We start from the raw sequence: 57,671 nt of genomic DNA on the forward strand, positions 1-57,671 counted from the left end.
TGTCGTGCGAGGACGTACCCGCCGAACCGCTTCCCGCGACCGGCGCGGTCGTCGGCATCGACCTGGGGGTGGCGTCGGTGGTCACCACCTCCGACGGCGACCACCTCGACAACCCGCGCCACCTCTTCGCGTCCGCCGATCGGCTCGCCGCCGCTCAGCGGGACCTGGCGCGTAAGAAGCGGGGCTCTGCGCGGCGCCGTAAAGCCGTGGCGCGGGTCGCGGCCCTGCACGGCAAGGTGCGCCGTCAACGCCTCGACGGCGCGCACAAGGCGACCCTGCGCCTGGTTCGCGACTACGACGTCATCGCCCACGAGGACCTGCGGATCGCCAACATGACCCGCTCGGCGTCCGGCACGGTGGAGACATCCGGCCGGAACGTCGCGCAAAAGTCCGGCCTCAACCGCAGCCTCCTGGACGCGGGTTGGGGGGTGTTCCTGCGAATCCTCGCGGACAAGGCTGAAAGCGCCGGTCGAGAGCTGATCGCAGTGAACCCCCGAAACACCTCCCGCACGTGCGCCGCCTGCGGCCACGTCGCGAAGGAGAACCGCCTCACCCAAGCCGGGTTCCACTGTCAGCGGTGCGCTCATACGGCGCACGCCGACGTGAATGCGGCGATCAACATCTTGAGGGCAGGGCTTGCCCTTCGCGACGTCGCGCAAGCGGCTTAACGAGAAGCCGCTCCCTTCAGGGAGCGGAGGAGTCACCAAGCAGTCACCCCACCATGCGGCTGAACCGGGCGCGAACCGATCGGCGTCCGGCGCCCTCTATGAAATTCGTTTCTGCAACTTTTCGCAAACTGTAACATTTCAACCTTCGTGCTGGCGCTCCGGTAAAGGCTTGGTGTCACGACCGACCGTCACGCCCGGGAACGGAGAAGTAACCATTAGATGAGCGATTTCTAACGACATCTATGGACACACGGGCAAGTGTCGCGATGTACTACCTCATCAATCACACAGCTGGGATCCGGGCGGGGGCGTCCGGGAGGAACGAGCGCGCATGAGTACCGTCGTCCTCGACAACGTGAGCAAGGTATACCCGGGTGGATACCTCGCGGTCGACCGCATGAGTCTGCGCGCGGAAAACGGGGAGTTTCTCGTTCTGTTAGGCCCTTCCGGCTGCGGCAAATCCACCCTGCTCCGGATGATCGCGGGTCTGGAGGAGGTCACCGAAGGGGACCTGTGGCTGGGCGGCACGCTCGCCAACGAGCTCGCTCCCCGCGACCGCGACGTGGCCATGGTGTTCCAGAACGGGGCGCTCTACCCGCACCGGACGGTACGCGGCAACATCGCCTTCCCCCTGGAGATCGCGAAGGCCGACCCCGCGATGGTCAGGGAGCGCGTGACGGAGCTGTCCAAGGCGTTGCACATCGACGAGACCCTGGAACGGCGCCCTGGAACGCTCTCCGGCGGCCAGCGCCAGCGCGTGGCGATGGGCCGCGCGATCGTCCGCCAGCCCTCGCTCTTCCTGATGGACGAGCCGCTCTCCAACCTGGACGCGGGCATGCGCACCGAGCTGCGGATGGAGATCTCGTCGCTGGTCCGCTCCCTCGGGGTGACCACGATCTACGTGACGCACGACCAGGTCGAGGCCCTCACGCTGGCCGACCGGATCGCCATCATGAACCGCGGCGTCCTGCAGGACGTCGGCACTCCCGGCCAGGTCTACAACGACCCCGCGACCGCCTTCACCGCGGCCTTCCTCAGCTCCCAGCAGATCAACCTGCTCGCGGCCACCGTACGGACCCCGCAGAACCAGTTCATCCTGCTGGACTTCGGCCCGCACCAGATCATGATCCCCTGGACCGATCCCAGGGCGTACGTCATCTCCCAGCACGTGGGCCACCAGATCATCGTCGGCCTGCGCCCGGACTGCCTGGCCCCGGTCCCCGACAGCTTCGAGGGCCCGACCTTCCTCGGCCGCGTCCGCGCCCTGGAGTACCACGGCCACGAGTGGCTCGCCTACGTCGAGAGCGGGCTGACCTCCGTGGCCGTGCCCGAGCCCCCCGACCCCCGGCACAAGGCCAACGGCCTGGGCGTCCCCCTCGTCGGCGGGCGGATCCGCTCGGTCCTGCGGCGGCTGATGCCCGGTGGCGTGTTCGACGAGGACGCCGAGCCGCAGCAGCAGCAGGAGCACGTCAGCGGCCACCACCGCCGGGCCGACCTCATCGTCCGCCTGGGCTCCCGCCCGGTCTGGCGGTCCGGAGAGCCCGCCAGGGTCGGCGTCGACGTCACCCGCCTGATGCTCTTCACCATGGACGGCGCCCGCATCGACCCGCCGCAGCGCTGACGCGGCGCCGCCCCGGAGCCGCCCACGGCGGCGGGGCGGTGCGGCGCCGGCCGTACGGGGCCCCCTCGCCTGCCGCGGGAGATGAGGCGGTCAGACCGGCCTGATCGTCTCGCCGATCCGGTCGAACAGCTCCTGCTTGCCCCCGGTGTCGGTGCTGAGCGTGACGATGCAGGTCCGGTCCTCGACCGGCACGTAGTACTGGGTGCCCCGGACGTTGACGCCGTTGGTCTCGAACGAGTAGACGAGCCGCGCCACCTCCCTGGAGCCGATCCGCACCTTCCCCGTCTCGATGACCTTGGCGTTGAGCTGTTCCAGCTGGGATCTGGTCTCCCTGAGCAGCTGTTCCGTCGGGATCTGCCGGCCGGCCTGGCAGAAGGCGTTGAGGTTGGTGGGGAAGCCGTTCCTGGAGGTCTTCGCCGAGTCGGTGTCCGACGCCCAGATGCCGTTGTTGTCGACCAGGGTCTGCAGGCTCTTCTTCGCCTGTTCCAGCGTGGGACCCGACAGGCCGCTTCTCTTCAGCCCCTTGTCGAGATCGTCCTTGGTCAGGTCGAGCGCCACCCATTCCTTCGGGACCGCGACGGTGACGCCGTTGGCGGGTCCCCCGATCCGTTTGAACCCCTCCGGCACGGGTGCGGCGCTCCCCGGGGAACCGGTACCGGGGGTGGCGCTCTGCCGGGGGCCGGGACTTCGCTCGAGGTCGGAGTCTCGCACCGGGACCGCGGAGGCGGCGTCCGTGACGGCCGGGCTCCCCCCGCAGGCCGTGGCGGCTCCCAGGCACAGCCCCAGCAGGATCATCGTCACGTGGTGGCGCTCAGGCATCAGGCTGCCCTCCTCGCGGACCCGCGGGGGCCCGGTACCGATACGACCAGCGGCGTCTATCGGGGGGAGATCTGATGCGGGTGTGCGCGACGGCCACCGTCCCGCCGGGCGGACCCGGCCGCCCACGGTGGACGGGGCCGGGCACGACGGACAAAGGCGCGGTCACCGCAGGTGGCGCCGAGCCACTCCTAGCCTTCCTACCCCATAACCGACATATCGGAAACGCGGGGACTTAAGAGGATCGACTCATGATGGAGACGATCTCCAGGACACGGATGGCACGGTCCAGCTCCGCGCGGTGGAAGGGCGGGCCGTCGGCCCTGGCCAGGACCAGGTGCCGGCTCGTGTCCGGCACCGGGAGGCTCATCAGCTGGTGCCGCCCGGAACCGAGGACGGCGGGGCGCAGCGTGGCGAGGTCGGCCGCCTTGACGCCGACGAGGCCACCCGTCTCGTCGAGGGCCACCGGAGCCTGCCAGCTGCGATGGACGAGATCTTCGCTCTCCGGCGACAGGATCACCGCCCACTCGGCGCTCACCAGGTCGGGCATGGCGTCCACGAGGGTGGCGAAGGCCCTGCCGGGATCGGCGGCGACGTGCTTCAGCAGGTCGTAGTCGGGCGCGGTACCGGGTATCTCGCGGGTGGGCCAGACGCCCTCGACGCGCATCCCGGGAACGCCGGAGAGGCGGTCCCTGACCGTCTCCGCGTCCACGGTGCCGGGCCAGGAGACGGTGAAGTCGTCCACCGCCCGGCCGAGCTCGCGTTCCAGGACCGTCACCTGGAGGATGTCCGCACCCAGCGTGCCGAGTACCCGGGCCGCCTGGCCCAGTGCGCCCGGCCTGTCCGGGAAGGAGACACGTAGCCGCAACATCATGCCGATCACCTCGCTCTGCGCACCAGACTGTCCTAGCCAGGTTTCACGAAGGTTCCGGGGAGATGTCCAGAATAAGACCCAAAACGGGTAAAAGTCAGGACTGATAGGCCCCGGCGGCGGGGGTCGCGGACAGCGTGGCACCGGAGAGGTCGCGGGCCAGGCCCGCCCCGCCGTACCAGGTGGGGCCGAGCTTGACGCCGCGGCCGAGCGCCGGGGAGCCGGGGAGCAGGCGCAGGTCCGTCCGGCTCCTGAAGCGGGGGTCGGCCATGATCGACCGGGGGCCGAGCTTGAACTTGCGGGAGCGGCCCTTGTAGACGCCGGCGTCCTCGTCGGCCCCCTTGCCGTCCTCGAAGCCCACCTCGCCGCCGACCACGATGATGTTGTTGCGCAGCTTCAGGATCGCCGGGGAGCAGCCGTCGTGGCAGGCCCAGCCGAGGGTCTTACGGGCGGGCAGGTAGACCGAGTTGTGCACCGCGACGGTGCCCTTCACCGGCCCGACCACGTGGCCGGCGCCCCGGGTGACGAGGAAGGAGCCCCTGCGCGAGGAGGTGACCACGTTGTGGGCGAAGATGTTGCCCCCGGCGGTCTTGCCCTTCTGCGCGCCGAGCTCGACGAAGGTCTCGTTGTTCCTGGCGATGTTGTGGGTGATCCGGTTGCGGTCACCGTTGAACACCTCCACCGCGGCGCCGTCGGTGCCGTAGTCCTTGCTGCTCGCGTAGCTGCCGGTGATCACGTTTCCGGTGACGAGGTTGTCGTCGCCGTTGAGCAGCACGCCGAACGCGCCGGAGTCGTCGTCGCCGCCCTCGTCGTTGACGCTCATGCGGTTGTTGTCGCTCAGAAAGCTGTTCTTGACGACGTTGCGCGCGCCGACGAAGTGGACCCCGGTGATGTTGCGGTCGGCGATGACGCGGTCGAGCTCGTTGCGGCTGCCGCCGACCTCGAAGCCGGCCCACCGGCAGTTGCTCGCCCGCACCCCCACGACCCGCACGTAGGAGCCCGAGATCACCACGCAGGCCGCGTCCCTGCCGCTGATCCTCGGGGCCGCGCCCTCGCCGTACGGCTCGACCGAGATGGGGCCGGCGGCGGTGCCCCGGCCGGACAGCGTCAGCGCGCCCGGCCAGCTGCCACCGCGCTTGAGGCGCACGGTGTCGCCGGGGCCCAGGGTGGCGGCGTTGACGTTGTCCAGGCTGCGCCAGGCCGCCGCGGCCGAGGTCCCGGCGGCGGAGTCGTCTCCGGACCTGGAGTCGACGTAGTAGACGGTGCCCGCCGCGGCCGCAGCCGTGGCCGCGGTGGCTCCGGGCACGGCGACGAGCATGTTTCCCGCCATGAGAGCCCCCGCCACGGGAGCGGCCCACAGCCTCGTCGATTTCATTCTGGTACGCTCCATCGCCGTCACCGCCAGTACGTCAGCGCAGATCTTCGCACACCTGGGGTTCACTCAGCGATCCGAGCGCAGGACGCACAGCCGGTCGTTACCTCCGCTTCACGCCGGCGGGCCGGGAGGGCCGCTTCACTCGGGCGGGCCCGGTCGCCGTCCGTGCGGCTCACGCCCTGGTGGCGATGATCAGAAGGTGGGCCGGGGAGCGCGTCAGGACGTACTCCTGCGGTCCGTGACAACCGGCCTCGGCGAGCCATCGGGTGATCGTCTCCGGGGAGTACAGCCGCCCGCCCTGGGTGTGGTGCAGGTTGAGCTCGAAGAGCGGGGTGAAGGCCCGCGCCGCCGTGTCGCCCGGATGGCCGGGATCCCGGTCGAGGACCAGCACGACCCCGCCGGGCCGAAGCGTGCGCGCCGCGGCCCGCAGCAGGGCCGAGGCCTGCTCCTCGCCGAAGCCGTGCAGCAGGTTGAACAGCAGCACGGCGTCCTGGTCCCGGTACGGAAGATCGCCCAGGATGTCCCCGGCGAGGAGGGTGACGCGGTCGGCCATCCCCGCCGAGGCCACCGCCGGGCGGCCCGCCTCGATCCCCGAGGGCAGGTCGACGACGGTGGCGCGCAGGTCCGGCCGGTCGCGGCAGTAGGCGATGCTGTAGCGGGCGTGCCCGCCGCCCAGGTCGAGCAGCCGGGAGGCGCCGCCCGGCAGGGGGGCGACGGCGGCGATCTCCTCCGCCAGCCACCCCGCCTGGTCCTGGAGCAGCCGCTGGAAGCGGGCCAGCACCTCGGGGCGCCCGGCCAGCCAGGCGTAGAAGTCGGCGCCGCGCCTGCCGGAGCGCACCGACTCCTCCAGCCCGCCCCAGAGCCCGGCCAGGACCTCCTGCCAGAACAGCAGCGTGTTGCCGTACCCGCCGAGCAGCGGGCGGGACACGGCGGTGAGCGCGTACCCGCCGGCCTCGGAGGTCACGTACCCGGTCGCGGCGAGCGCGCCGAGCAGGACGCGCAGGCCGTCCCGGTCGGCGCCGAGCCCGGCGGCCAGTTCGGTCAGCTCTCTGGGCCCGTCCGCCAGGGCCTCGAACAGGCCGAGCCGGAGCCCGGCCGCGGCGGCGTGCGCCGACATGGCGCCGATCACGTCGAGATGCGGACCGGGCGCCTCTCCGCTCTCCAGGTAGCGGCGGGCTTCCTCGGGTGTCAGGTGCAGCGGCATCGGACCTCGTTCGTAAGGGTCGCGGTTCGTATGGGCGGGGTGCGTGAGGGTCGCGGTTCCGAAGGTTTCTCGCGGGGACGCGGTCCCGGGGGCGGGGGTCAGGAGACCGGGGCGGGCGCGGTGTCCGTTCTGGGCGCGTCGGGGATCTCGCGCTCCAGGCGGCGGAGCCGGGGAAGGACGAAGGTCGTGACCGCGAGGACGACGAGCAGCAGCCCGTCGACCAGGAAGATCAGGGCGGTGCCCCTGCCGGGGCCCGTCCCGATCAGTTCCCCGACGCTCCCGGCGAGCGCGCCGCCCGGCATCAGCAGGGGGCCGGTCAGATGCTCGGCGGCGGGCGCGGCGCTCAGGTAGGCGATGGGCATCGCGCACTGGGACAGGGTGCGCGCCGTGGCGAGCACCCTGCCGAGCGCCCCCGCCTCCGTCTTGAGCTGCAGGACCGTCATCACGCAGCCGTTGACCACCGGCAGGACGAACAGGAACGCGGGGGCGACCACCGCGATGAGCACCACCGAGGGCGACAGGCCGTGCGCCGCCAGGGCGAGCCCGCCCGCCGCCATGAAGAGGCTCATCCCGGTGATCCTGCGGCGCGGCCCTCCCCACAGGCCCATGACCAGGCTTCCCGCGAACAGCCCCGCCCCACCGGCGAACACCAGCACCCCGAGCGTGGCGGGCCCGGTGAACGACAGGATGAGCGGGCGGATCAGCACCCCCGCGACGGCGAACACGAGGTTGAACGCGGCGAAGACCGCCAGCAGGGGGAACAGCCCGTGGGAACGCAGGTGCCGCAGCCCGAAGAGCAGGTCGGTGCCCAGCGACGGCGGGCTCGCGACGGTCTCGGGCCGGGTGACCGACCTGGGCAGCCTGGTCGCCAGGACCACGACCGTCGCGACGGCGAACGACAGGAGGTCCAGCAGGAGCACCCCGCGCAGTCCCACCACCTCCAGCAGCGTCCCCGCCGCCACCGGGGCCGCGATCTGCAGCCCCCAGGTGGCCTGCATCAGCCCGTTGGCCCGGCCCAGGTGGCGTTCGGGGACCAGCAGCGGCGTCATCGCCTGGTAGACGGTGAGGTGGAAGGTCCCGCAGATCGCGCCGACCGCGGTGGCGACGTAGACGTGCCACACGGCCAGGCTCTGCGCCTGGACGATCAGCAGCAGCGCGGCCGTCGACAGCGCCGCCCCGCAGTCGCTCAGCACGAGCACCCGCTTCCTGTCGAAGCGGTCGACGACCACCCCGGAGAAGGGGGTGATGAGGATGCCGGGCAGCGTGGCGCAGAGCATGGTGAGGGCGAACTGGGTCTCGGATCCGGACTCCTGGTAGACCCAGACGCTGAGCACGAAGCCGGTGAGGCTGGAGCCGATCACCGACACCAGCTCGGCGGACCAGATGCCGGCGAACCTGAGCGCGTCGGCTCTCAACGGAGCCCTCCTTCCGCGGACGTCCCGGTGGACGTCCCGGTTTCGGCGGACGTCCCGATGGACGTCCCGGCGGGTTTCTCGGTGGAGGCCTCGGTGGAGGCCTCGGAGGGCGTCCGGGGAGACGTTCCGGAAAGGAGTCCGGGGCACGTTTCGAGGAACGCGAGATAGCGGCCGATCAGGGCGGCGCCGGGCGGCGGGCAGGTGAACGAGGTGTCGAACCTCGGTCCGCGCGGTCCCGGCGGCTTCTCGCCCAGATCGGCGGCGAACGGTCCCATGGCGACCGGCTCGCCCGTGGCGGAGCGCCGCAGGATCTCCGCCCGCCAGCGCTCCCAGGGGACGAGCCCGACGTCGTACCCGTGGTCGAGCAGGGCCGCCGCCATCTGCCGGTAGGTGATCCCCTCGGCGTCGAAGTAGTGGAAGTCGCGCCCCGCCGACGCCGGGTCCAGCAGCCTCGCGGCGATGGCGGCGGCGAGGTGGTCGACGGGGACGACGTCCTCGGTGACCGGGATGTCGGGCACCATGCGGAGCTGGACGAACGTGGCGAGCAGCCGGTTGAGGTAGTCCGCGGGATCGCCCCTGCCGGTGAGGCTGTGGCCGCCGACCCGCGCGGGCCGGTGGACCGTCACGGGCAGGCCGTGCTCGCGGGCCCGCCGCGCCACCGCGTCGGCGACCCACCTGGTCTGGTAGTACGGGGAGTCCAATCCGGCGGGGTCGTCCGGGGCCTCGTCCTCGGTGATCGGGCGGTCCTCGCCCGCCCGGCCCAGGTACACGCCGAGGGTGGAGACGGCGTGCAGCGGGGTCGGCCGCAGGTGCGCGGCCAGCCGGACCATCTCCACGGTCCCGCCGACGTTCACGGGGCCGAGCATCCGGTACGGCTGGACGAAGTTGACGATCCGCCCGGTGTGGCAGATCAGGTCGCTCCCCTCCGCCACGGCGTCGTGGACGCCGGGCTCCAGCCCCAGCCGGGGCGCCGTCAGGTCCCCGGCCAGACCGGTGACCCTCTCCCGGTAACCGGGTCTCCAGAGGCCGTGCCTGGTCAGGACGTCACGGACCCGGCCGGCGGCGGCGTGCCCGTCCCCCGCCCTGACCAGGCACACCACCTCGGGAACGCCCCGGTCGAGCAACTCGGCCAGCAGGTGCGCCCCGAGAAGGCCCGTCGCCCCCGTCAGCAGCACCCGCTCGGGCCACCCCGCCGCCCCGCCCGGCGCGGAGCCGGCCGGGCGGAGGACGCCGCGCGCGTTCCCCGGTACGCCGGACACGGGACCGGGCGCCTCGCCCCCGTCCCCCGGTACGCCGCGCGCCGGGGCGAGGGCGTCGCGCACATCGCCGGGCAGCACGGCCAGCGCCCTCAGGTCGTCGTCGCCGAGGGCCGGTTCCGGCGTGGCCGCGGAGGCCGCGAACTCCGCCAGGTCGGCCGTCTCGAAGAGACCGCCGAGGGAGAGCTCGGCCCCGGTCTCCCCGCGGGCCTCGCCGAGCACCCTGGCGGCCAGCAGCGAGGAGCCGCCGAGGGCGAAGAAGTTGTCGTGGCGTCCCACCCGGGGAAGGTCGAGCACCCGGGCCCACACCCCGGCCAGCGCCGTCTCCAGCGGGCCGCGCGGCGGGACGTATCCGGGCGCGTCCCGCGAGGCGTCCGGGAGCCGCCCGGTGTCGACCTTCCCGTGCGGTGTACGCGGGATCTCGTCGAGCGGTATGAGCACGGCGGGCACCATGTGCCGGGGCAGCCGCTCGCGCAGGAAGCCCCGAAGCTCCTCGGGGTCGGTGGTGCGCGGCGCCACGTAGCCGACGAGCCGGTCTCCCTCGGGGGAGGCCACGACGGCCGCGTCCCGCACCCCCGGGTGCGCCGCGACGGCGGACTCGATCTCGGCGGGCTCGATCCGGTAGCCGTTGACCTTCAGCTGCCGGTCGACCCGCCCGAGGAACTCCAGCGTCCCGTCGGGCAGGTATCTGGCCAGGTCCCCGGTCCGGTACATGCGGGCCCCCTCGCGCCCGGCGTGGGGGTCGTGGACGAACCGCGCCTCGGTCTCCTCCGGCCGGGCGACGTAGCCCCGGGCCAGGCAGTCACCTCCCAGGTGGAGCTCGCCCGGCGTGCCGGTGGGCGCCAGGCCGCCCCTGCGGTCGAGGACGTACGCGCGGACGTGCGGCAGGGGGCGCCCGATCGGCAGGTGTTCCCGCCCGGCCGCCTCGGCGCCGTCGCGGGTGCGGTGCACCGTGGCGCACACGGTCGCCTCGGTCGGGCCGTAGTGGTTGAACAGCTCGACCCGGCCGCCGGTGGCGGCGGCCCAGGCGCGGACCGCCCAGAGCGGCACCCGCTCCCCCCCGACCATCATCGTGGTGACCGGCCAGCCGTCGGGCACCGCTCCGGGCGCCAGTCCGGCCGCCCACCCGCGCCACAGGGAGGCCGCGGTGTCGACCGCGGTCACGCCGTGCCGCGCGCAGAAGCGCACCAGTTCCGGCCCGTCGAGCAGGGCGGGGTCGGGATGCAGCACGACGGCGGCCCCCGAGCACAGGGCGGGGAACACGTCCCCCACCGAGGCGTCGAAGGTCAGCGGCGGCAGCATCAGCACCCGCCCGCCGGGCCCGAACCCATGGATGTCGCGGAACGACCCGGTCAGCCGGGCGAGGGTCCCGTGGGTCACCATCACCCCCTTGGGCCGCCCGGTGGACCCCGACGTGTAGATCACGTACGCGAGGTCCTCCGGTCCCGCGGGCGGCACCTCACCGAGGTCCCCGAGGCCCCCGGGGTCCCCGGCCTCCTCCGCGGCCCCGGCGGTGAGAACCGCGCCGGGGTAGCCCGCGAGCGCGTCCCGGTGCTCGTCGGAGGTGACGGCGGCGACCGCCCCGGCCTCCAGGAGTATCCCGGCGATCCTGTCCGGCGGGTCGGCCGGGTTGAGCGGCAGGTAGGCGGCCCCCGCCCTCAGCGCGGCGAGCAGGGCGACGACGGCGTCCTCGCCGTTCGGCAGGACGACGGCGACGACGGACTCGCGCCGGGCCCCCGCCTCCCTCAGCCGCGCCGCCAGCCGCGCCGAGCGGCGTTCCAGCTCGCCGTAGCCGATCGTCCCCGCCTCCGAGACCAGCGCGGGAGCGGCGGGGGTCTCGGCCGCCCACCGGGCGATGAGCTCGTGGACCGCCGTGAAGTCCTCGGCGGGCCGGGGATCGCGGGGCTCCGGACCGCCGTCGGGCGTGCCCCCGTCCAGGGGCCGCGCGCCCCCCGGGAAACCGCCGTACGAGGCGTCGGGCGTACCGGCGTGGACCTCGTCGTGGAGCGGGATCTGCCAGACCCGCAGGTCCGGCGTGGCGGTGAAGGCGGACAGGAAGACGACGACGTGGCGCAGGAACCGGTCGACGGTGACCTCGTCGTAGAGGTCGGCGGAGTAGTCGGCGTGCAGCTCGATCCCTCTCTCGCTCACGCTCACGACGAGGGTGAGGTCGAAGCGGGCGCCGGGCGAGGACTCGTCGAGTTCCCAGGTCTCCGTGGTGAGGTTCGCCGCCCGCTCGGTGGACCGGCCTCCCTCCCCCATGACGAGCAGCGTCTGGAAGACGGGGTTCCTGCGCAGGTCCCGGGGGGCTCCGGCCAGTTCGGCGATCTCCTCGAACGGCGTCGCCTGGTGGCCGAGCCCCCTGATGACCGAGCCGCGCACGGCCCGCAGGAGCTCGGCCAGGGTGGGGTCGGCCCGCAGGTCCGTCCGCACCGGGATGAGGTTGATGTAGCAGCCGACCGAGCCCTCCAGCTCGATCAGGTGCCGGTTGACCAGGGCGGTCCCGACGACCACGTCCTCCTCGTCGGAGTGCCTGGCCAGGGTGGCGGTCATCGCCGACATCGCGATGACGAACAGGGTGCAGCGCCGCGCCTTGACGAGGGCGTACAGGTCCGCCACCAGGGTGTCGGGCAGCCGCAGGGAGCGGCGGGCCCCGCCCCGTACGGGTTCGCGAGGCCGGGCCCGGTCCTGCGGGAGGGTGGTGACGGCGGGCGCGCCGGACAGGTGCTCGCGCCAGTGGGCCAGCCCCGCCTCGTGCCCCTCCGCCCCCTGCCCGGCGAGCCAGGCGGCGTAGTCGGGGAACTGGGCGGAGACCGGCCCCGGCGGCTCCTCGCCGTCGACCAGGACCCGGTAGCAGGCCCAGAGGTCCTCCTCCAGGATCCCGAGCGAGGGCGCGTCGCACATGATGTGGTGCAGGCACCAGCCCAGGACGTGCTCCCCTGCCGCGAGCCTGATCAGCACGGCCCGGTGCAGCGGGGCTCCGTCGAGGGTGAACCTGCGCGAGAGCACGTCCCTGACGATGTCGCGCGCCCGCTCCTCGTCGGGCGCGTCCACCACCCGCAGTTCCGGCCCGCTCTCCCGTACCACCTGGGCGGGTCCCTCGGCTCCCTCGACGATGACCAGGCGCAGCGCCTCGTGCCGGTCCACGACGGCGGTGAAGGCCGCGCGCAGCGCCTCCGTGTCGAGCGGCCCGACGAGGCGCTGGAAGGTCCAGCAGACGTAGGACGCCCCGCCGGACCCGACCCGGTCGAGGAACCACAGGCGTGCCTGGGCGGGGGTGAGCGGGACGGGCGCGGCGGGGTCGCGGCGCGCGGGCGGTATCACTCGGTCCCCTCCATGACGGCCTCCATGACGATCTCTCGCAGATGGGCGGGCACCCTGCCGTCGAACCGGGTCAGGTACGCGCGCCGGTGGGCCGGGTCCCCCCACAGGAAGGGGAGGTCCGTGGCGACCATGTGGCGGATCGCGAGCAGCGGCACGGGACCGGCCAGGGGGCGCAGCGACGGGTTCCACAGCCCCGGCTTGTCGGGCGGCCCGTCGTGGAACTCCCCGATCATCAGGCCCTCCTCGACGAAGGCGGCCTTCAGCGCGTTCTGCGCGCCGTCGACGAACTCCAGGCGGTCGCGGAGGCAGGGCAGGAGCAGCAGGATCGTGGTGAACACGGCCTCGGGCCCGTCCAGCGGCGCGAGCCGGACGAACCAGGCCCGGTAGGGCTCCACCGCGGCGACGACGTCCTCGACGGTCTCGACGGCGCGGGGTCCCGCCTCGGGCACCGCGAGGTAGAACCTGTTCCGGCTCAGCGAGCCCTGGGCGTACGGGCAGACCGGGCCGTTGCGGCCCAGGTCGGGGTGCGGGCGGCACAGGTAGGTCCCGGCCCAGTCCACGACGGCCCGCAGCGCGTCCCGGTGGGCGAGGACCTCGGGCGGCGGGGACGGGGCGTCGAGGTCGGCGACCTCGATCAGGCGGAGCGACGGGTCGTCGGGGTGCGTGATCATGGGGCCGTCCTCCGTGGTGAGGAGCCGATCCGTACGGCCGCGAGGGCTGCTCCCGCGGCCAGCCCGGCGGCCAGCCCTGCGCCCGACCAGCGCAGCACGCGGTCCTGCCGGTGGGCCCGGCGCAACGCCTCGCCGTAGGGCATGTCGGTGTGCGAGACCATGGTGTAGAGCGGCCGCCACAGGGCGGGGAAGGCGCGGTTCAGCGCGAGGTCGGCCTGCCTGCGGGCCAGCCGCAGCGGTGACCGGGTGCCGTCGCGCAGGTCGGCGAAGTTCCGCTCCGACAGGTCGGCCAGGATGTCGGTGTGCGGTTTGCGCAGCCGTTGGTACTCCTCGAACGCGGCCGCGCGGTCGCCGGGGTGCCGGGCGAGGCAGCCGTCGAGCACCAGGCAGTCCTCCAGGGCCGAGTTCATGCCCTGGCCGTAGAACGGGTAGACCGCGTGGGCGGCGTCGCCCGCCAGGACAACCCGGTCCGCGTGCCGCCAGCGCGAGGTGCGGATGGTCACCAGGTTCCCGACCGGGTTGGCGGCGTACTGCGCGGCCAGGTCGGGCACGAGGTCCACCACGCCGGGGAACGTCCGCCGGAAGAAGCGGGTGACGTCCCGCTCCCCGGCGAGCTCGGCGAAGCCGGGGGTGCCGGAGTGCGGCAGGAAGAGCGTCGCGGTGAGCGAGCCGTCCACGTTGGGGTGGGCGACGATCAGGGCGTTCTCCCCGGGCCAGACGTGCAGCGCCTCCAGCGGGACGCGGGAGCCGCCGCCGGGGGCGGCGGGGATCGTGAGTTCCTTGTACCCCCATTCGAGGAACTCCTGGCGGTAGTCGGCGGCGAGCCCTCGCTGCATGGCGGTGCGTACGGCGGAGAACGCTCCGTCCGCGCCGACCACGAAGTCCGCGCGGGCCTCGCGCGTCTCCCCGGTGGTCGCGTCGGCCAGGGTCAGCTCCCCGCTCTCGCGGTCGACTCCCGCGCAGCGGACGCCGAAGAGGTGCCTCACCCCCTCGTGCGCGGCGGCGCTCTCGACGAGGAGGGTGGTCAGCTCGTCCCTGCGGACCGAGTAGAGGATCTCCCCCGGGTCGGTGCCGTACGCCTGGAAGGCCGCGGGCCTGCCCGGACGGTGGATCATCCGTCCCCGCATGGGCACGAGCCTGTCCCCGAGAGCGTTCCACAGGCCGACGTGCCGCAGGGCGCGGATGCCGCGGGCCGACAGGCCCAGGTTGATCGAGCGTCCCTCTCCGTCGCCCTTGCCGTCGCGCGGGTCGGGGCGCATGTCGTAGACGTCGACCGGGTGGCCGCGGCGGGCGAGGAGGACGGCGAGCAGCGATCCCGCCGGGCCCGCCCCGACGACCGCGGCCCGCGCGGCCCGGTCCCCGGGGGCGGGGCGGGGCTCGGTGGCGGGGTGGGGTTCGGGGCGGCGCGAGCCGCCGGGTAAGTCGGATAAATCGGATAAGTGGGAAACGTCCGTCACGGCGTCTCCTCCGGCTCCACGCCGCGCCACGAGGGCGTGCCCGCGCGGTCGCGGATCGGGACGGTGGACCGGGAAGGATCGGCGGTCATGGCGATCCGGGCGGTATCGTGCACACTCAAACCGGCCTCCTGGGGCGGGCGCGCGAGATCGACGGGTCGAACGAGGGTGAGGTCCCGGGCCGCGGGCGACCCGGATCAAAACGTGCCGAGCGGAAGAACCGGCGGCTCTGACGGCCTTCGCGATGTTCGAGGGGGCCGGCGGCTCTGACGGCCTTCGCACTGCCCGGGAGGACCGGCGGCTACGGTCTTCGCGGTGTTCCGGGGGACCGGCGGCTGCGGCGGTCCTCTCGGTGTGAGGATCTCGGAGTATAGAGATCGACGGGCACACCGGGGAAGCCCGCGACGGTGGCGGAAACGGATCGCCGTGAAACGTACACGGGCGGGGACGTTCAGCGAACGATCTTGGGGCCGGAGCCCGTCGAGCCCCGCACGATGAGTTCCGGCTGGAAGATGAGCTCGGAGTGCTGGCCGGGCGCCCCGGCGACGGCCTCCAGGAGGGTGTGCACGGCGGCGGTGACCATCGGCTGCACGGGCTGGCGCACGGTGGTCAGCGGCGGGTCGGTGAACGCGATCAGCGGCGAGTCGTCGAACCCCACCACCGACACCTCCCCCGGCACCGACAGTCCCCGGTCACGGCAGGCCCGGATCGCGCCCAGCGCCATCAGATCCGAGGCGCACACGATGCCCGTGCAGCCGCGCTCCAGCAGTTGCGCCGCCGCGACCTGGCCGCCCTCCACCGAGAACAGCGAGTGCGAGATCAGCCCGTCGACGTCCGTGACGCCGAGCAGCTGGGACATGGCCTGCCGGTAGCCCTCGATCTTCCTGATCACCGGCACGAACCGGCCGGGGCCGACGGCCAGGCCGATGCGCTCGTGCCCGAGGTCGGCCAGGTGCTGCACGGCCAGCCGCGCCGCGGCCCGGTCGTCCGGGGAGATGAACGGGGCGGGCACGTCGGCGGCGTGCCCGTTGAGCAGGACGATCGGCACGCCCTGCCCGATCAGCTGGGTGTAGCGGTCCGAGCGCGCGGTGATGTCCGCGTGCAGCCCGGAGACGAAGATGATGCCGCTCACCCCGCGCTCCACGAGGATCTCGGTGAACTCGTCCTCGACCGCCCCGCCGGGCAGCTGGGTGCAGAGCACCGGGGTGTAGCCGTGCTGGGTCAGCGTCTTCTCGAAGGCCTGGGCGAAGGCCGGGAAGATCGGGTTGTCCAGCTCCGGGGTGACCAGGCCGACCAGCCCGTTGCTGCGCTGGCGCAGCCGCTGCGGGCGCTCGTAGCCCATCAGGTCCAGCGCCGTCAGCACCGCCTGCCGGGTCGACCGCGACACGCCCGGCTTGCCGTTGAGCACCCGGCTGACCGTGGCCTCGCTCACCCCGGCCTGGGCGGCGATGTCGGTCAGCCTGGCGGTGCCGGTGCCGGTGCCGGTGCCGCCGGCACCGGCACCGAGCTGCCCGGTGCTATGCGGCATCGGGTTCCCACCAGACGGCGGAGTCGGGGGCGAGCCGCACCGTGCCGCCCGCGACGGCCGTCTCCGCGCTGGCCAGCAGGATCCGCCCGGGGGCGGGCAGCTCCACGGGCTCGCCGGTGAGGTTGACCGTGCAGGCGAACCCGTCGCCCCTGGCGAAGGCCAGGGTGCCCTGCGGGGAGTCGAGCCAGGTCAGCGGGGCGTCGTCGAAGGAGCGGCGCTCGCGCCTGATCCGCAGCGCCTCCCGGTAGAGGTTCAGCGTGGAGACCGGGTCGCCGAGCTGGGACGCGACGCTGAGCGGCCCCCAGGAGGGCGGCATGGGCAGCCAGGTCTCCTCGGCGCCGGGCAGGCTGAAGCCGAAGTGCGGCTCGCCGTCGGCCCACGGGAGGGGCACCCGGCAGCCGTCGCGGCCGTGGTCGGGGTTGCGCAGGCGCTGCGGGTCGCGCTGGAACTCCTCCGGCAGGTCGAGGACCTCGGGCAGCCCCAGCTCCTCCCCCTGGTAGATGTAGGCCGAGCCGGGCAGGGAGAGCGTCAGCAGGGCGGCGGCGCGGGAGCGGCGCAGGCCGACCTCGCCGCCGCCGTACCGGGTGAGATGGCGCTTGACGTCGTGGTTGGACAGCACCCAGGTGGAGGGTGCGCCGACCGTCCCGGCCGTCGTCAGCGACTCCTGGATGACCGCGCGGAACGTGGCGGCCTCCCAGGGGGCGACGAGGAAGTGGAAGTTGAACGCCTGGTGCATCTCGTCGGGGCGGATGTAGTTGGCCAGCCGCTGCGAGGAGGGCGCCCACGCCTCGGCGACGCCGATCCGCTCCCCGGGATAGGAGTCGAGCAGCTTGCGCCAGGCGCGGTGGATCTCGTGCACGCCGTCCTGGTCGAAGAACGGCACCACCTCGGTGCCGATCATCCCGACCTGGTCGGCGTGGCCGACGTCGGGCAGGCCGTCCGCCTTGACCATGCCGTGGGCGACGTCGACGCGGAAGCCGTCCACCCCCATGTCGAGCCAGAACCGCAGGATCGACTCGAACTCCGCGTGGACCTCGGGGTTCTCCCAGTTCAGGTCGGGCTGCTGGGGGGCGAACAGGTGCAGGTACCACTCGCCGTCGGGCAGCCGGGTCCACGCGGGCCCGCCGAAGACCGACTCCCAGTCGTTGGGCGGCAGCTCCCCCTCGGCTCCGCGGCCCCGGCGGAAGATGTAGCGCTCCCGCGCGGGGTCTCCGGGGGGCGCCGCCAGAGCCTCCAGGAACCAGGCGTGCCGGTCGGAGGTGTGGTTGGGCACCACGTCCACGATGACCCGCAGGCCGTGCCGGTGCGCCTCGTCGATCAGCGCCCCGGCGTCGGCCAGCGACCCGAAGATCGGGTCCACGTCCCGGTAGTCGGCCACGTCGTAGCCGAAGTCGGCCATCGGCGAGGTGAAGAACGGGGTGAGCCAGACCGCGTCGACCCCGAGGTCCGCGAGGTACGGGAGCCTGCCGCGCACGCCGAGCAGGTCGCCCACGCCGTCGCCGTTGCCGTCGGCGAAGCTGCGCACGTAGACCTGGTAGATCACCGCGTCGCGCCACCATCGGGTGGCGGTCCCGGCACCCCGGTCCGCCCGGACAAGCTCGGTCATATTAAATCCCCCGATCAGATGACATATCAGGACGTTCTAGCACGGTGGTGTTACGACTTCGTGGCACCGGCGGTGAGCCCGGTGACCAGATGCCGCTGAACGAGCAGGAAGACGACCGCCGCCGGAACCGCGATCAGCACCGCCGCGGCGGTGAGCAGGCCCCAGTCCGACCAGTGCTGGCCGACGAACTGCTGAAGCCCGATGCCGAGCGTGCGCTTCTCCTCCTGCGACATGAACACGGTGGCGTAGGCCACCTCGCCCCAGGCGGTCATGAACGAGTAGAACGCGGTGACCGCCAGGCTCGGCCTGGCCAGCGGCAGGACGACCCGCCAGAACGCGCCGAACGGCGTCAGGCCGTCGACCAGTCCCGCCTGGTCGATCTCGCGCGGGATGGAGTCGAAGTAGCTCTTCATCATCCACGCGCAGAACGGCACCGCCACCGTCATGTAGGCGATGACCAGCCCGGGGATCTGGTTGAGCAGCCCGAGGCCCGCCATCAGGTTGTAGAGGGGGACGATCAGGATCGCCACCGGGAACATCTGGGTGACGAGCAGCATCCACATCACCCCGCGGTAGCCGGGGAAGCGGAAGCGGCTGATGGCGTACCCGGTCGTGGAGGCCAGGAAGACGCCGATGACCGTGGTCAGCCCGGCGACGATCACCGAGTTGAGCAGCCAGGTCGGGAACCGCGTCTCGGTCAGCACCCGGACGTAGTTGTCCAGCGAGGGCTGGTTGAAGATCTCCAGCTCGCTGGAGAGCCAGCCGTCGCGCGGTTTGAGCGAGGTCAGGACCAGCCAGACGATCGGGAACAGCGAGGTGACGACCGCGGCGAGCAGGGTCGCGTGCAGCAGGATCGACTTCCCCACGGCGCGTTCCCCGCGCCCCCGGGCGCGCCCGGTCCCGGCCCTGGCCGTGGTGGCCGCGGTGGTGGTGGCGGTGCTCACCAGACCTCCCCTTGCTTGCGCAGCGAGCGCCGGTAGACCACGGCCAGCACGACGAGGAGCAGGAGAATGATCACTCCCCATGCCGCGGAGTTGGAGTAGTTGCGGACGCCGGTGAAGGCCTCGCGGAAGGCGTAGGTGACCAGGATCTCGGTGGAGCTGCCCGGTCCTCCCCCGCTGATCAGATAGATCACCGGGAACATGTTGAACGTCCAGATCGTGCCCAGCAGGACAACCGTGCTCGACACGGTACGCAAGCCGGGAATCGTAATGAAGCGGAAGCGCTGCCACGGCGTGGCGCCGTCGACCTCGGCCGCCTCGTACAGCTCACCGGGGATCGACTGGAGCCCGCCCAGCACGGCGACCATCATGAACGGCACGCCCATCCAGACGTTGACCGCGATGACCGCGATCTTCGCCGTGGTCGGGTCGTCGAGCCAGCCGACCGCGCCCAGGCCGGCGGCCCGCAGCATCGCGTTGATCACGCCGAAGTCGCTGTTGTAGAGGTAGCGCCAGATGAACGCCGAGACGAAGCCGGGGATCGCCCACGGCAGGATGAGCAGCAGCCGGTAGGCCGAGCGGAACCTGACCTTGCGGTTGAGCAGCATGGCCAGGCCGAGGCCCAGGCCGTAGTGGAACGCCACGCAGGCGACGGTCCACACGACCGTCCAGGTCAGCTTCTCCCAGAACAGTCCGCTGGTCAGGATCGCGACGTAGTTGTCGAACCAGGTGAACTCGTAGGTCGAGGGGATGACGTTGACGCCGATCGTCCGGCCGATGTTGGCCTCGGTGGCGTCGGTCAGCGACAGGTAGACGCCCCTGGCCAGCGGCCAGCCGACCAGCAGGCCGGTGACCAGGATCACCGGGGCGACCATGGCCCAGGCGTACCAGTGCCTGCCCAGCGCCCGCCGGAACGGGCCGCCCGGCGGGCGGCCCCGGCCGCGGGCGCCGTCGGCACCCGCGGCCCGGCCCCTGGCCGTGCTGTTCACACGCCCAGTCGAGAGCGCCACGGGTCAGCTCCAGTCCTTGAAGATGCCCCGGTACTGGCCGTCGACCTTCTTGAGCATGTCCTCGGGGGTCGCCGTGCCGCCGACGAGCGACTGGTAGCCCTCGAGGAGCGGCTGGAAGAGCTGGCCGCCCTCGGGGATCCACGGCCGCGCGGTCGCGGTCTCCATGATGGGCTTGAAGACGGAGACGTCCTTGTTGGCCTGCACGTCGGGGTTGTCGTACGCGGAGACGCGGGTCGGCAGGAGGCTGATCTCCTTGGCGACCTTGGCCTGGGACTCGGGGGTGCTCATGAAGCGGACGAACTCGTAGGAGGCGTCCAGGTTCTTGGAACCGGCGTAGATGGCCAGGTTCCAGCCGCCGGTGGGGGCGCCGGCCTTGACCGAGCCCGCCGGGACGGGCGCGATGCCCAGGTTCTCCTTGTCCTTGAACTCCTTGCCCTGGTAGATCTCCGACAGCGCCCACGGGCCGTTGTAGATCATCGCGGCCTTGCCGTCCTTGAGGGCGGTCATCGCGTTGGCGTAGCTGTCCTGGATGGCGGGCTTGGGCGCGGCGCCGGAGGTGATCAGGTCGGCGACGGTGGCCATGGCCTTCACGTTCGCCGGGGAGTTGACGGTGATCTTCTTGTTCTGCACGTCGAGGAGGTCGCCGCCCTCGCCGTACATGAAGGGCAGCAGGAAGTAGGAGTCGACGTTGAGCGCGAGGCCGCTGGCGCCGGTCTTCTCCTTGACGTCGAGCGCGGTCTGCTTGAGCTCCTCGACCGTGGTGGGGGCCTTCTCGTGCCCGGCCTCCTTGAGCAGCCGCTTGTTGTAGATGAGCGCGAGGGTGTCGGTGACCTGCGGGACGGCGTACGTCTTGCCGTTGTACTTGGTGCTGCTCAGCGGCCCCGGCAGGAAGTCCGACTCGTTCTCCACGGCGCGCGTGCCCTCCAGCGGCTGGAGGTAGCCGAGCGAGGCGAACTGGGAGGTCCAGGCGACCTCGGAACGGATCACGTCCGGCGCCCCCGCGCCCGCCTGCGACGCGGTCTGGAACTGGTTCTGCGCCTGGTCGGAGGGGACGTTGACGTACTTGACCTTGATGCCCGGGTACTTCGCCTGGAAGTCCTTGATGAGCGCCTGGAAGGTCGGGCCCTCGCTGTCGGGCCTGACGGTGTCCCACCAGGTGATCTCACCGGTGATCTTCGACGGGTCCGTCGCCGCGGGCTGGGTGGGGGCCGCCGTACCGGCGTCACCGCCACCACAGGCGGAGACCGCCAGGGCGAGGGCCGCGACAATCGTCGCGGCCGAGAAGGCTCGCCGCATGTTCTTCTCCTCGTGTTCAGGGGGCGGCCGGGACCGAAGAGCCGTCCGGCCGGGTCTGGAGTACGCCGGACGTTACGCCGACGTGAACCTCATTGGAAGAAGTTTCTGCAAGAGTCTGCAAAGTCGTTACAAAGCCCCCCAAAGCCGAGGAGTCTCACCACCCTTCCCCTCGACCTGCGAGCAGCTATATCGCCCTCTTAGTGATGAAAAATCACTGTTTGTACGTTTTGGGCAACCGATTGGGTCCCCTTCCGGACGACCGTGAATTGCCGGGATTCAGAAAATTGCCGCAAGGGATTGCACAGACCATTCCCAATGAGTAACTTCCGGGCAATACCCTCGAAACAACTCCCGTGGAGGCCCCCGTGGTCTGGCCGCTCCCCCCACGGCGCGCGAGAACGACCTTCCTGACGGGGGTCGCGCTCGCGGCGACCCTGATCGCCACCCCTCTCGCCGCCACCCCGCTCCCCGCCGCCGCGTCCTCCTCCCCCGCGCCCCTCTCAGCACCGGTCCCGGCCTCCACGAGCTCCGTACCGGCCTCCACGAAGCCCTCCGCGTCCGGCGCCGTGGTGTCGTCCGGTCCCGTGGTGTCCGCGCTCAGCCGCACCGCCGAGCCCTCCGACCGGGACCTCGCGCGCGACGCGCTCCGCGCCGACCTGAGCCGCGAGCGCTTCTACTTCGCGATGACCGACCGGTTCGCCAACGGCGACACCGGCAACGACCGGGGCGGCCTGTCCGGCGACCGGCTCGCCACCGGCTTCGACCCCACCCACAAGGGCTTCTACCAGGGCGGCGACCTCAAGGGCCTGCTCGGCAAGCTCGACTACGTCAAGAACCTGGGCAGCACCGCGATCTGGATCACCCCGGCCTTCGTGAACCGTCCCGTGCAGGGCACCGGCGCGAACGTCTCGGCCGGGTACCACGGCTACTGGATCACCGACTTCACCAGGATCGACCCGCACCTGGGGACCAACGCCCAGATGAGGGAGCTGGTGCGCGAGGCCCACCGGCGCGGGATGAAGGTCTTCTTCGACATCATCACCAACCACACGGCCGACGTGGTCGACTACGCGGAGAAGACCTACTCCTACCGCTCCAAGGGCGCCTACCCCTACGTCGACACCGGCGGCGTGCCGTTCGACGACCGCGACCACGCGGGCGAGGACACCTTCCCGAAGGTGGACACCGGCTCGTTCCCGTACACGCCGGTCGCGCCGAGGAACGCCAAGACCCCGTCCTGGCTGAACGACCCGACGATGTACCACAACCGGGGCGACTCCACCTTCAGCGGCGGCGAGAACGACGAGTACGGCGACTTCTTCGGCCTCGACGACCTGTGGACCGAGCGCCCCGAGGTCGTCAAGGGCATGATCGACATCTACCGGACGTGGGTGCGCGACACCGGCCTCGACGGCTTCCGCATCGACACCGCCAAGCACGTCGACATGGAGTTCTGGGAGAGGTTCTCCCCGGCGCTGCGCGGCTACGCGGCCCAGCAGGGCAACAAGCGGTTCTTCATGTTCGGCGAGGTCTACTCCGGCGAGCCCGCCTTCACCAGCCGCTACTCCACCCGGGGCGCCATGGACGCCACCCTGGACTTCCCGTTTCAGGAGGCCGCCCGCTCCTTCGGCGGCGGCACGGCGGACGCGTCCCGGCTGGCCCGGCTGTACGCGGGCGACGACTACCACATCGACGCCGACGGCAACGCGTCGTCGCTGCCGACCTTCCTCGGCAACCACGACATGGGCCGCATCGGCCGCTTCGTCGCCCAGGACAACCCCGGCGCCCCCGACTCCGAGCTGCTGCGCAGGGACCTGCTCGCCCACGAGCTGATGTACCTCACCCGGGGCCAGCCGGTCGTCTACTACGGCGACGAGCAGGGCTTCACCGGCAAGGGCGGCGACCAGGACGCCCGCGCGTCCATGTTCGCCTCCAGGACCGAGAGCTACCTGAGCGACGACCTGATCGGCACCGGCTCCACCCACGCCCAGGACAACTTCGTCCCCTCCCACCCGCTCTACCGGGGCATCTCCGCCCTCGCCGCGCTGCGCGACGCCCACCCGGCGCTGGCCGACGGCGCCCAGATCGAGCGGCTGGTCTCCGGCGGCGTCTACGCCTTCTCCAGGATCGACGCCGCGCGGCAGGTCGAGTACCTGGTCGCGGTCAACAACGCCGAGCAGCCGGCGACCGCGAGCGTGCCCACCTTCTCGGCGGGCGCGGCCTTCACCCGGGTGTACGGCGAGGGCGCCGCCACGCTCACCACCGGCACGGACACGAAGCTGGCGCTCACCGTCCCCGCCCTGTCGGCGGTGGTCTACAAGGCGCCCGCCAGGCTCGAGGCCCCGGCCGCGGCTCCGGCCGTCTCGATCGCCCTGCCCGGGACCGAGATCAGGGGCACCGCCGAGGACGGCCGGATCCCGGTCGTCGCGACCGTGCCGGGCACCGGCTTCGACCAGGTCACCTTCGCCGCCAAGACCGGCGACGGCGCCTGGCGGGCGATCGGCACCGACGACGCCCCCAACGCCACCCCCTCCGGCCGCGCCTTCCGGGTCTTCCACGACCTGCGCGGCGTCGCGGCGGGCACGAGGATCTCGTACAAGGCCGTGGTGAAGGACTCCGCGGGCCGGTTCGCCTCGGCGGTCGCGCAGGCGACCGTCGGCGCCGAGCCCGCCCCCGAGGAGCCCGGCGCGGTCAGGCGCGACTGGCTGGTCGTGCACTACCAGCGGGAGGACGCCGCCGACTACGACGGCTGGGGCCTGCACGTCTGGGGCGACGTGGAGAACCCGACCGAGTGGGCGGCCCCGCTCCCGCTGACCGGCGAGGACTCCTACGGCCGCTTCGCCTGGATCAAGCTCAAGCCGGGCGCCACCAGCGTCGGGATCATCGCCCACAGGGGCGAGGAGAAGGACGGCGGCGACCGGATCGTGAACCCCGCCAGGAACGGCGAGGTCTGGCTGGCGAAGGGGAGACCGGAGACCCACCTGTCCCGCGCGGCGGCCCAGGGGTACGCGACCGTCCACTACGGCCGCCCGGACAAGGACTACGACGGCTGGGGGCTGCACCTGTGGGGCGACGGGCTCGCCGACGGGGTGCCCACCGACTGGGCCGCGCCGCGCCCGCCGGACGGCGTCGACTCCTACGGCGCGTTCTGGAAGGTGCCGCTGAAGGACGCCTCCCTTCCGGCGAACTTCATCGTGCACAAGGGCGACACCAAGGACCCCGGACCCGACCAGTCGTTCACCCCCGCTCTGCAATCCGACGCGTACGTCGCCTCGGGCGTGGCGAAGGCCCACCCGACCCGGGCGGCGGCCGAGAACGTCGCAATCCTGCATTACCACCGGCCGGACGGGAATTACGACGGCTGGGGACTTCATCTGTGGGGTGACGTGGCGAATCCCACCGAGTGGGCCGCGCCGCTGCCGCCCGCGGGCGAGGACGGGTTCGGCGTTCACTTCCGCGTCCCCCTGACCGAGGGGGCCAAGACCGTGAACTACATCATCCACAAGGGCGACACCAAGGACCTGCCGGACGACCAGTCGCTGGACCTGACCGCGACCGGCCACGAGGTGTGGCGGGTCGCGGCCACCGAGGGCCACCTGCTGCCCCAGCCCTCGGCGCGCGGGGCCGACGCCGACCTGTCGAAGTCGTCGGCGCACTGGATCGACCGCGCCACCGTCGCCTGGAAGGTCGGCCCCTCCACCACGAACCGCTACTCCCTGGCCTTCTCCGCCGAGGGCGGCGTCACCTACGACAAGGGCGACCTGACCGGCGACCTCAGGATCATCCGGCTCATACCCGGCGCGCTGACCGAGGCGCAGAAGGCGAAGTGGCCGCACCTGGCCGGGCACGCCGCGTTCACCGTCGACCCGCGCGACGCCGACCTGGTGCGCGAGGCCGTCCGCGGCCAGGTCGTGGCCGTCGAGCGCGACGCCTCCGGCGCGCTGCTGGCCGCCACCGGCGTGCAGCTGCCCGGCCTGCTCGACGACCTGTACCCCGAGGCGGCGACCGCCGAGCTCGGCCCCTCCTGGAGCGGCGGCACGCCCAGGCTGTCGGTCTGGGCGCCGACCGCGGGCAAGGTCGAGCTGGCGCTCTACCGCGACTCCTCCGGCGGGAGGCGCACCGTCCACCCCATGCGCCGCGACGACGACACCGGCGTCTGGTCGCTGCGGGGGCGGCGGGACTGGAAGGACCGCTACTACACCTTCCTGGTCACGGTCTACGTGCCCGGCGAGGGGAAGGTCGTGGTCAACGAGGTGACCGACCCGTACAGCCTGTCGCTGTCGGCGGGCTCGGGCCGCAGCCAGCTCGCCGACCTGTCCGACCGGGCGCTGCGGCCCGACGGCTGGTCGTCGCTGGCCAAGCCGAAGGCCGTGCCCCAGCGGAAGGCGTCCATCTACGAGCTGCACGTGCGCGACTTCTCCGCCTCCGACACGACCGTCCCGGCCGCCGAGCGCGGCACGTACGCCGCGTTCACCGGCGACTCGGCGGGGATGAGGGAGCTGCGCGGGCTGGCCGAGGACGGGCTGACCCACGTGCACCTGCTGCCCGTCTTCGACATGGCGACCGTCCCCGAGCGCAGGGCCGACCGGACCGAACCCGCCTGCGACCTCGCCTCGATGCCCCCCGACTCCGAGGAGCAGCAGGCCTGCGTCGCGAGGACCGCGGCCAAGGACTCCTTCAACTGGGGCTACGACCCGCTGCACTACACCGTGCCCGAGGGCTCCTACGCCGCCGACCCCGACGGGTCGTCGCGGATCAGGGAGTTCCGCGGCATGGTCGGCGGGCTGAACAGGGCCGGGCTGCGGGTGGTGATGGACGTGGTCTACAACCACACCCACGCCGCGGGCCAGGACCCCGCCTCGGTGCTCGACCGCCTCGTGCCCGGCTACTACCACCGCCTGCTCGACGACGGCACGGTGGCCACCTCCACCTGTTGCGCCAACACCGCGCCCGAGCACGCCATGATGGGCAGACTCGTCGTCGACTCCATCGTCACCTGGGCCCGCGAGTACAAGGTGGACGGCTTCAGGTTCGACCTGATGGGCCACCACCCGAAGGCGAACATGGTCGCGGTCCGCGAGGCCCTGGACGCCCTGACCGTCGCCCGCGACGGCGTCGACGGCAAGTCGATCATCCTGTACGGGGAGGGCTGGAACTTCGGCGAGGTGGCCGACGGCGCCCGCTTCGAGCAGGCCACCCAGGCCAACATGGCGGGCACCGGGATCGGCACCTTCAGCGACCGGCTGCGCGACGCGGTGCGCGGCGGCGGCCCGTTCGACGCCGACCCCCGCGTGCAGGGCTTCGGCTCGGGGCTCGCCGGAGCGCCCAACGGCTCACCGGCCAACGGCGACGAGGGACAGCGGCGGGCCCGGCTGCTGAACTACCACGACCTGATCAAGGTCGGGCTCGCCGGCAACCTCCGCGACTACACCTTCACCGCCTCCAGCGGCGAGCGGGTCAAGGGCTCGCAGGTGAGCTACAACGGCTCCCCCGCCGGGTACACCGCCGCGCCGGACGAGGTCGTCACCTACGTCGACGCCCACGACAACGAGACGCTGTTCGACGCGCTGGCGTACAAGCTGCCCCCGGCGACCGCGATGGCCGACCGGGTGCGCATGCAGTCGCTCTCGCTGGCCACGGCCGTCCTCGGACAGGGCACCTCGTTCATGCACGCGGGCAGCGAGCGGCTGCGTTCCAAGTCGCTCGACCGCAACTCCTACGACTCGGGCGACTGGTTCAACCGGCTGCTGTGGGACTGCTCGGCGGGCAACGGCTTCGGCGCCGGGCTCCCCCCGAAGCCCGACAACGAGGACAAGTGGCAGTACGCCAGGCCGCTGCTCGCCGACCCGGCGCTGAAGCCGGACTGCGCGGCGATCGGCGCGGCCCGCGCCCGGTACGGGGAGCTGCTGAGGATCCGCTCCTCCTCGCCGGTCTTCGGCCTCGCCACCCTGGCCGAGGTGCAGGAGCGCCTCACCTTCCCGGCCGGCGGCACCTCGGAGACCCCGGGTGTCGTGACCATGCACCTGGACGCCACGGGGATCGACCCGCGCTGGAAGTCGGTCACCGTCGTCTTCAACGCGACCCCCGAGGCGCGGCCGCAGACCGTCGCCGCGCTGAAGGGCGCCCGGGTGACGCTCCACCCCGTCCAGGCGGCCGGCGACGACGCCGTCGTGAAGCGGTCGACGTTCGACCCCGCCACGGGCACGCTGACGGTGCCGGCCCGCACGGTCGCCGTCTTCGTCCGGCCCTGACCCCCGTACACCCCGGAAAGGCGGCCGGGCCAGGTGTTGCAGCACCCGGCCCGGCCAGGGAACCCGTCCATCGATCCTGGAGGCCCCCACCCGTGAAACCCTACAGAGTCGTCGTTGCCACGGCGTTGAGCGCTCTGGTGAGCGCCGCCGTGCTGGTGCCCGGCGCCCTCCCCGCCCAGGCCGCGCCGCCCACCCCCGGCCCGATCGTCAAACTGTGGAACTGGAACTGGAACTCCGTCGCCAGGGAGTGCACCGACGTCCTCGGCCCGGCCGGATACGCCGCCGTGCAGGTCTCCCCGCCGAACGACTCGATGTCGCGGGGCGGCGCGGTCTGGTGGGACGTCTACCAGCCCGCCCGCTACACCCTCACCAGCAAGTTCGGCGACGAGAACGCGTTCAGGAACATGGTGAACGCCTGCCATTCCGCCGGGCTCAAGGTCCACGCCGACGCCGTCGTCAACCACATGACCGGCCAGGGCAGCACCAGCTACGGCGGCCACACCTTCGGCAAGTACGACTACCCCGGGCTCTACTCCGCCGCCGACTTCCACTCCCCCACCTGCGGGATCAACGGCTCCGACTACGTCAACGACGGCTGGCGGGTGCAGAACTGCGAGCTGGTCGGCCTGGCCGACCTCAACACCGGCTCCGAGTACGTCCGCGACCGGATCGCCGGCTACCTCAACAAGCTGACCTCCCTGGGTGTGGACGGTTTCCGTATCGACGCCGCCAAGCACATCGACCCCGGCGACCTGGCCGCGATCAAGGGCAGGCTCACCGGCTCGCCGTACATCCACCAGGAGGTCATCCAGGGCGACGGCGAGGCGATCAGCCCGGGCCAGTACACCGGGATCGGCGACGTGCACGAGTTCGTGTACGGGCGCAGGCTCAAGGAGCAGTTCAACGGCGGCCAGATCAGGAACCTGCGGTCCTTCGGGCAGAGCTGGGGCCTGTCGGTGCCGAGCGACAAGGCCGTGGTGTTCGTCGACAACCACGACACCGAGCGCAACGGCTCGACCATGAACTACAAGTACGGCGACGCCTACCGGCTGGCCAACGTCTTCATGCTCGCCTGGCCGTACGGCACGCCCAGGGTCTACTCCGGGTTCACCTGGAGCGACGGCGAGGCCGGCCCGCCGTCGGCCAACGGCGGCTTCGCCACCGACGCCGACTGCGGCAACGGCCGGTGGACCTGCTTCCACCGCCAGATGAACGGCATGGTCGGCTTCAACCGCGCCGTGCAGGGCACCTCGGTCGGCGACTGGTACGACAACGGCAACAACGTGATCGCCTTCAGCCGGGGCGCCAAGGGCTGGATCGCGATCAACAACGAGGGCGGGAGCGTCACCCGCACCTTCGCCACCGGCCTGCCCGCCGGAACCTACGCCAACGTCGCGGGCGGCGGCTCGGTGACCGTCGGTCCGGACGGCTCGGCCTCGGTGACCGTTCCGGCCAGGGGCGCCGTCGCCGTCCACACCGGCGCCTCGGGCCCCGGCCCGACCCCGACGGTCGACCCCGGCCAGGTCGCCACCACGTTCAACGCGACCGTGACCACGAGCTGGGGCCAGAACGTCTTCGTCGTCGGCGACGTCGCCGCGCTGGGCTCCTGGAACCCGGTGAACGCCGTCGCCCTGTCGTCGGCCGCCTACCCGGTCTGGAGGGCCACGGTGAACCTGCCGGCCGGCACGGCGATCCAGTACAAGTACATCAAGAAGAACTCCGACGGCTCGGTGACCTGGGAGAGCGACCCCGACCGCTCCTTCACCACCCCCTCCGGCGGCACCGCGACCCGCACCGACTCCTGGCGCTGACCCCCGACCGGCCCTGACTGACACGGCCCGGCCCTGGCCGGCGCGGCCCGGAAAGCCGCACCGGCCGGGGCCGGGCTCGCCGGGGAACGCGAGGGCCCAGATACGGTATGCCGGGTGCAGGCGGTTATAACAGCATTTATCCCGATATGGTTTATCGGCGCCCTCGGCTGGCTGGCCGCCCGGTTCGGATGGGCGAGCGACCAGGCCCGGCAGGCGCTGACGCGGTTCGCGTTCACCGTCGCGATGCCTGCGGTGCTGTTCACCACGCTCAGCCGTACCCCGCTCGACCGGATCCAGCCCGGCCCGCTGGTCGCCTTCGCGATCAGCACCTTCGCCGTCGGCCTGCTCGCGCTCGCGCTGTTCCGCGGCGGGCTGCCGGAACGGGTGCTCGCCGCGATGTCGTCGTCCTACGTCAACGCCGGCAACCTCGGCATCCCCGTCGGCCTGTACGTCCTGAACGACGCGACGTTCGTGGTGTCGGTCCTGATCTTCCAGGTCCTGGTGGTCTCCCCGCTGATCTTCCTCGGCCTCGGGGCCGGGCGCGCGTCCTTCCTCGCCCCGCTGCGGACGCCGATCGTGATCGCCTCCTTCCTCGGTCTGGGCGTGTCGGCCCTCGGCCTGCGGCTGCCCGACCTCGCGCTGAGGCCCCTGGAGATCCTCGGCGGCGCCGCGGTGCCCCTGGCGCTCTTCTCGCTGGGCATGTCCCTGAACGGCTCGGCCGTCTCCTGGCGCGCGACGGCACCGGCGGTGATGCTCAAGCTGCTGCTCCAGCCGCTGCTGGCCTTCCTGGCCGGGCGCTTCCTCCTGGGCCTCGACGGCCCGGCGCTCTTCGCGGCCGTCCTGTTCGCCGGGCTCCCCACCGCGCAGAACACCTACGTGTACGCCGCCGAGTACGGCCGCCCCACCGACCTGCCCCGCGACGCCATCCTCGTCTCCAGCGTCCTGTCCCTGGGCACCCTGTCGGCCATCGCCCTGCTGGGAGCCGCCTGATCCGAGGACGGGACTACGGGCGCGCCCGCTCCACCAGGACGGCGAGACCGTCGAGATTCGTCCGCCATGGACAGCGCGACGCTGAGGACCAAGGCGGGCAGCGTGAGCGCCTCGCGGATCCGTGTCGTCATGGGCAGTCCGAGCCCGTCGAGCGCGCGCAGGGTCCATTCGGTGTGCTCCATCACGTTGGGCGCCAGCGACGGGCGGACGAGCGAGACGGCCCTGGGTAGCCAGAGGTGCCGCCGGCACGGCTCCCACTGCAGGCGGGAGATCAGTTCGAGCTTGGCCCGCCAGCCGTCCGGCCCCGGAACGGGCAGCTCGGGTTCGCCGAAGACCTCGTCGGTCATCTGCGTCACCAGCTCCTCCTTGCTCGCGACGTGCCGGTACAGCGACATCGGGCCGACACCGAACTCGGCCGCGAACCGTCGCATGGACACGGCGTCGAGTCGCTCGGTGTCGGCGATCGCGATGGCGGCGCGGAGAGTCCGCCTCCGGTCCAACGCCTGCCGGGAAACGCCGGCCCGCCGTGGTGCCGGAGGAGGAGTCACGACGACCGGCCGCGTCCGGCCCATGAGGGCGCCGACGGGGGGCGGCGGCTGCTCAACATGCTGGAGCCGGACGAGACCGCCGGCATCCCGACGGCCGAGGCCCAGGGTGAGGCGCACACCTGGGGCCGGATTCCCCGGACCTACGTGCGCCTCACCCTCGACCGGCTGATCCCGCCCGCGTTGCAGGACCGGTTCATCAAGGAGGCCGACCGTCTCACCCCGGACAACCCGACCGACGTGCGGAGCGTCGCGGCCCCCCACGTCGGCCCGTTCGACCGGCCGGAACTGGTGGAGATCTTCTCGGAGCTCGCCGCCGGTCGCTGACCGGCGCGGCGCGGCACGCTCCGGGACAGGCGGCACGTTCTTGGAAATCCGCACGCCCCCCGGAGACGCGGCACGTTCCGGGAGCGTACGGCTGGTCGAGGCAGGAGCCCGGCGACCCGGGGACCGGCCAGCGCAGGCGCCGGACACGGACGGACGCGCTGCGCTTCTACGAGCGCGAGGGCATCCTGCGGGGACCGGTCAGCCCAGGCGCCAGACGCGGACGGTGTCGTCGCCGCCTGCGGTGACCGCGACGGGGCGCCCGCCGAGCTCGGTCACCGCGGCGGCGAACACGTTGTGGTCGTGGGCCTTGAACGGCCGCCCCGCCGGCTTTCCCGTGTCGAGGTCGTGGACCCGCGCGGTGGAGTCGTTGCTGCCGGAGACGACGACGGTGAGCGATCCCACCCGGCCGACGGCCAGGGAGTAGACCCAGCCGCTGTGGCTCCGGATGGGCGGGCGTGCCTCACCGTCGCCCGCGGCGTCGTCGATGTGGATGTCCTGCGCGCCACCGGCGGACAGCACCACGAGCCTGCCGTCCAGCTCGGCCGTGGTGACGGCGGTGACCTGGCCGCGCTGGGTGAGGATCGTCTTGCCGGGCCCCGAGCGGAGCGGCCAGCGGCGCACCGTGCCGTCGCCGCCGCCGGTGAACACGACGGGCTCGCCGTCGAGCTCGGCGGTGGCCAGGCCGAACACGGCGCCGTCGGCGGCACGGCGGGCCTTGCCGATCGCGGCGCCCGTCCTCAGGTCCCACAGGCGCAGGCTCCCGTCGCGTCCGCCGGTCACCACGACGGGCTCGCCGTCGAGAGTGGCCAGGGCGAGGGAGAAGACGGGCACGGCGGCGTCGAAGGGTTTGCCGACCGGCTTGCGGGTGGTGAGGTCCCACAGGCGGACGGTGCCGTCGTCGCCGCCCGACACCGCGATCGTCCTGCCGTCCAGCTCGGTGACCGCGACGGAGCGCACCCAGTTGGTGTGCCCGGCGAGCGTGGCCAGCGGCCTGCGGGTGGCCAGGTCCCACAGGCGGACGGTGCGGTCGTTGGCACCGGAGACGATCACGGGCCTGCCGTCCACCTGAGCGATCGCCACCGTCTGGAGGTCGTCGCGATGGCCGCGCAGCGGGCCGCCGACCGGCGCGCTCCTCCAGTCCCCGGTGACCGAGGTGGGGGTGGCCGCGGGGGACGCCGATCCACCGGGAGAGGGGGAACCGCCGGGAGACGGCGAAGTGCTGGGCGGCGTTGATTCGCCGGGCGAGGGGGATCCGCCGGAGACCGACGGGGATCCGGTCAGCGCGACGGGGGTGGGGTCCGCGGGCTCCTCCCCCGTACCCGCCAGCAGCGGCGGGAGCACGAAGGCTCCCGCGGAGACCGCGACGGCGGTGGCGGCGACGGCGGCCCCGATCCGCCACGACCGCGACCGTCCGGACCCGCCGGGCACGGTCGCGTCGGCGGACCCCTCCCGCGCGTCACCGGGAAAGGCCGGTACCCCGGGATCCGCCGGGCGCCACTGCCCCGGCGCGGCGCCCGGGCCGATCGGTGACGGCCCGGCGTACGACGGCTGCGGGGGCGCGGCGCTCCGCCCGGGTGGCGGCAACGACGGCAACGGCGGGGACGGCGACTCGGACGGCGGCTCGGACGGCGACCGAGAGAGCGGCTGCCGGGACGGCGGGAGCCGGGTGGGCCGCCGGGAGTCGGCACCCCACCCGGGAGACGGCTGCCCGGACTCGCCGTCCCGACCGGGGGACGGCTGGGACGACGGTGGCCGGTCCCGTACCGGGTGCCCGGCCTGCGGCGGTGACGGTGGCGCGACGGCTCCCGCCGACGGCTGGCGGATCAGCCGGAACAGCAGGTCGGGGGCGGCCGGCCGGGCGGCGGGGTTCTTGGCCAGGCAGGCGCGCAGCAGCGGCCGCAGCCCCTCGGGCACCCCGGACAGGTCGGGCTCGGCGTTGAGGATGCGGTGGAGCACGGCCGGGATGGAGTCCTGGCCGAACGCGGGGCCGCCGGTGGCGGCGAACACCATCGTCACGGCCCAGCTGAACACGTCCGAGGGGGCGGCGACGAGCTGACCGTGCACCTGCTCGGGTGACATGTAGGCCGGGGTCCCGATGGCGCCGCTGGTCTGGGCGGACCCGGCGTCGAGCGCCTTGGAGATGCCGAAGTCGATGACCCGCGGGCCGTCGAAGCCGAGGAGCACGTTGGCCGGTTTGAAGTCGCGGTGCGCGATCCCCGCCTGGTGGATGGCGACGAGCGCGGTGGCCGTGCTGATCGCGATGCGCTGCAGGGCGGCGCCGTCGCGCGGTCCCTCACTCTCGACGGCCTGCTGCAGCGACGGCCCGTCGATGAACTCGCTCACCACGTAGAGGTGGCCGTCGCTCTCCCCCGCGTCGAGCACCCGGGCGGTGCAGAACTCGGCGATCTGCCGGGCGACGGCGATCTCCCGCTGGAAGCGCGTCCTCGCGACCTGGTCGGCGGCGAACCTCGGGTGCAGCACCTTGACCGCGACGCGCTCACCGGCCGGGTCACGGCCGAGGTAGACCGTGCCCTGCCCGCCCTCGCCCAGCCTGGCCTCGATCGTGTACGACCCGAAGGCGGTGGGGTCGCCGGATCTGAGCTCTGTACCGGCCATCGTGCTCCTCCCCCGCCGCGAACCCGCCCGAGTGGTCCGGCGGCCGGCGCCCTGCCGCACGCGCCGGGTTCCGGGCAGCCGAGTCCCGGAAAGGAGCATGCCAGTATCAGCGAATTGCGCCAAATGCTGGCCAACTACTATCAGTCGAGGATGCTGGCGTGCAGGGCGCGCAGCACCGCGTTGGTCCGGTCGCGAGCCCCGAGTTTGAGCAGCACGGTCGAGACGTGGTTCTTCACCGTGCCTTCTGCCAGAAACAGGGCCCGGGCGATCTCGCGGTTGCTGTACCCCTCCGCGACGAGCCGCAGCACCTCCACCTCTCGTTCGGTGAGCTGCTGGATCGCGGGCAGATCGTCGTCATCCGCCGACCGGCGGCGGTGCACCGCGCGCAGCAGCCGATCGGTGATCGACGGCGAGATCAGCGTCCCCCCGTCGGTCAGGACGCGGATGGCCCGGGTCAGCCGTTCGAGCGTCACGTCCTTCAGCAGGTAGCCGCATGCCCCCGCCCGCATCGCGTCCAGCACCAGGGTGTCGTTGTCGAACGTGGTCAGCACGAGCACCGGCGGCGAGCCGCCCGCGCGCTCCTGCAACGCCCTGAGCACCCAGATGCCGTCGTGGCGGGGCATGCGCAGGTCGAGCAGGACGACGTCGGGGGCGTGCTCCTCGATCGCCGCCAGCGCGGACATGCCGTCGTCGGACTCCCCCACCACCTCGATGTCGTCGGTCAGGTCGAGCAGGCTGCGGATGCCCTGCCGCACCAGGGTCTGGTCGTCGACCACGATCACCCGGATCACCGCGCCGGCACCCTGGCGGTGACGCGGAAACCGTCGCTGCCGTCGAGCCGCACGTCGCCGCCGACCGCGCCGATCCGCTCGCTCAGGCCGCGCAACCCGTTGCCCGGCCGCAGATGGGGACTGCCGCGCCCGTCGTCGACGGAGGTGAGCCTCACACCCCGGTCCGGCGTGCTCTCGATCCGGATGCGCAACGAGGTCGCGTCCGCGTGCCGGACGGTGTTGGTGACGATCTCCTGGACGACGCGGATGAGCGTCATGGTCACCTCCTCGGTGGGGCGTACGTCGTCGTCGATCCACACACCGACCTCAAGGCCGGGAATGTCGCGTACTACGGCGGTCAGGGACTCGCGCAGATCGGGCGCGTCGGTGCGCAGCTGCCCGACGGTCGTGCGCACGTCGCGGAGCAGGTCCCGCGCCACCCGGTCGGCGCGCTCGATGTGCACGCGCGCGCCGGGGCCGTCGCGGTGCCGGGCGACCTCCAGCTCCAGGGTGAGCGCCGTGAGCTGGTGCCCCATCAGGTCATGCAGTTCCCGGGCGATGCGCAGGCGTTCGTGGGCGCGTGCGGTGTCGGCCAGGATGACACTCGCCGCCCGCAGCTCCAGATGTGCCTCGCTCAGCTCACGGCGCATCCGCTGCTCCCGGATGGTCGCCAGCGAGCTCAGCAGCGTCGCGACCTGGATCAGCAGGTACAGCAGCGCGCTGAGGCCGATCTGGGGGAAGGCGGCGCCGGTGAGACCCACGGTCACGGCGATGACGACGGTGTTGAGCACGACCACCAGCGGGCCCGCCCACGGCGGTGCGATGTACGCGCCCAAGGCCGCGACGAAGACCAGCAGGATCGGCAGCCACCCGGCGCCGGGCGCCGTCAGGATCGTCAGCCACCCCAGCACGACGGCCGCGCCGTAACAGGCCCACGCCCGCCTTCGCCGGCAATCCTCCCAGAGCACGGCGGTCAGCGAGGTGACCAGCAGCGCCACGAACAGCGCGCCCCACACCGGCCGGGGCACCCACGTCTCGGCCGCGCCGAGCAGTATCGGGGTGCCCACCGCGAGGCACACCAGCAGCACCGCCAGCCCCGCCCACGCGTCCGGCTCGATTCGCCGCATAGCATCACTTTACTGGCGCTCGCATCCGGGCCGAGGTGCCAAAAGTCATGGGTGCCGATACTGACCATCGGCACAGGCGCCTGGGGCTCGCCCTTTCTAACGTCGACGGCATGCATGCGACAACGTCATCTCCCGCCGTCGAGGCGGACCGTCTGCACAAGCGCTACCGCTCCAAGGTCGCCGTCGAGGAGGTCAGCCTCTCGGTCGCCGCCGGCGAGATCTTCGGCATCCTGGGACGCAACGGAGCCGGCAAGACGACCACCGTCGAGCTGATCGCCGGGCTCAGGCGGCCCGACCGCGGCACCGTCCGCGTGCTCGGCCTGGACACCCGGCGCGACCGGGCCCGGCTGCGCCAGGTTCTCGGAGTCCAGTTGCAGGAGGCCACCCTGCACTCCGCGCTCACGGTCACCGAGCTGGTCCGCCTGTACGGGACCTTCTACCGCGACCCGCTGCCGGCCGGCGACCTGATCGAGTCGGTCGGCCTGACCGCCTCCCACCGCACCCGCTTCGAGAATCTCTCCGGCGGCCAGCAGCAACGGCTGTCGATCGCGCTCGCCCTCGTCGGGCGGCCCCGGGTGGTGATCCTCGACGAGCTCACCACCGGGCTCGACCCCGAGGCACGCCGCCAGATGTGGTCGACCCTTGAGCGGCTGCGCGAGTCCGGCGTGACCGTCCTGCTCGTCAGCCACTCCATGGAGGAGATCGAACGACTGTGCGACCGGGTCGCACTGCTCGACGAGGGACGGGTCATCGCCCTCGACTCGCCCTCCGGACTCGTGCGAAGGGCCGGGTTCGCCCAGAGGGTCACCTTCCGCACGGCCGCCCCCGTGCCGGGCGGGCTGCTCGAAGGACTCGACGAGGTCGAGCGGGTACGCGCCGACGGCGACCGCGTCGTCGTCGAAGGCCACGGTGACCTGCTCCAGGCCGTCAGCGTCGCGCTCGTACGCGCCGGCGTCGTGGCGACCGGGACGCGCAGCGAACAGGCCGGCCTGGACGACGCCTTCGCCGTCCTGACCGGGCACCGGCTCGACGCCGAGGAGGAGACGGTCCGATGACGGACATCGTCGTCCACCGCCCCGGCCCGCGCGCCTGGGCCGGACTGCTGATCTGCGAGCTCAAGATGGTCGCCCGCGACACCGCCGGGCTGATCGTGCCGATCGGCATGCCCATGCTCATCCTGGTGATGAACGCCTCGTCCGCCGGCCGGGAGACGATCGCGCACGGCCGCACGGCGTTCGACGTCTACGTACTGCCGCTGGTGTTCACGATGGTCGTGGCCACCACCGGCATCGTCAACATGCCGAGCTTCCTGGCCTACTACCGCCGCAGCGGCATCCTGCGACGCCTCGGGGTGACGCCCGCCTCTCCCGCGCTGGTTCTCGTCGCCCAGGCGGCCGCCGGCGCGCTGCAGATCACCGTCGGCATCGCGGCCGCCTGGCTCCTGGCCCTGCTGGCGTTCGACGCCAGCCCCCCGGTGCGTGTCGGCGCGGCGCTCGGTGCGCTGGCGCTGACGGTGGCCGCCATGTACGCCGTGGGCCTGATCGTCGCCGCGCTGTCGCCCACCCCGAACTCCTCCGTGGCGATCGGCCTGAGCGTCTTCTTCGTCCTGGGCGCCACCGGCGGCATGTTCGGCGGGCGCGGCAGTCTCCCAGAGGTGATCACGACGATCGGGCAGTGGCTGCCGTTCGGCGCCGGGAGCCAGGCCCTGTCGGCCGCCTGGATCGGCGCCCCCGTCGAGGCCTCCAACCTGATCGGCCTCGCCGCCTGCGTCGTGTTCGGCAGCGTTGTCGCGGCCGTGTTCTTCCGCTGGGACTAGGAACCGTTCAGAGTTCGGATCATGTGGCTGAGGTGAGGAGCTTCAGCCACATGATCGCGCCTCGGAGGTGGAGTCCGGCCTTGTAGCTTTCCGGGGTTTTGTCGTAGCGGGTCGCCAGGCCGCGCCAGGTCTTGATCTTCCGGAAACAGCGTTCGACTGTTCTTCAACCCCCGGTGAAGAGTTCGGCGCTGGTGGAGTTGCTTCGCGGAGAAGGGGTGGCGTCGTTGCCGCAGCCGACCTGCGGCATGAAATCAGGAGAGTCGACCTTTTCTGGCACACGGGAGCGTGCATGCCAGGGTGACCCGGGTTTGAACACATCAAGTAGCCGTCAGCTCTGAACACACACCCCTGTGTCATCCGGGAACCGGCGACATGGGGCGCCGCGAGGGGTCACACTGCTGGTGCTACGCCAGACTGACCCGCAGGTCGAGGTTCATGTGCCGGTCAGTGAACCGCTGCTGACCGCTCCACTGTCCGTTCTGGAATTGGGACCACCAGAGAAAGTTGTCGTCACTGCCGACCCAGACCATCACGAGGCCCCGGTTCGTCCGGCCGAGCGCCGGGCTGCCGGTGGTCCATCCTACGGGCAGGTACTGTGGGGGTCCCTCCAACGTCGACCACCAGATATCGTTGTTGTCGACGCTTCGCCAGGCCATGTACAGATGTCTGCCATCGGACACGAGGGCAGGAACCTTGCTGGTGACCCTATGATCGGTGAAAGAAATCGGGTCTGACAGACGCGCTCCGTCCCAGTGCGCCAGCCGGATCTCCTTGGTTCCTTCCTCGCGCCAGGCGATGTACAGCTTTCCCTGGTGCTCCGTGGCCGCGACGCCGTCCTCGGTGCGGATGTCCGGGAGCCACCATGCGGGGGTGGGCGGGTTCCCCTCGCCTGGCTGCACCCACGTGTCACCACGTAGCTCCGACCAGCGCATAGAGGTGCCGCCGTCGCCTGCAGCCGCATCCGGGGTCGTCTTCCAGAACATGAACATCCGGCCGCTGTATTGAACCATGGTAGGAAAATTCTTGGTTTTGAAAGTGCGGTGGCCGTTTCCCGCTGGGACGTACGGCCCCCAGGCGTACTGCGTGCCGCCTGGGATCGCGTCAGGCAGCCGCTGCAGCCGCGAGAACCAGATGTGCTCGTCGTGACCGGAGCCCTTCCACGCCATGACGGTGTCGGTGCTGTTGCCCGCGATCGATGGGACGTTGCTGGTTCGCCGATCCCAGAGCAGTTGCGGCTCGGTCCAGCGGATGGTCGTCCCTATCACGTTGCGCGCCTCGGACCAGCGCGGGAAGTCGTCGCCGTCAGGATTCCACTCCAGCCAGGCCATTGCAGGCACCCGGATCGACATTATGTGTGGGCCTGTCATAATTCGCTACCTCCACTCAAATCACAGGGTGTATTGCGGGTGCGGATGATTCCACAACCTGGTGGTCCACCTCTGATCGCGAAATGTAAATCCTCCCTCCGCATGTCCCACACCGAGCGCGCCAGCGGCCGGATGTCGTTCCCGCCGGTCTGATCGTGGGGGCGCGGCAGGCCGTGTGGCCTGTCGCGGAGGGTGGTCAGCAGTGCTTGGCGAGGGACATGCGCTTGATGAGGGGGAACAGGTGCTTTTTGAATTTACCGGAGGCGAACCAGCGGTAGCGTTGCGAGCTGCTGGGCAGGCCCTGGACGAACTTGGTCGGGTCGGAACGGTCCTGGACGTCGACGTTGGTCAACGTGCCGAGCACGGCGTTGTTCTCGTCCTTGAGGCGCGCCCACATCAGCCAGGCGTCGTTGTCGTCGCCGCTGGTGACCGTGCCGTCGAACGTGGCTCTGCCGCTCGGGTACAGGGTCCATCGGGCGCCTTCGAACATCGTGCAGTTCCCCGCCGTCATCGGCCTGCTCCACGTGAAGGACATGGGGGACAGCGACGTGGAGGACGCGGCGCTCGGGAGCGTCGGTCCCAAGGCCAGGGCTACCAGGGTCGAGGTGGCGCCCACGGTCATGCGGAAGCGGGATCGGTTCATGACGGTTGATTCCTTTCGTAGTGAGGGTTGGTCGGAATGCGCCGGCCGAAGGTTGTCGGAGGCGGAATCGGGGTGAGCAGGGGGGTACCGCGGACGTAGACGGCGCGGATGTGGTGCAGGGCGTTGAGGTCTTCGAGTGGGTTGCCGTCGACGGCCAGGATGTCGGCGTCGTAGCCAGGGGCGAGTCGGCCCTTGCGATCTCCCAGCCCGCACACCTCGGCGGCGAGGGAGGTGGCGGCGCGCAGCGCCTCGGTTCTGGTCAGGCCGATGCCGGGGAACTGGCCGACGGCCCAGCGCAGGACGTCGGGCGGCTTGACCGGGCCGATGCCGGCGTCGGTCCCGGCGACGATTCGCGCCCCGGACGCGTGCAGTCGGCGGGCGTTGGCGGTCAGCGCCGGTACCCGGGCCGCCATTGCGGACGGCATCGCGCCCCCCTCCACCGGGACCACGCCGAGCGTGATCCCGAGTGCGATGCCGCGTTCCGCTATGGCCTTGACAAGGTCGTCCGGCGCCGGGTCGACGCCTTCCGAGGTCATGAAGGTGACGTGCTCAAGACCGTCCACACCCGCCGCGACCGCGTCGGCGACGGCTTGGGTGCCGTGCACGTGGGCGGTGACCGGCAGGTGGTGGCGGTGCGCCTCGGCCACGGCGGCCCGCAGCTCCTCCGGCGTGAACTGGGGCAGCTCAGGGTGGGTGCCGGGGGTCAGGTTGCCCCCGCTCGCCATGATCTTGATGATGTCGACGCCGCGCTCGGCGCGTTCCCGCACGGCCGCGCGGACCCCGTCCACGCCGGTCGCGGCGCCGCCCAGGTAGTGGCAGTGCCCTCTGGGCGTGGTGATCGGCGGCCCGGCCGCGACGATCGTCGGTAGAGAGCGGTCGGACGCGGCGGCGCCGCGCAGCGCGAGGCTCAGATAGTCCCGGTCGCCGAGATCGCGCACCGTCGTCACCCCGCCGCGGACGGCCCGCCTGGCGGCCGCCGCCATCGCGGCGAGGGCGGCGGCGGCGTCTCGGCCTGCCAGGTTGCCCACCGGATCCGGGCTCGCGTCGAAGGCCAGGTGAACGTGCGTGTCGATCAGGCCCGGCAGCAGCGTCGCACCGCCGAGGTCGACGACGGTGGCCCCCTGCGGCACACCGTCGAACGGGCCGACGGCCACGATGACGCCGCCGTCGAGCACGAGGACGGGATCGGGGGTCAGGGCCGGGCCGATGCCGTCGTACAGCCACGCGGCGCGCAGGACCGTGAGTCCGCCGAGCCGGAAGGAGCTGGTGTTCATGCACGTCAGCGTGCGGCCACCGGGGCCCTGCCCGCGTCCGGGAAACTACTCATGGCCGGTACTCATCCAGGGCAACCCGTGCGTCTACCCGGGCTCCGTGTCCGTCTGTCGCCGCGGACGGCCGGAGGCGACCCAGGCGGCGATCTGGGCGCGGCTGGTGAAGCCGAGTTTGCCCAGGATGTGCTGTACGTGATTCTCCACTGTCCGCTCGGCGATGTGCACGGCGGCGGCGATCTGCCGGCTGGTCAGGCCCTGGGACACCAGCACGGCGATCTCGTCCTCGCGCCGAGTCAGCGGGCCGGCCACCCGGCCGGACAGCGATCGCGCCAGCTCCGCGCAGCGCTCCCGCAGGGGAGCCATGCCGAGCCCTCCGGCCGCCGAGCCCGCCGACTCGGCCAGCGCGACCGCCTCGTCCCGGTCTCCCGGCCGTCGGCGCCTGGCCAGGGCACGGGCCAGTTCGTATCGGGCGAAGGCGGCCATGGGCGGCATGCCCGCCCGCTCGTTGATCTCGGCGGCGACGCGCAGGTGACGTACGGCATCGTCGAGGCGGCCCAGCGCGGCGGCCGCCCTTCCGAGCGGCAGCCGCATCGAGCCGAGGACCGCGATCACGCCGGCCCCACCGCAGGCGAACAGATCGGCATACGGTGCCATTGCACGGTACGTCTCGGCGGCCGCCTCCCGGTCGTCGAACTCCGCGGCGAGTTCGGCCGTGACGGCGAGCGCGCTCAGCAGAAGAAAACCCGGCACCGACGACGCGGGCGGCAACGTCTGGTAGATCTGCCGGGCCTCCTCCCGCCGTCCGGACGCCACCAGCAACAACGCCCAGGCGGGAGGCATCGCGACGGTGGCCGGGTTCACTTGGACCGCCGCCTCGATCGACTGGTCGGCGCTTCCGGCCTGGGTTCGCACCATCACCAGGAAGCCGTGCGACGGCACCAGGGCGCCCTCGTGGCCGGCCCGCCGCGCCAATTCCAACGCCTGTTCCCCCAGCGCGAGCGCATCACCGAAACGGCCGCGGGCCAGGGCGATCGCGGCCTGGTAGCGCAGCGCGTGCCAGCGTGCCAGTGGCGAGCGCAGCCGCCGGGCCACCGTGTCGATCGGGTCCAGTTCGGCCTCGGCCCGGTCGATCTGGCCCAGTTGCGCCAGCGCGTCGAAACGCCACAGCCGGCCCCACAGCACCGCGTCATCGTCACGGTCGGCCTCGCCCATGGCCAGCATCCGGTCCCCGAGGGCCAGCCGGTCGGCCACGCCGTCCGGGCCGCTGCGAGCGAGTTGTCTGGCCCGCAGCGCCTCCTTGACGGCCCTTCGGTCGCCGACCCGTTCGGCCATGGCCAGTGCTTCGGCCGAAAGGGCCCCGGCATCGCTGGACGAAGTCCACGAATCGTTCACCGCGAACTGGGCCAGGAGCCGCGCCCGCAGCGCGCTGTCCTGTTCGGGGATGCCCGCCAGCGCCTCGGCGTACAGCGCGCCGCCGGTGGCGTCCCACGCGAAGTCGGTGACCCCCTCCATGATCATGGCCGCCTCGCCGATGGTCCGCGCGTCGCCGGCCTCTCGCGCGATGGCGGCGGCCGCGAGCAACGACCGGCGGGCGCCGACCATCTCGTACGCCCTGACCTGCGCACGAGCTCTCGCCATCAGTAACCGGCACCGGTCCGGCCCGCCCAAGGCCGCGTCGGCCGCCGCGGCCACCGCGCGCCCGTACAGGGCGGCGGCCTCCTCCCACGCCAGTTGCGCCATCGCCTGCCCCGCGGCGCGCTCGGCCCACGCCACGGCCAGGCCGGCGTCCCCCGAGGGCAGCGACTCCAGCAGGTGAAAGGCCACCTCACTGACCCGGTCGGCCGCATCGACCCGCCCGATCAGGTACTCCGCCATCCGCAGATGCAACGTGAGCCGCTCCGCCGTGGACACCTCCAGCCGCGCCGCCTCCCGGATCAGATCGTGCCCGAACCGCACACCTGTGGGTCTCGCCTCCGTCGCGCCACCCGTGCTCCCGCCTGCGCGCGCCCCCGTGTCCGCCAGAGCGGTCAGGATTCCGGCCGCCGCCGCTTCGTCGAGCGCGTTCAGTACCTCCCCCACCTCCCACTCGGCCGCCGCGGCCAAGGCGAGCGGGTCCACTGCCGAGCCCAGCACTGCCGCCGCCGACACCACCCGCCCGCACCACGCCGACAGGCGATCCAGCCGACCCCGTACGGCGTCGCGGACCCCGACCGGCAGCTCTGCATCATCCCCTTGCTCGCCGCCCAGCACCCGGGCCAACTCGGTGACGAAGAACGGATTTCCCTGCGTACGCCGACTCACCGCGCCGACCACCGATTCCGGCGACGGCCAGCCGGTGACCCCGGCCAGCAAGTCGCCGACCTCGGCCTCGGCCAGGCCCGTCAGCCGCACCCGCGTCACCGACGCCTCCCCGGCCAGCGAGGCCAGCATCCGCCGCAGCGGCTCCCCGATCTCGGTGTCCCGGTAGATCGCCAGCACCGCCAGCCGTGACCCGGCCACTCCCCGAGCCAGGTACACCAGCAGCCGCAGCGACGCCTCGTCCGCCCAATGCAGGTCATCCAGGACCACCAGCAGCCCATCGGCCCCGGCCCCGGCCACCAGCAGCCCGCTCACCTCTTCGAACAGCTGGAACCGCTGCTCGGCCCCGCCCACTCCCGCGTGCACCAGGTCACCCAGCTCCGGCACGACGCCTCCCGTGCCCTGCCCGGCCTCCTGTCCCATGCCTTGCTCGGCGCCCTGCCCGGCACCGTGACCCGCGTGCTGACCCGGAGCGCCCCCGGATCGCCCGAGCGCCCGCAGGACCTGCCGGAACGGCCAATACGCCGGATTGCCCTCCTCATCGGTGGCCCGCCCCCACCAGCACCGCATCCCCATCCGCGCCGCCAGCGCCGCGGCCTCCTCCGCCAGGCGGCTCTTGCCCGCCCCGGGCTCCCCGGCCAGCAAAACCACCTGGCCCGCGCCACCGGCGGCCGCGCCAAGCCGGTCCGCGAGCAGCGCAAGCTCACGCTCCCGCCCCACGAACCCGACCTGCCCCTGTCGCGTCGCCTTCTCCGCTCCACCCGCGACCAGCCTTCACCGACCGCTTCCACCCGACTGTCGCCTCCGCAAGTGTGCCAGCGGTTCCACCCGGTTCAAAAGCACGGCGGCGAAGAGGGGGTTGATGCCGGCGGGAGTCGTTGATCAAGTGGTCCGTATTCGAGAGCACGGCCCCGGTGGCGGTCGCCCGGAGCGGTCGTTGGGGCGTAGCGATTCCAGGTCGCGTCGGCGTCAGCGGCGACTCGTGTGGCGGTGACGTGGTGATGGCCGAGAGACCTGGTGATGACGGGTGCCGGGGCCTGGAGAACGAGTTGGCGCCGGACCGCGGTAGGCCGAGTCCCGGAAAAGAGCATGCCATCACCGATGAACCAGACCGAACGCCCATGGGTCTCCCCGGCCCCACCCGCGGTGGGGCGACCTCGGCGACCTCCCGCCGCTCCCACGACCGGCCCCGGGAACGGCTCGGACGGGATTACCCGGAGGGGACGGCCCGCGAGCCGGCCCCCGCCAGGCTCGCGGCCTTCCCGGCAGCCGGTGCGACACCCGCGAGGAGCGGCACCGGCGTCATCGACACGATGACGAGGACGGATCAAGCCCTTTTCCCACCCACCCCCCGTGGATCGGTCAGGACGGGTCTTTCCGAACGTTAGGCAGGGACGCGCCGGAAAGCATGAGTATCCCCTACTCATCCCACCGGATCCCCGCCCAGCAAAAACCCGCGAATCCCCACGTCATAGACATTCTCCCCTCCGTACCCGGCAACGACGACGCCGAGGAGTGATCACCGAGGACGCGCGGCCGCGGTTCAGGGCATCGCCGTGTTGGCGTCCCTGCTCACCACGGCGAGCACCCCGTCGATCTCGGAGAGCGCCGTGGTGAGCTCCGTTATCGAGCCGGGGCCGTGCACGGTGAGCCAGAGCGAGACGGTCTCCGGGCTCTGCCCCTCGGGGCGCTGGCCGACGGACAGCTCGTCCACGCCGAATCCCCGGCGCGTGCATTCGGCCAGTGCCCTCCGCAGCACGCCGTGCTCGCCGAGGTAGGTCAGGTGGAGCCGCGAGGGCGCGTATTTGGACCGGGGAAGCCGGTCGGCCAGCGGCGTGAGGACGAACACCGTCGCGAAGTACCCGGCGGTCACGATGATCGCCAGCAGCCACAGCCCGGCCCCCGCCGCCATGCCCACCCCGGCGGTGAGCCAGACGGCCGCGGCGGTGGTGAGACCGCGGACCGCGTCACCGCGGACGAATATCAGTCCCGCGCCCAGGAAGCCGATGCCGGACACGATCTGGGAGGCCACCCGGGACGGATCGAGATTGACGTTCTCCCCCAGAACATCGGCGAAGCCGTATTTCGACACCAGCATGATCAGGGCGGCGGCGAAGCCGACCAGGGTGTGGGTGCGCAGGCCCGCGCTCTTCTGGCGGACCTCCCGCTCAAGGCCGATCATGGCGGAGAGCGCGAAGGCCAGGAACAGTGCCCCCACCTGCGCCCAGCCCTGTCCGGCGAGTTCACCGAGAGGTGCCATCCCCATCACCCCCGGTCCCGGTCCCGCGTCCCGGTGAAGGCGACACACCCCGCCAATCCCCGGCCCCGCACGACCCGTAACGTCGTTTGACCAGGACTTTGCCCGTCCGGCCGGCTCTCGGACCACCGGCCCGCGCACCGTCACACCGCGGCTCCCGGGTCGCGCACCGTCGTACCGCGGACCGCCGGGGGACGAGCACGGCCCGCCCCGTGGGGAAGACGGGGCGGGCCGGTGGGGGGTCAGGCCACTACGGGGTGGCCTTGTCGGGGCGCTCGGAGACGCGGACGCTGTTGAGCACGGTGTCGCCGGTCCGCTTGGCGAACCGCACGTTGAGCTGGCCGTCGGTGACCTTCACCGTGTACTGCCGGGTGGTGGCGACGTACGCGCCGGTCTCCAGGGCGAGGTCCAGCGCGGGGATCGCCAGCCCGCCCTCGACGATGACGTCGAAGACGCGCTGGCCCTCACGCTTGCCCCGGGTCTCGGCGAAGCCCAGCTCGACGGTGTAGGTGCCGTTGGGCACCTGGTCGAACCGGTACTCCAGCATCCCCTCGCGGACGCTCCTGAACAGCGCCTGCTCGGTGGTGCCGGTGATCGTCCTGCTCGTCGTGTTCGTCTTGGTGCCGGTGCCGACGTAGCCGTGACCGCCGGCGCTGTGCTTGCGGTCCGCGGTCCAGCGGTCGCCCGCGGCGTCGACGACGTCCCTGGTGCCGCCCACCTCGACGGCGACCTGGTGCCTGGGCACCACGACCGTCACGACGATCTCGATCTGCGGGTCGCGGCCGCTCGCCGAACGCACCAGCAGCTTGCCGGTGCGTACGGTGCCCGGCGGGACGCCCGCGCTGGAGGCGGTCACCTTCAGCGTCACCGACGCGCCCTTGGCGAGCTCGCCGGTGGCGGGCGCCACGCTCAACCAGCCCTGGGCGGGGTCGGTCACCACGGTGTAGGCCGTGGTGACGCCCAGGTTGGACAGTTCGACCGTGCCCGTCCTGGTGGTCTCCGCCGGTTGCACCAGGGTCAGCTCGGCGACCGAGGCCGTCACCCGGCCGGTGGCCAGCGCGATGTCGGCCCGGGTCACCGCCCCGGCGGTGACGGTGACCTCCTGGGTGAAGGTCCCGTAGTTCTCCTTGGAGACCTCGACCTGGTAGTCGCCCAGCAGGATCTGCCCGAGGAACCTGCCGTCCGCCCCGGTGGTGAAGGTCGCCACGTCACCGACCTTCACCGTCGCGCCCGCCAGCGGCTCGCCGTCGTTGGCGTCGGTGACGACGCCGGTCAGCAGGCCGTGCCGGCTCGCGGTGAAGGTCAGGCTCTGGCCGTCGCCGAGCGCGGCGCTGTTGAAGGAGTACTGCAGCGCGTCGGTGCCGTCGGCGTTCTCGATGCCCACCGTGGCGCCGATCCCGGCGTCGCGCTCGCCGTCGACGCTGTCGTAGCGGTATCCGACCGACCCGTTCTCGCCGAGCAGCGCCGAGAACGAGACGCGCTGGGTGGCGTCGGCGTAGAAGCGGGCGTTGCGCCACTCGACGACGAAGGTCCGGTTCGGCGCGGTCCCGACGGTGGCGGTGTAGACCCCGGACTGGTCGTCCAGCACGAGGTCGTCCCAGAAGGCGTAGAGCGCCGCGTTGGGCGCGCCGGGGGCGGGCAGGGCCACGTTGCCCGCCAGGGCGGTGCTGTCCTTGAAGGCCAGGAACCCGTTGCTGCTCACCCAGGCGCCGGTGTAGCCGGTGCCGTAGAACGGGAAGGTGAACGGCAGCGCGATCTGCTGGACCGCGTCGTCGCCGGTGAGCGTGCTCCTGGCGGTGCCCGCGACGTACGCCTCGGCGGCGCTGTCACAGGTGTAGCCGAAGGAGTCGGCGCGGCGCGGCAGGTCGACGTCCCTGGTCAGGTCGCCGGCCACCGTGATCGGCACGGTGAGCTCTCCCGCGCACCGGGAGCCGGGGGTGACCTTCAGCCGGTAGTCGCCGTCGGGCAGCGTGAGCCGGTACCGGCCCGCCGCGTCGGCGACCGCGCTGACCGGGGTGCCCACCGCGGTCAGCGTGGCACCCGGCTCGGCGGCGCCCGCGGCGGTGACCGTGCCGGAGACCGTGCCCGAGGACAGCTGCGCCGGCGACACGTCCTGGGTGACCTCCTGGCCGGACACGACGGTGACGGTCGCGGTGGCGTCGTCGTACCCGAACTTCCTCACGGTGAGCCGGTATTCGCCCGCGAGCAGGCGGGGCAGCGCGTACGTCCCGTCCTGGGCGGTGGTGGTCGTGCGGTTCAGCGGCCCGGTGACGGTGACGGCCGCCGCGGCGAGCGGTGTGCCGCCGGAGGTGACGGTGCCGCTCAGCCCGCCGAGCTCGCCGGCCGGGGTGGCCTGGACCGCCGCGAACGCGTCGAGCCTGCCCTCGCCCCAGATGTTGTTGTCCGCGGCGGTACCGCCGCAGCGCGTGTCGTCGACGTCGATCGCGGTCCGGTCGAGCAGCTCCCGGGTGGTGGCGATCTCGCCCAGCAGGGCGGGAGAGGCCGACCACATCAGTGCGACGGTGGCCGCCAGGTGCGGCGCGGCCATCGACGTGCCGGAGTTGGACCCGTAGCCGCCGTTGGTCACGGACGAGCGCACGTTCACGCCGGGTGCCGCGAGGTTGGGCTTGATCTCGCCGTTCTCGCCGGAACCGCGGGTGGAGAAGGTGGCGATCGCGTTGTTGACGTCGAACGCGCCGGCGCTGTATCCGGCGACGTACTGGCCGGGCGAGCCGCTGGAGTTGCAGCCCGCGTTCGTGACGTTGCCGTTGGCGAAGACGGGGAAGATGCCCGCCGCGACCCACGCGTCGACGGTCTCCTTGTACCAGGGGTCGAAGCCGTCGCCGCCCCAGGAGTTGTTGACGACGTGCGGCGCCAGGTCGGGACGCGGGTTGCCGCCGTCCAGGTCGGTGGGCGCGAGCACCCACTGCCCGGCGGCGAGCAGCGAGGCGTCGGAGCAGGTGCTGGACTCGCAGCCCTTGACGGCGATCCACTTCGCGGCGGGGGCGACGCCGATCGTGTTGGCGCCGCCGTCGTCGCCCACCATCGTGCCCATGGTGTGGGTGCCGTGGCCGTTGTTGTCGCACGGCGCGGTGCCCGGGCAGATGCCGGCCGGGTCGAACCAGTTGTAGGCGTGGTCGACGACGCCGTCGGCGCTCCTGCCGCGATACTTGGCGGCGAGCGCGGGGTGGTCGAACTGCACGCCGGTGTCGATGTTGGCCACGACGACGCCCTCGCCGCGGACGCCGAGCTCGCCCCAGACGCGGGGGGCGTTGACGCGGTCGATGTTCCACTCGATCGCGTTGATCCTCGCCACCTCCTTGCCGGGCAGCGGCTCGGGCACCTTGGTGACCCGGCCGGGCTCGATCCGGTCCACCTCGGGCCGCCCGGCGATCTCCTCGGCCAGCTTGGCGTTGCCGGTCACCTGGATGGCGTTGGCGATCCAGAAGGGGGTGAAGTCGGCGTTCTCGGCGGTCAGGAGCTTGCGCAGGCCCGCCTGCGACGAGGTGGCGAGCTCGGTCTTGGCCCGGAAGACCTGCGCGGCCTTCTCGGTCCTGGTCTTCGCCCTGCGAGCCGCGCCGAGGTCGGCGTCGCCGTTCAGGCGTACCCAGAAAGTGGCCTTGTCGTCGGTGGCCAGATCCGCCAGGACGGCCTTGTGGATCTTGTCTGGGGCGGGTGCGGCCTGGGCCACCCCCTGGGGGAGGACGAGCATCAGGGCGGTGGTGATCCCGGCCAGGACCGATCGCCGGTGTCGAGGGGGGTTTGACACACGATCTCCTTCACTCACTCCGGGCGGGAGTCTCCCGCCCGGCAGAGCGACGCGGGATGCGCACGATCTTTACAACCCACGTGGAGAATCCTGAATAGATCTTGTGTACTTTTCAAGCTTTCGGGTTACTAAAGCGCCATATGTCACCAGAATTAACATGAATGGACGGGCCCAAACAGCGGGTCGTACCGGCCGCGAACTCCCGCGCCTCCGCCGGACACACCGCCTCACCACCTCCCCCGCGGGCCCGGTACGGCATGTGGGCTTCACGCGATCAGCGGGACGCGGGAGGATTGGCGGCGTGAACCGCACCGCTGTACGCCTGGGAGTGTTCCTGCTGGCCGCCGTCGCGGTCGTGGCGGTGCTCCTCGCCCTGCTGCCCCCGTCCTCCACCGGCACGTACGGCAAGGAGGACGCCCGAGCCGCCGCCGTCGCGGTGAAGAAACTGGGCGAGCGCGACCACGAACTCACCGTCACCTCCGCCGCGCTCGGCCGCGAGGGCAAGGTCAGGGTCCTGCTGCCCGAGGGGTGGGAGCCGGGCTCGGGTCCGTGGCCGGTGCTGTATCTGCTGAACGGCTGCTGCCAGTCCCATTACGACACCTGGGTGACCAAGGGAGGCGCCGCGGAGCTCACCTCGGGCTACCCCGCGCTCGTGGTCATCCCCGAGAGCGGCCCCGTCGGTTTCTACTCGGACTGGCGTGAGGGGCCCGGCTGGGAGACCTTCCACCTCACCGAGGTGCGGACCGTCCTGGAGCGCGACTACGGCGCCGGGGACCGGCGGGCGGTGGCGGGGCTGTCCATGGGCGGGTTCGGGGCGATGTCGTACGCGGCCCGCCACCCCGGCATGTTCCAGGCGGCGGCCTCCTACTCCGGGGTGCTGCACACCCGCGACGGCAACGGCGGCGTCGACTGGCTGCTCGAGCAGTACGACGAGGAGTCCGTGAGGCTCTGGGGCTCCCCCCGGGACCCGGAGTGGGCCGCCCACAATCCAGCCGACCTCACCGGCGCGCTGCGCGGGGTGCGGCTCTTCGTCTCCAGCGGCGACGGCGCCCCCGGCCCGCTGGACGACGCCTCCGAGGCACGGGACGAGGGCGAGGCCTCCCTGCTCCTCCAGGCCGTGACCTTCGTCGAGCGGGCCAAGGCGAACGGCGCCGACGTGGCGGTCGACTTCTACGGCCCCGGCACCCACTCCTGGCCCTACTGGCGCCGCGGCCTCGAACGCTCGCTCCCCATGCTCATGGGCTCCATCGGCGCGTCCGTCTGAGGATCCGCGGGTCATCGGCGGGCCGGCGACCGGGAGGCCACGGGTCATCGGCGGGCGGGCGCTCGGAGGGCCGCGAGCGACCGGCGGGCCGGTGAGCAAGAGGCCGCGGGGCACCGGCGAGCCGGCGCTCCCGGTCGCGCGGAAAGTTAAGACGGGCGACTCTGGGCGTTCAGCTCAGACACCCCTTTCCGGTCACCCCCGTGGCTAGGTTCCTATGACACCCCAGCTCAGGGGCGTTCGCCGTATGTCATGAGGAGCCACCTTGCGAGTCCTGGCCGTTGTCCCCGCCCGTGGAGGTTCGGTGGGGGTCCCCCTGAAGAACCTGGCCGCGGTGGGCGGCAGTCCCCTGGTCGCCCGTGCGGTACGGGCCTGCGTGCGCGCCGAGCTGGTCGACGAGGTCGTGGTCAGCACCGACCACGAGGGGATCGCCGAGGCCGCCCGCGCCGCGGGCGCCACCGTGATCCACCGGCCGGAGGAGCTCAGCGGCGCGACCGCCTCCAGCGAGTCCGCCGTGCTGCACGCGCTGGACCACCTGTCCGAGGTCCCCGACGTGGTCGTCCTGGTGCAGTGCACCAGCGCGTTCATCGACCCCGCCGACCTGGACAGCGCGATCGCCAAGGTCCTGGACGGCAGCGCCGACGTGGTGTTCTCCGGGCTGGAGACGCACGAGTTCCTGTGGAGCGCCGCCGGCGCGGGCGTCAACCACGACCCGTCCCACCGCCCCCGCCGCCAGGACCGCGAGCCGAACTTCCGCGAGACCGGCGCGTTCTACGTGATGCGCGCCGAGGGCCTGCGCGAGCACGGCCACCGCTTCTTCGGCGCCGTCGCCGTGCAGCAGGTGCCCTCGCGCCACGCCATCGAGATCGACACCCCCGAGGACCTGGAGATCGTACGGGCGCTCGCGCCCTTCGTCGACGAGCCCGAGCCGATCGACGTGGACGCGGTGATCACCGACTTCGACGGCGTGCACACCGACGACCGCGCCTACGTCGACCAGGACGGCCGCGAGATGGTCGCGGTCAGCCGCTCCGACGGCATGGGCATCTCGCTGCTGCGCCGCTCCGGCGTCAAGCTGATGATCATGTCCACCGAGCACAACCCGGTGGTCGCGGCCCGCGCCCGCAAGCTCGGCGTGCCCGTCCTGCAGGGCCTGACCGACAAGCGGACCGTGCTGCGCGACTGGCTCGCCATCGAGGGGATCGACCCGGCCCGCGTCGCGTACGTCGGCAACGACGTCAACGACCTGGGCCCGATGAGCGACGTCGGCTGGCCCATCACGGTTCCCGACGCCCACCCCAAGGTCCGCGCCGCCGCCAGGACCGTGCTGACCCGGGCCGGAGGGGCCGGGGCCGTACGGGAGCTGTGCGACCGGGTCCTCGCGGCCCGCCCGCTGGAGGAGGTCGTCACCGCTCCCGCGCCCCGCGCCGAGCTGCGGCTCACCCCGGTCGCCAAGCCGGTCCAGATCGGCGACTCGCTGGTCGGCGCCGGCCAGCCGGTCTACATGATCGCCGAGATCGGCATCAACCACAACGGCGACCTGGACATCGCGCGCAGGCTGATCGACGTGGCGGCCGAGGCGGGCTGCCAGGCGGTCAAGTTCCAGAAGCGCACCCCGGAGATCTGCGTGCCGCTGGAGCAGCGCGACCAGATCCGGCAGACGCCCTGGGGCGAGATGACCTACATGGAGTACAAGATCAGGACCGAGTTCGGCCTGAAGGAGTACACCGAGATCGCCAAGCACTGCCAGGAGCGCGGCCTGGACTGGTTCGCCTCCCCGTGGGACGTGCCGTCGGTGGAGTTCCTCGAGTCGATGGACGTGGTCACCCACAAGATCGCCTCGGCGAGCGTGACCGACCTGGAGCTGCTGCGCGCGCTCGCCTCCACCGGCAAGCCGCTCATCCTGTCCACCGGCATGTCCACGCTGGAGGAGATCGACCAGGCGGTGGAGATCCTCGGCACCTCCAAGCTGGTGATGATGCACGCCACCTCCACCTACCCGCTTCCCCCCGAGGAGGCCAACCTCCGCGCGATCGTCACCCTCCAGGAGCGGTACGGCGTGCCGGTCGGCTACTCCGGCCACGAGCGCGGCCTGCAGATCTCGCTCGCGGCGGTGACCCTGGGCGCGGTGACCGTGGAGCGGCACATCACGCTCGACCGCACCATGTGGGGCTCCGACCACGCCGCCTCGCTGGAGCCGGCCGGGCTGGAGCACCTGGTCCGCGACATCCGGATCATCGAGACCGCCCTGGGCGACGGCGTCAAGCGGGTCTTCCCCGGCGAGGAGGCGCCCAAGTCGCGCCTGCGCCGCGTCACCGTGTGACCCTCCGACCGGGAAGCCGCCTCGTACGAACCTCCGACCGGGAACGGGAAGAACAACTTGATCAAGCTGTCCGTCGTCGTCCCGGTGCGGGACGCGGAGGCATACATCGGTGACGCGCTGACCTCGCTGGTCAGGAACGCGCGCCGGGACTTCGAGTTCATCGTGGTGGACGACGGATCCGCGGACGCGACCGGGCAGATCGTCGAGGACTTCCGCGACGACCTGCCCGGTCTGGTCGTGCTGCACAACGACGCGCCGGTCGGGCTGGCCGACGCGCGCAACCTCGGGGTCGCCCTGGCCTCCGGCCGCTACCTGACGTTCATGGACGGCGACGACTGGCTCGCGCCCGGCTACCTGGAGGACCTGGTCGGGGCGATCGAGCGGCTCGGCTGCGACTTCGTCCGGGTCGACCACGTCCAGGTGGAGGGCAGGAAGCGGGTGATCCACCGGGCGCCGCTCGCCACCCGGGAGGTGGTGCTGAAGCCGCGCGACCACATCCTGCCCGCCCGGTCGAAGACCATGGTCGACTACCCGTACGCGTGGGCGGGGATCTACCGCCGCGACCTCGGCGAGCTGCTGACCTTTCCCGGGCACCTGCACACCGCCGAGGACAGGCCGTGGATCTGGCGGCTGCACCGCGCCGCGAGCTCGTTCGCGGTGGTGTCGCTGGCCGGGCTGTTCTACCGGCGGATGGTGGCGGGCTCGCTGACGCAGATCGGCGACGCCAGGCAGCTGCACTTCTTCGACGCCTTCGACATGGTCTTCGACGGCCTGGAGGAGGAGTTCGCGCCCAAGGCGGTGCGCATGTTCCGCGCGCTCCTGGCCCACCACCTGGAGATGGGCGAGCGGTTCTCCCCCGAGCTGCGCGCCCGCTTCGAGGAGCGCGGCGCCGCCACCCTGAGACGGTTCCCCGCGGACCTGCTCGCCGAGACCCGCCTGGACCCGGAACGTGACCAGATCCTGCAGAGACTCCTGGAGGGCTGTTGACGCAGCTGTTCTACGCCTCGACCCTGTTCGGCGCGATGACGCTGGCGGCGGCGATCGACGACGGCCGCTTCGGTCCCCGCGAGGGGCGCCGGATCCTGCTGGTGTCCAACAACGCGGCCATCCCGGAGATCACCCCGTCCCTGGACGAGACCCCCGGTTTCGCCGCGCTGCGCCCGCGCTTCGACGAGGTCCACTCGTGGAACGAGATCGTGGCCCCGCTGCACCCCTCGGACTGGAAGGCCCGCGTCATCGAGGTGCCGATGCTGAGCCGCCTGGTCGGCTCGCACCTGTCCCTGGGCGACGGGCCCGCCGAGCTGGTCCTGGAGTCCATCGCGGTCCCCCCGGCCAGGACCCTGGGAGGGCTGGTCAAGGACTGCCCGATCTCGGTCTACTCCGACGGCCTGATGAGCTACGGCCCGACCCGCGACCCGCTGCCGCTGGAGATCTCCGGCCGGATCACCCGCCTGCTCCACCTCGACCTGGTCCCCGGCCTGACGCCGCTGCTGCTGTCGGAGTACGGGGTCCCCGCCGAGATCATCCCCGGCCGGGCCTTCCTCGACGTGATCGGGAAGGTCGGCGGAGAGGCCGGCGACGCGCCCTCGGGCCGGGCGATGATCCTCGGGCAGTACCTGTCCGCCCTCGACCTCGTCACCCCCGAGGAGGAGGCGCGGCTGCACGCCGACATGCTGCGCGGCCTCGCCGCCCGGGGATTTCGCGGCGTGCTGTTCAAGCCCCACCCGGCCGCCGGGCGCGAGCACGCCAGGCGGCTGCGCGAGACGGCCGCCGAGCTGGGCGTCGAGCTCGACGTGGTGGCGGAGACCGTACCCGCCGAATCGTGCTTCGCCGCGCTGAGGCCCGAGCTCGTGGTCGGCTGCTTCTCCACCGCCCTGATCACCGCGAGCCGGTACTTCGGGCTCCCGGTGGCGACGGTGGGCGGTGAGCTGGTCCTGGAGCGGCTCACCCCGTACGAGAACAGCAACCGGATCCCGGCCACCGTCACCGACGCCCTGCTGCCGCGGCTGTCGGCGGACGGCTCGCTGGAGGAACCGCCGCCGGTGGATCTTCCCGCCCTGGTGGGCGCGGTCGGCTACTGCATGCAGGCCGAGGTGTATCCGGGGCTGCGCGAGAACGCCGCCGCCTACCTGGAGGCGCACGGCCCCGCCCGCTACTTCAAGCGCCAGCGCCTCGGCGCCCTGGACCTGATCGCCCCGCGGGCCACCGCCGCCTCCCGGGAGCGGAGTCCCCTGGGCAGGCTCCGCGACCGCCTGTCGAAGGCGTTCCCCTAGACCCGCGGACCCGGCCCCGCCACGGCCCTGCCACGGCGGCGGCCGGTGAACGGCTCCGGGCCGGGCGGGACCCCGGCCCGGCGCGGAGCCGTTCACATCAGGTTTGCGGGCGGGGTCCTAGCTTCGCCTCATGCGAAAATCTCTTCCAGCCATCGCGGCCCTCGCGCTGACGGCGGCCCTGGCGGCGTGCAGCGCCGATCCGGCCGGCCCTGCCGGGTCGGCGGGCCCGCAGCCGCGACGGGCCGCGGACACCGGCGCGCCGCGGTGCGACCAGCGGCTGGACACGGCCTTCGGCGCGTGGGCGAGGGCCGGGTTCAGCGGATCGATCGCGATCATGAAGGGCGGCGAGGTCGAGTGTCTCGCCACCTACGGCACGGCCGACGCCGCCACCGGAAGGCCGAACACGCCGGAGACGGTGTTCAGCATCGGATCGGTCACCAAGGCCTTCACCGCGGCGGCCGTGTTCGCCCTGGTGGAGGAGGGGAAGCTGTCGCTCGACGACCGGGCGGGACGGATCCTGCCCGAGCTGGGCGGCGCCGCGGCCAAGGCGACGGTCAGGCAGCTGCTGCTGCACACCGGCGGGCTCAACGGCTCGCACGCCGACGACGACTACGAGCCGCTCGACCGGGACGCCGCGGTGGCGGCGATCGGCGCGCTGGAGCCGGCCTTCAAGCCCGGCCGCGGCTACCTGTACTCCAACGCCGGCTACACGTTGCTGGCGCTCGTCGTCGAGAAGGCGTCCGGCCGGAGTTTCCGCTCCTACCTGGCATCGAGGATCCTGCGGCTGCCCGGCGGACGGGTCGCGGGGGGATTCTGGGACGGTGAGCCGGCCGTGACCGGCCCCCGGGCCGTCGGCCGCCTCGACAACGACACGACCGGCCACCCGGGTGGTTTCGGCGGGCCGTACTGGGCCGTGGAGGGCAACGGGGGCCTCGCCATGACCATGCGGGATCTGGCGGCCTGGACGCACGCGCTGTTCACCGGGCGGCTGCTCTCCCGCGAGTCGGCCGAGGCCGTCGGCAGGCCCGGACACGACCTGGGCGGCGGCAGGGCCGAGACCCCGGGATGGGTGGCGTTCGAGAAGTCGGTGTTCGGCGAACCGTTCCTGACCGCGGCGGGGGGCGGCGGCGAGGTCGGCCACAACACCACCGTCGCGTGGATCCCCGGGCAGGATCGGGTGGTCGCGATATCGGCCAACAGGCCGGAGGTGAGCGCCGAGGACCTGCTGCGGGCGGTGGGCCCGGCGCTGCTCACCGGCGGCCCGCTGCCCACCCCCACCACCGCGCCCCGCGACGGCGCCGACCTCGCCGCTATCGTCGGATCGTACGAGCTGGAGACGGGAGGTTCCCTCGACGTGAGCGCCGCCGCGGGCAAGGTGACGGTCTCCGCCACCGGTCCCGACGCCGTCACGGCGCTGTTCCCGCCGCGCGGGCCCGGCGCCGGCGACACGCGCGGGCACGACGAGCGCGTCCTGGCGCTGCTGGCCGGTCGGACACAGGAGGGCCGCAAGGAGCGGGCGTCCCTGACCGCCGCCTTCGGGCCCGTGAACGGCGTCACCCTGGCCGGCACCGTGACCGGCGGCGGCGAGGTGCGCACCTACGTCACCATCACCGCGGGAGCCAGGCCGGTCCTCGGCTGGTACGCCGTGAACGAGCAGGGGGGCGTCCAGGCGGCGGAGGTTCCCACCAAACCCCCGAGGCTGACCTTCGTCGCCTCCGGGGACGGCCGCTATGTCCCCGACGACCCGACCGGCACCGGGCCGCAGGTGAGCCTCTCCCTCCGGGACCGGGACCTGGTCGTCTCCGGAGCGGACGGGACCTCGACCGCCCGGCGAACCGGCTGACCCGCCGTGCGCATCCTGATCGTCGAGGACGACCCCGATCTGGCCGAGCTGGTCGCCCTCGGCCTGCGCAACGAGTCGTACGCGGTCGACCTGGCGGCGACCTACCGCGAGGCGGAGGAGGCGCTGCGGACCACGGCCTACGACGTGGCCTGCTTCGACCTGTCCCTGCCCGACGGTGACGGGCTCGACCTCGTGCACCGGCTCGCCCGCGATCCCGACCTGCACCGGCCCCGGCGCACGCTCGTGCTGACCGCCCGCGACGCCGTCGCCGACCGGGTGGCCGGGCTGGACGCCGGTGCCGACGACTACCTCGTCAAGCCGTTCCACTTCGCCGAGCTCGTCGCCCGGCTGCGGGCGCTGGGCCGTCGCGGCGACGACCACGGATCGATCCTGCGGGTGGGCGAGCTGACGCTCGACCTGGCCGCCCACCGGGTGTGGCGATCCGGCGTCGAGCTCGCTCTCACCTCGCGCGAGTACGCGCTGCTGCGCTACTTCATGCACCACCCCGGTGCGACACTCTCGGCCGAGGACCTGCTGGAGCACGTGTGGGACGCGCACGCCAACCCCTTCACCGCCTCGGTACGGGTCATCCTCAGCCGGTTGCGCAGGAAGCTCGGCGATCCTCCCCTGATCCTCACGATCACCAATGTCGGCTACCGGCTGAAGGGGCCTTCGTCATGACCCGTCCCTGGCGGTCGCTGCGCGCGCGCCTGGCCGTGCTCGGATTCCTCGCGAGCTACCTCCCTGCGCTCCTGCTGTTCGGCGTGATCCTGGTGACCGACACCGAGACGACCCTCCAGACGCTCGACGGCGCGCAGAGCGTCCGGAGCACCTCCACGCACAGGTCGGCGTGGGTCAGCTGGACCGTCCTCGCGCTCGCTCCGGCCGCCGCCGCGCTCGCCTGGTGGTGGGCGGGCCGGGCGACGGCCCCGATCGAGCGGGTCCGCGCGGCGGCCGACGACATCGGCGGAACGGACCTGAGCCGGCGCATCGCCCTGGACCGCGGGCCGGCCGAGATAGTGGCACTGGCCGCCGCCTTCGACGCCATGCTCGACCG

The 57,671-nt window shown here is 72.2% G+C and carries 39 protein-coding genes (1 of these 39 running past the window's edge); 15 read left to right on the top strand and 24 right to left on the bottom strand.

Features of this window, described 5'->3' with window-relative positions:
- Positions 1-668: RNA-guided endonuclease InsQ/TnpB family protein (locus tag ACTOQ3_RS28435; protein ID WP_440086466.1), on the top strand; the 668-nt coding region annotated here is incomplete at its 5' end.
- Positions 669-999: 331 nt separating this feature from the next.
- Entirely contained in the window at positions 1,000-2,289 is a 1,290-nt protein-coding gene (locus tag ACTOQ3_RS28440) for an ABC transporter ATP-binding protein (RefSeq protein WP_362845700.1), read from the top strand.
- Positions 2,290-2,379: 90 nt separating this feature from the next.
- On the opposite strand, the gene ACTOQ3_RS28445 is transcribed toward ACTOQ3_RS28440, so the two are convergent.
- The 14 genes from ACTOQ3_RS28445 to ACTOQ3_RS28510 all read right to left on the bottom strand — a co-directional run bounded on the left by ACTOQ3_RS28445 (position 2,380) and on the right by ACTOQ3_RS28510 (position 21,056).
- Complete coding sequence (locus tag ACTOQ3_RS28445; protein ID WP_440086467.1) at positions 2,380-3,108, bottom strand: hypothetical protein; 729 nt, start codon at positions 3,106-3,108, stop codon at positions 2,380-2,382.
- 232 nt (positions 3,109-3,340) lie between these two features.
- The gene (locus ACTOQ3_RS28450) at positions 3,341-3,979 is read right to left on the bottom strand and encodes an amino acid-binding protein (RefSeq protein ID WP_440086469.1); all 639 of its coding nucleotides are present in this window, start codon (positions 3,977-3,979) and stop codon (positions 3,341-3,343) included.
- A 94-nt stretch (positions 3,980-4,073) separates the two neighbouring features.
- The gene (locus ACTOQ3_RS28455) at positions 4,074-5,351 is read right to left on the bottom strand and encodes a right-handed parallel beta-helix repeat-containing protein (RefSeq protein ID WP_440086470.1); all 1,278 of its coding nucleotides are present in this window, start codon (positions 5,349-5,351) and stop codon (positions 4,074-4,076) included.
- Positions 5,352-5,523: 172 nt separating this feature from the next.
- On the bottom strand, positions 5,524-6,555 hold the full coding sequence (locus ACTOQ3_RS28460; protein ID WP_440086471.1) for a methyltransferase: 1,032 nt from the start codon (positions 6,553-6,555) through the stop codon (positions 5,524-5,526).
- Positions 6,556-6,653: 98 nt separating this feature from the next.
- Positions 6,654-7,970, bottom strand: coding sequence for an MFS transporter (locus tag ACTOQ3_RS28465; protein WP_440086472.1), 1,317 nt, complete (start codon positions 7,968-7,970; stop codon positions 6,654-6,656).
- Positions 7,967-12,550: a non-ribosomal peptide synthetase gene (locus tag ACTOQ3_RS28470; protein WP_440086473.1), complete on the bottom strand. Its 4,584-nt coding sequence runs from the start codon at positions 12,548-12,550 to the stop codon at positions 7,967-7,969. Before ACTOQ3_RS28470 ends, ACTOQ3_RS28465 begins: the two co-directional genes overlap by 4 nt.
- On the bottom strand, positions 12,547-13,221 hold the full coding sequence (locus tag ACTOQ3_RS28475) for a DUF6875 domain-containing protein (RefSeq protein ID WP_440086474.1): 675 nt from the start codon (positions 13,219-13,221) through the stop codon (positions 12,547-12,549). Before ACTOQ3_RS28475 ends, ACTOQ3_RS28470 begins: the two co-directional genes overlap by 4 nt.
- Positions 13,218-14,678: an FAD-dependent oxidoreductase gene (locus ACTOQ3_RS28480; RefSeq protein ID WP_440086475.1), complete on the bottom strand. Its 1,461-nt coding sequence runs from the start codon at positions 14,676-14,678 to the stop codon at positions 13,218-13,220. Before ACTOQ3_RS28480 ends, ACTOQ3_RS28475 begins: the two co-directional genes overlap by 4 nt.
- Entirely contained in the window at positions 14,675-14,797 is a 123-nt protein-coding gene (locus ACTOQ3_RS28485; RefSeq protein WP_440086476.1) for a hypothetical protein, read from the bottom strand. The genes ACTOQ3_RS28480 and ACTOQ3_RS28485 overlap by 4 nt, the downstream gene beginning before the upstream one ends.
- Before the next feature lie 329 nt (positions 14,798-15,126).
- Positions 15,127-16,203, bottom strand: coding sequence for a LacI family DNA-binding transcriptional regulator (locus ACTOQ3_RS28490; protein ID WP_440086477.1), 1,077 nt, complete (start codon positions 16,201-16,203; stop codon positions 15,127-15,129).
- Positions 16,193-17,809 carry a glycoside hydrolase family 13 protein gene (locus ACTOQ3_RS28495; RefSeq protein ID WP_440086478.1) on the bottom strand — a complete coding sequence of 539 codons (1,617 nt, stop codon included), beginning with the start codon at positions 17,807-17,809 and terminating at the stop codon, positions 16,193-16,195. The genes ACTOQ3_RS28490 and ACTOQ3_RS28495 overlap by 11 nt, the downstream gene beginning before the upstream one ends.
- Before the next feature lie 50 nt (positions 17,810-17,859).
- Complete coding sequence (locus tag ACTOQ3_RS28500) at positions 17,860-18,753, bottom strand: sugar ABC transporter permease (protein ID WP_440086479.1); 894 nt, start codon at positions 18,751-18,753, stop codon at positions 17,860-17,862.
- Complete coding sequence (locus tag ACTOQ3_RS28505) at positions 18,750-19,739, bottom strand: carbohydrate ABC transporter permease (protein ID WP_440086480.1); 990 nt, start codon at positions 19,737-19,739, stop codon at positions 18,750-18,752. The genes ACTOQ3_RS28500 and ACTOQ3_RS28505 overlap by 4 nt, the downstream gene beginning before the upstream one ends.
- 24 nt (positions 19,740-19,763) lie before the next feature.
- On the bottom strand, positions 19,764-21,056 hold the full coding sequence (locus ACTOQ3_RS28510) for an extracellular solute-binding protein (protein WP_440086481.1): 1,293 nt from the start codon (positions 21,054-21,056) through the stop codon (positions 19,764-19,766).
- A 365-nt stretch (positions 21,057-21,421) separates the two neighbouring features.
- Here ACTOQ3_RS28510 and pulA point away from each other — a divergent pair, with 365 nt between their 5' ends.
- The 3 genes from pulA to ACTOQ3_RS28525 all read left to right on the top strand — a co-directional run bounded on the left by pulA (position 21,422) and on the right by ACTOQ3_RS28525 (position 30,108).
- On the top strand, positions 21,422-27,307 hold the full coding sequence (pulA, locus tag ACTOQ3_RS28515; protein WP_440086482.1) for a pullulanase-type alpha-1,6-glucosidase: 5,886 nt from the start codon (positions 21,422-21,424) through the stop codon (positions 27,305-27,307).
- Positions 27,308-27,399: 92 nt separating this feature from the next.
- A complete protein-coding gene (locus ACTOQ3_RS28520; protein ID WP_440086483.1) occupies positions 27,400-29,118 on the top strand; it encodes a carbohydrate-binding module family 20 domain-containing protein in 1,719 nt (572 codons plus the stop codon).
- Positions 29,119-29,232: 114 nt separating this feature from the next.
- Entirely contained in the window at positions 29,233-30,108 is an 876-nt protein-coding gene (locus ACTOQ3_RS28525; RefSeq protein WP_440086484.1) for an AEC family transporter, read from the top strand.
- Here the strand turns inward: ACTOQ3_RS28525 and ACTOQ3_RS28530 are convergent.
- The gene (locus ACTOQ3_RS28530; RefSeq protein ID WP_440086485.1) at positions 29,991-30,608 is read right to left on the bottom strand and encodes a TetR/AcrR family transcriptional regulator; all 618 of its coding nucleotides are present in this window, start codon (positions 30,606-30,608) and stop codon (positions 29,991-29,993) included. The two genes, ACTOQ3_RS28525 and ACTOQ3_RS28530, sit on opposite strands and share 118 nt — an antisense overlap.
- A 105-nt stretch (positions 30,609-30,713) precedes the next feature.
- Here ACTOQ3_RS28530 and ACTOQ3_RS28535 point away from each other — a divergent pair, with 105 nt between their 5' ends.
- Positions 30,714-30,980 carry a hypothetical protein gene (locus tag ACTOQ3_RS28535; RefSeq protein ID WP_440086487.1) on the top strand — a complete coding sequence of 89 codons (267 nt, stop codon included), beginning with the start codon at positions 30,714-30,716 and terminating at the stop codon, positions 30,978-30,980.
- A 198-nt stretch (positions 30,981-31,178) separates the two neighbouring features.
- Here the strand turns inward: ACTOQ3_RS28535 and ACTOQ3_RS28540 are convergent, their stop codons facing one another.
- The 3 genes from ACTOQ3_RS28540 to ACTOQ3_RS28550 all read right to left on the bottom strand — a co-directional run bounded on the left by ACTOQ3_RS28540 (position 31,179) and on the right by ACTOQ3_RS28550 (position 35,493).
- Positions 31,179-33,596, bottom strand: a complete 2,418-nt coding sequence (locus tag ACTOQ3_RS28540) for a protein kinase domain-containing protein (protein WP_440086488.1) — start codon at positions 33,594-33,596, stop codon at positions 31,179-31,181.
- 140 nt (positions 33,597-33,736) lie between these two features.
- Positions 33,737-34,387, bottom strand: a complete 651-nt coding sequence (locus ACTOQ3_RS28545; protein WP_440086489.1) for a response regulator — start codon at positions 34,385-34,387, stop codon at positions 33,737-33,739.
- Entirely contained in the window at positions 34,384-35,493 is a 1,110-nt protein-coding gene (locus tag ACTOQ3_RS28550) for a histidine kinase (RefSeq protein WP_440086490.1), read from the bottom strand. The genes ACTOQ3_RS28545 and ACTOQ3_RS28550 overlap by 4 nt, the downstream gene beginning before the upstream one ends.
- Positions 35,494-35,603: 110 nt before the next feature.
- On the opposite strand from ACTOQ3_RS28550, the gene ACTOQ3_RS28555 reads away from it, so the two are divergent.
- On the top strand, positions 35,604-36,548 hold the full coding sequence (locus tag ACTOQ3_RS28555; RefSeq protein ID WP_440086491.1) for an ABC transporter ATP-binding protein: 945 nt from the start codon (positions 35,604-35,606) through the stop codon (positions 36,546-36,548).
- A complete protein-coding gene (locus ACTOQ3_RS28560) occupies positions 36,545-37,309 on the top strand; it encodes an ABC transporter permease (protein ID WP_440086492.1) in 765 nt (254 codons plus the stop codon). Before ACTOQ3_RS28555 ends, ACTOQ3_RS28560 begins: the two co-directional genes overlap by 4 nt.
- A 404-nt stretch (positions 37,310-37,713) precedes the next feature.
- On the opposite strand, the gene ACTOQ3_RS28565 is transcribed toward ACTOQ3_RS28560, so the two are convergent.
- The 6 genes from ACTOQ3_RS28565 to ACTOQ3_RS28590 form a co-directional block, all read right to left on the bottom strand.
- Positions 37,714-38,637, bottom strand: coding sequence for a hypothetical protein (locus ACTOQ3_RS28565; RefSeq protein ID WP_440086493.1), 924 nt, complete (start codon positions 38,635-38,637; stop codon positions 37,714-37,716).
- A gap of 235 nt (positions 38,638-38,872) precedes the next feature.
- Positions 38,873-39,319, bottom strand: a complete 447-nt coding sequence (locus ACTOQ3_RS28570) for a DUF6294 family protein (protein ID WP_440086494.1) — start codon at positions 39,317-39,319, stop codon at positions 38,873-38,875.
- The gene (locus ACTOQ3_RS28575; protein ID WP_440086495.1) at positions 39,316-40,593 is read right to left on the bottom strand and encodes an amidohydrolase family protein; all 1,278 of its coding nucleotides are present in this window, start codon (positions 40,591-40,593) and stop codon (positions 39,316-39,318) included. Before ACTOQ3_RS28575 ends, ACTOQ3_RS28570 begins: the two co-directional genes overlap by 4 nt.
- Before the next feature lie 84 nt (positions 40,594-40,677).
- Positions 40,678-43,608 carry an ATP-binding protein gene (locus ACTOQ3_RS28580; protein ID WP_440086496.1) on the bottom strand — a complete coding sequence of 977 codons (2,931 nt, stop codon included), beginning with the start codon at positions 43,606-43,608 and terminating at the stop codon, positions 40,678-40,680.
- A gap of 823 nt (positions 43,609-44,431) precedes the next feature.
- Positions 44,432-45,148: an MgtC/SapB family protein gene (locus tag ACTOQ3_RS28585; protein ID WP_440086497.1), complete on the bottom strand. Its 717-nt coding sequence runs from the start codon at positions 45,146-45,148 to the stop codon at positions 44,432-44,434.
- 247 nt (positions 45,149-45,395) lie between these two features.
- The gene (locus ACTOQ3_RS28590) at positions 45,396-48,914 is read right to left on the bottom strand and encodes a S8 family serine peptidase (protein WP_440086498.1); all 3,519 of its coding nucleotides are present in this window, start codon (positions 48,912-48,914) and stop codon (positions 45,396-45,398) included.
- Positions 48,915-49,215: 301 nt separating this feature from the next.
- Between ACTOQ3_RS28590 and ACTOQ3_RS28595 the strand changes: the two genes are divergently transcribed.
- The 7 genes from ACTOQ3_RS28595 to ACTOQ3_RS28625 all read left to right on the top strand — a co-directional run.
- Entirely contained in the window at positions 49,216-50,178 is a 963-nt protein-coding gene (locus tag ACTOQ3_RS28595) for an alpha/beta hydrolase (protein ID WP_440086499.1), read from the top strand.
- 262 nt (positions 50,179-50,440) lie between these two features.
- Complete coding sequence (locus ACTOQ3_RS28600; protein WP_440086500.1) at positions 50,441-52,498, top strand: N-acetylneuraminate synthase family protein; 2,058 nt, start codon at positions 50,441-50,443, stop codon at positions 52,496-52,498.
- A gap of 57 nt (positions 52,499-52,555) precedes the next feature.
- Entirely contained in the window at positions 52,556-53,485 is a 930-nt protein-coding gene (locus ACTOQ3_RS28605) for a glycosyltransferase family 2 protein (RefSeq protein WP_440086501.1), read from the top strand.
- Positions 53,482-54,771, top strand: coding sequence for a polysialyltransferase family glycosyltransferase (locus ACTOQ3_RS28610; RefSeq protein ID WP_440086502.1), 1,290 nt, complete (start codon positions 53,482-53,484; stop codon positions 54,769-54,771). Before ACTOQ3_RS28605 ends, ACTOQ3_RS28610 begins: the two co-directional genes overlap by 4 nt.
- Positions 54,772-54,901: 130 nt before the next feature.
- Positions 54,902-56,614 carry a serine hydrolase domain-containing protein gene (locus ACTOQ3_RS28615; protein WP_440086503.1) on the top strand — a complete coding sequence of 571 codons (1,713 nt, stop codon included), beginning with the start codon at positions 54,902-54,904 and terminating at the stop codon, positions 56,612-56,614.
- A 6-nt stretch (positions 56,615-56,620) separates the two neighbouring features.
- The gene (locus tag ACTOQ3_RS28620) at positions 56,621-57,295 is read left to right on the top strand and encodes a response regulator transcription factor (RefSeq protein ID WP_440086505.1); all 675 of its coding nucleotides are present in this window, start codon (positions 56,621-56,623) and stop codon (positions 57,293-57,295) included.
- Positions 57,292-57,671, top strand: the 5' end (the start) of a protein-coding gene (locus ACTOQ3_RS28625) for a HAMP domain-containing sensor histidine kinase (RefSeq protein ID WP_440086506.1). 679 nt of this gene lie beyond the right edge of the window; only the first 380 of its 1,059 coding nucleotides appear in the window; the start codon lies at positions 57,292-57,294; its stop codon lies off the right edge, out of view. The genes ACTOQ3_RS28620 and ACTOQ3_RS28625 overlap by 4 nt, the downstream gene beginning before the upstream one ends.

Origin of the sequence: Streptosporangium sp. LJ11, assembly GCF_051918945.1 — a bacterium.
GTDB lineage: Bacteria > Actinomycetota > Actinomycetes > Streptosporangiales > Streptosporangiaceae > Streptosporangium.

Coding starts and splice junctions, on each gene's coding strand:
- ACTOQ3_RS28495 (WP_440086478.1), bottom strand. CDS start 17,809: ATGACCGAGCTTGTCCGGGCGGACCGGGGTGCCGGGACCGCCACCCGA.
- ACTOQ3_RS28565 (WP_440086493.1), bottom strand. CDS start 38,637: ATGGCCTGGCTGGAGTGGAATCCTGACGGCGACGACTTCCCGCGCTGG.
- ACTOQ3_RS28445 (WP_440086467.1), bottom strand. CDS start 3,108: ATGCCTGAGCGCCACCACGTGACGATGATCCTGCTGGGGCTGTGCCTG.
- ACTOQ3_RS28460 (WP_440086471.1), bottom strand. CDS start 6,555: ATGCCGCTGCACCTGACACCCGAGGAAGCCCGCCGCTACCTGGAGAGC.
- ACTOQ3_RS28490 (WP_440086477.1), bottom strand. CDS start 16,203: ATGCCGCATAGCACCGGGCAGCTCGGTGCCGGTGCCGGCGGCACCGGC.
- ACTOQ3_RS28575 (WP_440086495.1), bottom strand. CDS start 40,593: ATGAACACCAGCTCCTTCCGGCTCGGCGGACTCACGGTCCTGCGCGCC.
- ACTOQ3_RS28560 (WP_440086492.1), top strand. CDS start 36,545: ATGACGGACATCGTCGTCCACCGCCCCGGCCCGCGCGCCTGGGCCGGA.
- ACTOQ3_RS28550 (WP_440086490.1), bottom strand. CDS start 35,493: ATGCGGCGAATCGAGCCGGACGCGTGGGCGGGGCTGGCGGTGCTGCTG.
- ACTOQ3_RS28570 (WP_440086494.1), bottom strand. CDS start 39,319: ATGAACCGATCCCGCTTCCGCATGACCGTGGGCGCCACCTCGACCCTG.
- ACTOQ3_RS28555 (WP_440086491.1), top strand. CDS start 35,604: ATGCATGCGACAACGTCATCTCCCGCCGTCGAGGCGGACCGTCTGCAC.
- ACTOQ3_RS28615 (WP_440086503.1), top strand. CDS start 54,902: ATGCGAAAATCTCTTCCAGCCATCGCGGCCCTCGCGCTGACGGCGGCC.
- ACTOQ3_RS28440 (WP_362845700.1), top strand. CDS start 1,000: ATGAGTACCGTCGTCCTCGACAACGTGAGCAAGGTATACCCGGGTGGA.
- ACTOQ3_RS28475 (WP_440086474.1), bottom strand. CDS start 13,221: ATGATCACGCACCCCGACGACCCGTCGCTCCGCCTGATCGAGGTCGCC.
- ACTOQ3_RS28535 (WP_440086487.1), top strand. CDS start 30,714: ATGCTGGAGCCGGACGAGACCGCCGGCATCCCGACGGCCGAGGCCCAG.
- ACTOQ3_RS28510 (WP_440086481.1), bottom strand. CDS start 21,056: ATGCGGCGAGCCTTCTCGGCCGCGACGATTGTCGCGGCCCTCGCCCTG.
- ACTOQ3_RS28450 (WP_440086469.1), bottom strand. CDS start 3,979: ATGATGTTGCGGCTACGTGTCTCCTTCCCGGACAGGCCGGGCGCACTG.
- ACTOQ3_RS28455 (WP_440086470.1), bottom strand. CDS start 5,351: ATGAAATCGACGAGGCTGTGGGCCGCTCCCGTGGCGGGGGCTCTCATG.
- ACTOQ3_RS28585 (WP_440086497.1), bottom strand. CDS start 45,148: ATGGCACCTCTCGGTGAACTCGCCGGACAGGGCTGGGCGCAGGTGGGG.
- ACTOQ3_RS28540 (WP_440086488.1), bottom strand. CDS start 33,596: ATGGCCGGTACAGAGCTCAGATCCGGCGACCCCACCGCCTTCGGGTCG.